At 38.5% G+C, this 57,671-nt stretch carries 45 protein-coding genes and 2 pseudogenes (2 of these 47 cut by a window edge); 7 read left to right on the forward strand and 40 right to left on the reverse strand.

The features are described from left to right. From ADU73_RS00265 to ADU73_RS00310, 10 genes and pseudogenes are all read right to left on the reverse strand, one after another. A protein-coding gene (locus tag ADU73_RS00265; protein ID WP_226996037.1) for a replication-associated recombination protein A crosses the window boundary here: on the reverse strand, positions 1-1,127 show its 5' portion. It extends 184 nt beyond the left edge of the window; 1,127 of the gene's 1,311 nt are visible here — the first part of the coding sequence; the start codon lies at positions 1,125-1,127; the stop codon falls past the left edge of the window. Between the two features lie 150 nt (positions 1,128-1,277). Beyond that, complete coding sequence (locus tag ADU73_RS00270) at positions 1,278-2,699, reverse strand: NAD-dependent succinate-semialdehyde dehydrogenase (RefSeq protein ID WP_046871475.1); 1,422 nt, start codon at positions 2,697-2,699, stop codon at positions 1,278-1,280. A gap of 72 nt (positions 2,700-2,771) precedes the next feature. Continuing rightward, positions 2,772-3,422, reverse strand: coding sequence for an NAD(P)H-binding protein (locus ADU73_RS00275; RefSeq protein ID WP_046871476.1), 651 nt, complete (start codon positions 3,420-3,422; stop codon positions 2,772-2,774). Between the two features lie 23 nt (positions 3,423-3,445). After that, positions 3,446-3,838 carry a MerR family transcriptional regulator gene (locus ADU73_RS00280; protein ID WP_046871477.1) on the reverse strand — a complete coding sequence of 131 codons (393 nt, stop codon included), beginning with the start codon at positions 3,836-3,838 and terminating at the stop codon, positions 3,446-3,448. Between the two features lie 148 nt (positions 3,839-3,986). After that, a complete protein-coding gene (locus ADU73_RS00285; protein WP_062913057.1) occupies positions 3,987-4,436 on the reverse strand; it encodes a flavodoxin in 450 nt (149 codons plus the stop codon). After that, a complete protein-coding gene (locus ADU73_RS00290; protein WP_046871495.1) occupies positions 4,437-5,282 on the reverse strand; it encodes an aldo/keto reductase in 846 nt (281 codons plus the stop codon). 126 nt (positions 5,283-5,408) lie between these two features. After that, positions 5,409-6,025 (reverse strand): annotated as a pseudogene (locus tag ADU73_RS00295) (hydrolase). Further along, entirely contained in the window at positions 6,015-6,812 is a 798-nt protein-coding gene (locus ADU73_RS00300; RefSeq protein WP_052694504.1) for an alpha/beta hydrolase, read from the reverse strand. Before ADU73_RS00300 ends, ADU73_RS00295 begins: the two are co-directional and overlap by 11 nt. 263 nt (positions 6,813-7,075) lie before the next feature. After that, a complete protein-coding gene (locus ADU73_RS00305) occupies positions 7,076-8,764 on the reverse strand; it encodes an SH3-like domain-containing protein (RefSeq protein ID WP_046871479.1) in 1,689 nt (562 codons plus the stop codon). Between the two features lie 481 nt (positions 8,765-9,245). Next, on the reverse strand, positions 9,246-16,643 hold the full coding sequence (locus tag ADU73_RS00310) for a mucin-binding protein (RefSeq protein ID WP_062913058.1): 7,398 nt from the start codon (positions 16,641-16,643) through the stop codon (positions 9,246-9,248). 16 nt (positions 16,644-16,659) lie between these two features. On the opposite strand from ADU73_RS00310, the gene ADU73_RS00315 reads away from it, so the two are divergent. Next, positions 16,660-17,007 carry a hypothetical protein gene (locus ADU73_RS00315; protein ID WP_062913059.1) on the forward strand — a complete coding sequence of 116 codons (348 nt, stop codon included), beginning with the start codon at positions 16,660-16,662 and terminating at the stop codon, positions 17,005-17,007. Between the two features lie 104 nt (positions 17,008-17,111). Continuing rightward, positions 17,112-18,479: pseudogene (locus ADU73_RS00320) on the forward strand (ISLre2 family transposase). A gap of 25 nt (positions 18,480-18,504) precedes the next feature. On the opposite strand, the gene ADU73_RS00325 reads toward ADU73_RS00320, so the two are convergent. Continuing rightward, on the reverse strand, positions 18,505-18,948 hold the full coding sequence (locus ADU73_RS00325; RefSeq protein ID WP_062913061.1) for a KxYKxGKxW signal peptide domain-containing protein: 444 nt from the start codon (positions 18,946-18,948) through the stop codon (positions 18,505-18,507). A 527-nt stretch (positions 18,949-19,475) separates the two neighbouring features. Between ADU73_RS00325 and ADU73_RS00330 the strand changes: the two genes are divergently transcribed. Further along, positions 19,476-20,804 carry a replication-associated recombination protein A gene (locus tag ADU73_RS00330; protein WP_062913062.1) on the forward strand — a complete coding sequence of 443 codons (1,329 nt, stop codon included), beginning with the start codon at positions 19,476-19,478 and terminating at the stop codon, positions 20,802-20,804. Positions 20,805-20,852: 48 nt separating this feature from the next. Here the strand turns inward: ADU73_RS00330 and ADU73_RS00335 are convergent, their stop codons facing one another. The 5 genes from ADU73_RS00335 to rnz all read right to left on the reverse strand — a co-directional run bounded on the left by ADU73_RS00335 (position 20,853) and on the right by rnz (position 25,943). After that, the gene (locus ADU73_RS00335; protein WP_046871482.1) at positions 20,853-21,371 is read right to left on the reverse strand and encodes an adenine phosphoribosyltransferase; all 519 of its coding nucleotides are present in this window, start codon (positions 21,369-21,371) and stop codon (positions 20,853-20,855) included. Next, complete coding sequence (gene recJ, locus ADU73_RS00340) at positions 21,371-23,689, reverse strand: single-stranded-DNA-specific exonuclease RecJ (protein ID WP_162492790.1); 2,319 nt, start codon at positions 23,687-23,689, stop codon at positions 21,371-21,373. The genes ADU73_RS00335 and recJ overlap by 1 nt, the downstream gene beginning before the upstream one ends. A 151-nt stretch (positions 23,690-23,840) precedes the next feature. Then, on the reverse strand, positions 23,841-24,173 hold the full coding sequence (locus ADU73_RS00345) for a LapA family protein (RefSeq protein ID WP_046871483.1): 333 nt from the start codon (positions 24,171-24,173) through the stop codon (positions 23,841-23,843). Positions 24,174-24,185: 12 nt separating this feature from the next. After that, positions 24,186-25,001, reverse strand: a complete 816-nt coding sequence (locus tag ADU73_RS00350; RefSeq protein WP_046871484.1) for an SDR family NAD(P)-dependent oxidoreductase — start codon at positions 24,999-25,001, stop codon at positions 24,186-24,188. A 15-nt stretch (positions 25,002-25,016) separates the two neighbouring features. Next, positions 25,017-25,943, reverse strand: coding sequence for a ribonuclease Z (rnz, locus tag ADU73_RS00355; protein ID WP_046871485.1), 927 nt, complete (start codon positions 25,941-25,943; stop codon positions 25,017-25,019). A 180-nt stretch (positions 25,944-26,123) separates the two neighbouring features. Between rnz and ADU73_RS00360 the strand changes: the two genes are divergently transcribed. Then, on the forward strand, positions 26,124-26,399 hold the full coding sequence (locus ADU73_RS00360; protein ID WP_046871486.1) for a hypothetical protein: 276 nt from the start codon (positions 26,124-26,126) through the stop codon (positions 26,397-26,399). A 15-nt stretch (positions 26,400-26,414) separates the two neighbouring features. Continuing rightward, complete coding sequence (locus ADU73_RS00365) at positions 26,415-27,197, forward strand: hypothetical protein (RefSeq protein WP_046871487.1); 783 nt, start codon at positions 26,415-26,417, stop codon at positions 27,195-27,197. 63 nt (positions 27,198-27,260) lie between these two features. On the opposite strand, the gene ADU73_RS00370 is transcribed toward ADU73_RS00365, so the two are convergent. The 5 genes from ADU73_RS00370 to ADU73_RS00390 all read right to left on the reverse strand — a co-directional run bounded on the left by ADU73_RS00370 (position 27,261) and on the right by ADU73_RS00390 (position 34,871). Beyond that, positions 27,261-29,255 carry an acyltransferase family protein gene (locus tag ADU73_RS00370; RefSeq protein WP_080945570.1) on the reverse strand — a complete coding sequence of 665 codons (1,995 nt, stop codon included), beginning with the start codon at positions 29,253-29,255 and terminating at the stop codon, positions 27,261-27,263. Between the two features lie 20 nt (positions 29,256-29,275). Further along, the gene (obgE, locus tag ADU73_RS00375) at positions 29,276-30,571 is read right to left on the reverse strand and encodes a GTPase ObgE (RefSeq protein ID WP_046872210.1); all 1,296 of its coding nucleotides are present in this window, start codon (positions 30,569-30,571) and stop codon (positions 29,276-29,278) included. A 132-nt stretch (positions 30,572-30,703) separates the two neighbouring features. Then, positions 30,704-32,494 carry an excinuclease ABC subunit UvrC gene (gene uvrC / locus ADU73_RS00380; RefSeq protein WP_046872209.1) on the reverse strand — a complete coding sequence of 597 codons (1,791 nt, stop codon included), beginning with the start codon at positions 32,492-32,494 and terminating at the stop codon, positions 30,704-30,706. A gap of 165 nt (positions 32,495-32,659) precedes the next feature. Beyond that, on the reverse strand, positions 32,660-33,403 hold the full coding sequence (locus tag ADU73_RS00385; protein WP_046872208.1) for an amino acid ABC transporter ATP-binding protein: 744 nt from the start codon (positions 33,401-33,403) through the stop codon (positions 32,660-32,662). After that, positions 33,393-34,871, reverse strand: coding sequence for an ABC transporter substrate-binding protein/permease (locus ADU73_RS00390; RefSeq protein WP_046872207.1), 1,479 nt, complete (start codon positions 34,869-34,871; stop codon positions 33,393-33,395). The genes ADU73_RS00385 and ADU73_RS00390 overlap by 11 nt, the downstream gene beginning before the upstream one ends. A gap of 297 nt (positions 34,872-35,168) precedes the next feature. On the opposite strand from ADU73_RS00390, the gene ADU73_RS10550 reads away from it, so the two are divergent. Next, positions 35,169-35,318, forward strand: a complete 150-nt coding sequence (locus ADU73_RS10550) for an SPJ_0845 family protein (RefSeq protein WP_167630938.1) — start codon at positions 35,169-35,171, stop codon at positions 35,316-35,318. A 33-nt stretch (positions 35,319-35,351) separates the two neighbouring features. On the opposite strand, the gene ADU73_RS00395 is transcribed toward ADU73_RS10550, so the two are convergent. From ADU73_RS00395 to rpsO, 8 genes are all read right to left on the reverse strand, one after another. Next, positions 35,352-35,642 (reverse strand): nucleoside triphosphate pyrophosphohydrolase family protein, encoded by a 291-nt coding sequence (locus ADU73_RS00395; protein WP_046872206.1) that lies wholly within the window; start codon positions 35,640-35,642, stop codon positions 35,352-35,354. A 3-nt stretch (positions 35,643-35,645) separates the two neighbouring features. Beyond that, a complete protein-coding gene (gene yihA / locus ADU73_RS00400; RefSeq protein ID WP_046872205.1) occupies positions 35,646-36,236 on the reverse strand; it encodes a ribosome biogenesis GTP-binding protein YihA/YsxC in 591 nt (196 codons plus the stop codon). A gap of 102 nt (positions 36,237-36,338) precedes the next feature. After that, complete coding sequence (gene clpX, locus ADU73_RS00405; protein ID WP_062913064.1) at positions 36,339-37,586, reverse strand: ATP-dependent Clp protease ATP-binding subunit ClpX; 1,248 nt, start codon at positions 37,584-37,586, stop codon at positions 36,339-36,341. A gap of 130 nt (positions 37,587-37,716) precedes the next feature. Next, positions 37,717-39,054 (reverse strand): trigger factor, encoded by a 1,338-nt coding sequence (tig, locus tag ADU73_RS00410; RefSeq protein WP_046872203.1) that lies wholly within the window; start codon positions 39,052-39,054, stop codon positions 37,717-37,719. A gap of 206 nt (positions 39,055-39,260) precedes the next feature. Next, positions 39,261-40,448 (reverse strand): elongation factor Tu, encoded by a 1,188-nt coding sequence (tuf, locus tag ADU73_RS00415; protein WP_062913065.1) that lies wholly within the window; start codon positions 40,446-40,448, stop codon positions 39,261-39,263. Positions 40,449-40,637: 189 nt separating this feature from the next. Beyond that, positions 40,638-41,570 carry a hypothetical protein gene (locus tag ADU73_RS00420; protein WP_056986485.1) on the reverse strand — a complete coding sequence of 311 codons (933 nt, stop codon included), beginning with the start codon at positions 41,568-41,570 and terminating at the stop codon, positions 40,638-40,640. A 78-nt stretch (positions 41,571-41,648) separates the two neighbouring features. Further along, complete coding sequence (locus tag ADU73_RS00425; protein ID WP_062913066.1) at positions 41,649-43,358, reverse strand: ribonuclease J; 1,710 nt, start codon at positions 43,356-43,358, stop codon at positions 41,649-41,651. Positions 43,359-43,775: 417 nt separating this feature from the next. Beyond that, a complete protein-coding gene (gene rpsO, locus ADU73_RS00430; protein ID WP_046872199.1) occupies positions 43,776-44,045 on the reverse strand; it encodes a 30S ribosomal protein S15 in 270 nt (89 codons plus the stop codon). Positions 44,046-44,323: 278 nt separating this feature from the next. Between rpsO and rpsT the strand changes: the two genes are divergently transcribed. Beyond that, positions 44,324-44,578, forward strand: a complete 255-nt coding sequence (gene rpsT / locus ADU73_RS00435; protein WP_046872198.1) for a 30S ribosomal protein S20 — start codon at positions 44,324-44,326, stop codon at positions 44,576-44,578. A 61-nt stretch (positions 44,579-44,639) separates the two neighbouring features. Here the strand turns inward: rpsT and holA are convergent, their stop codons facing one another. From holA to ADU73_RS00490, 11 genes are all read right to left on the reverse strand, one after another. Further along, a complete protein-coding gene (holA, locus tag ADU73_RS00440) occupies positions 44,640-45,677 on the reverse strand; it encodes a DNA polymerase III subunit delta (RefSeq protein WP_100077775.1) in 1,038 nt (345 codons plus the stop codon). Beyond that, entirely contained in the window at positions 45,655-47,940 is a 2,286-nt protein-coding gene (locus ADU73_RS00445; RefSeq protein WP_081113844.1) for a DNA internalization-related competence protein ComEC/Rec2, read from the reverse strand. The genes holA and ADU73_RS00445 overlap by 23 nt, the downstream gene beginning before the upstream one ends. Next, positions 47,930-48,412, reverse strand: coding sequence for a ComE operon protein 2 (locus ADU73_RS00450; protein ID WP_046872197.1), 483 nt, complete (start codon positions 48,410-48,412; stop codon positions 47,930-47,932). Before ADU73_RS00450 ends, ADU73_RS00445 begins: the two co-directional genes overlap by 11 nt. A 51-nt stretch (positions 48,413-48,463) precedes the next feature. After that, on the reverse strand, positions 48,464-49,228 hold the full coding sequence (locus ADU73_RS00455; protein ID WP_046872196.1) for a helix-hairpin-helix domain-containing protein: 765 nt from the start codon (positions 49,226-49,228) through the stop codon (positions 48,464-48,466). A 105-nt stretch (positions 49,229-49,333) separates the two neighbouring features. Then, a complete protein-coding gene (locus ADU73_RS00460) occupies positions 49,334-50,380 on the reverse strand; it encodes a SepM family pheromone-processing serine protease (RefSeq protein ID WP_046872195.1) in 1,047 nt (348 codons plus the stop codon). 12 nt (positions 50,381-50,392) lie between these two features. Continuing rightward, complete coding sequence (gene coaD, locus ADU73_RS00465) at positions 50,393-50,869, reverse strand: pantetheine-phosphate adenylyltransferase (protein WP_046872194.1); 477 nt, start codon at positions 50,867-50,869, stop codon at positions 50,393-50,395. After that, the gene (gene rsmD / locus ADU73_RS00470; RefSeq protein WP_062913068.1) at positions 50,870-51,433 is read right to left on the reverse strand and encodes a 16S rRNA (guanine(966)-N(2))-methyltransferase RsmD; all 564 of its coding nucleotides are present in this window, start codon (positions 51,431-51,433) and stop codon (positions 50,870-50,872) included. 9 nt (positions 51,434-51,442) lie between these two features. Next, positions 51,443-51,718: a DUF2129 domain-containing protein gene (locus ADU73_RS00475; RefSeq protein WP_046872193.1), complete on the reverse strand. Its 276-nt coding sequence runs from the start codon at positions 51,716-51,718 to the stop codon at positions 51,443-51,445. A gap of 16 nt (positions 51,719-51,734) precedes the next feature. Beyond that, entirely contained in the window at positions 51,735-55,166 is a 3,432-nt protein-coding gene (locus ADU73_RS00480) for a pyruvate carboxylase (RefSeq protein WP_062903751.1), read from the reverse strand. Between the two features lie 15 nt (positions 55,167-55,181). Continuing rightward, positions 55,182-56,345 (reverse strand): FtsW/RodA/SpoVE family cell cycle protein, encoded by a 1,164-nt coding sequence (locus ADU73_RS00485; protein ID WP_046872191.1) that lies wholly within the window; start codon positions 56,343-56,345, stop codon positions 55,182-55,184. A 213-nt stretch (positions 56,346-56,558) separates the two neighbouring features. Then, on the reverse strand, positions 56,559-57,671 hold the 3' portion of the coding sequence (locus ADU73_RS00490) for an MBG domain-containing protein (RefSeq protein ID WP_062913069.1). 4,332 nt of this gene lie beyond the right edge of the window; only the last 1,113 of its 5,445 coding nucleotides appear in the window; the start codon falls outside the window, past its right edge — the gene reads right to left on this strand; it ends in the stop codon at positions 56,559-56,561.

A 57,671-nucleotide genomic window follows, 5' to 3' on the forward strand; every position in this document is an offset into this window, starting at 1 on the left:
TTAAGCATATCGCCACCACCCGTTGTTTCAACAGAGTGTTTATAATGCGCATCTCGTAAATAACTTGGCATCCTATGCAACTGATTGGATTCCTTACCGTCTTCATTAGCAAGATTATAGCTCATCACTGCTGAATCTGATTTAGGCGCTAAACACAAGGTAATCGTTGCATATGCAAGGTGGGTACTCGCTCGCGGTAACCCGACTTGAAGTGCCGTCTGACAGGCAATCATCGCCGTGTCAACGGCATGTGAATCGGCTAATCCAATGAACATATATGCAAGATCACGGATTCGACGGACAGCCGATTCGAGATCACCGGAATTAAGAATAACGCTCAAGTAATATAAAGCGGCATCTGTATCAGAACCACCAACTGAATCTTGAAAAGCACTCAAGTAGTCATAATGATTTGTAGAATCTTTATCAAATACAAAATGCTGATTTTTGGCAAATTCCGCAATCTGTTCATGGCTGAGTTCTTTCCCGTGCATCGCCACTAGCGTTTCCAAAATATTTAAAGCAACCCGAACGTCACCATTAGCAGAATTACCGATCATTAAGGCCAGATCTTCTGCCAAATCAAACTGATAAATTTTTTGACTAGTTCGTTGCAAAACTGGCACCACATCGTTCGCTGTCACTGGTTTGAACTCAAATAGCTGACACCGCGAACGAATGGCTGGATTAATCGTGATCACTGGATTCTCTGTAGTTGTTCCAACAAGTAAAATCTGCCCCGATTCTAGGTATGGAAGCAGAAAATCTTGAATTGGTTTTGTTAATCGGTGAATTTCATCTAATTGTAAAACAAATGACTCGTTTGGATATTTACTCACAAACTTTTGTAAAACTGCTTTGTTTTCAGTACTGGCATTAAATTTTTCAAAAGGTAATTTAAGTGTTTTTGCCATGACATACGCAAGCGTGGACTTGCCAGTGCCAGGTGGACCCCATAAAATAAGCGAAATGGCGATTCCTTTATCAATTATTTGCCGGAGTGGTTGACCAGCATCTAATAATTCGTGTTGCCCAACAATCTCATCAAGCTTTTGCGGGCGCATCGCATCTGCCAAGGGTTGGTGAATATGGTTTTCACCGAATAGTGACATTGACTCTGAGGACATAATGGATCACTTCCTTAATATTTTGCTACCTTTATATATTAACACCTTCATTTAATTTTTATGAAACTAAAAAAGCACCCCAAAGAGTGTTTTAATATAATTATTCAAATGAAATTTACTCGCTAATTTCAACTATAATTCTAATTCTTTTTACTTTGGATCCGTTGCAACCAAGCCACCGGCCAAATTATTCATATTCGGTTTGTCGGTGGTCACAATCAGTTGTTCGTTTACAAAAGCATTCAATCCCAAGCTACTCATTTCACGCCCATAGCCGGAATTCTTTACCCCACCAAATGGTAAATCAGGTAACGAGACCATGAAATTATTAACAAACACCATTCCAGTTTCGATTTGACTAGCTACTTTGGTGCCCCGTTTAGGATCGCCACTGAAAACAATGCCGCCCAATCCTAAATCGGAATCATTGGCTAAATCAATCGCTTCTTGGTCACTGTTAACTTTATAAACTTGTGCAACCGGACCAAACATTTCTTGTGCATAAGCTGGATTATCTTTCTGTACATTTGTCAAAATGGTTGGTTGGAAAAATTGACCTGGTAAATCAATTTTTTCATTGCCATAATATAATGTCGCTCCCTTGGCAATCGCGTCATCAACTTGAGCCTGTAACTTATCCTTGGCCCGCTTAGAATTCATGGGCGCTAAGGTAGTTTGGCTATCCATTGGATCTCCAGGTTTGACGTTCGCAAAGTTTTCTTTGAGTTTTGCTAAAAACTTATCATACAAATTTGCTGCAACAATAAACCGTTTTGATGACGTGCAAACCTGTCCAGCGTTGTATAACCGAGCTCGCCAGGCAATATCAGTTACACTATCGATATCGGCATCGTCCAGAACAATGAACGCGTCAGTACCACCCAGTTCCATCGTATTTTTCTTTAGATTTTCACCAGCCGTCTTAGCAACACTTCGTCCGCCTCGCTCAGATCCGGTTAAGGCAACTCCCTGAACCCGTGAGTCCGCAATGATTTCAGCAACCTGATCATAACTTAAAAAGAGATTCTGTAAACTTGCATCAGGTGCTGAAGATTGTTTGATCATGTTTTCAAAAGCAACTGCTGAACCAGGTGTATTGGAAGCATGCTTCAAAATCATGGGATTGCCAACCATAAAGTTAGGCGCAAAAACACGCATAATTTGGTACATCGGAAAGTTCCATGGTTCTACCATCATCAAAACTCCTAGCGGATGTTTTTGAATTTGAGCATCCCCGGTCGCAACCGTTTCAATTTTAGTAGGCGCCAATAAATCGGCACCATGGTCAGCAAAATAGTCAGCAATCATTGCACAAAGGTCAACTTCGCCTTGGGCCTCACGATAAAGTTTTCCCATATCAGTAACCATTGCCTTAGCTAAGTAATCCCGATTTTGCCGAAACAATTTAGCAATTTCATGCAATTGCTCTGCCCGATGTGTTGGTTGCTCTTTTTCCCAGCGTTTGAATAAATCATTTCCATTTTCAAGAGCCTTTTGAATTTCTGAAGCCGTTGCATTTGGATACTCTTTAACAACTTCATTTGTATAAGGATTAACTGTTGCATATGCCATAAAAACACCTCCATAAGTAACTTTTGAGCTACTTAAATAACCTAAATAAAACTTTCTTAACTAACTATTTCTTTAATAAACTGGCCGGTCTTCACCTTGAGTTGCTGGATCAGCAATTCCCAAGCTATCTTTAGACCCAACCGTAGGATCAGCCACAATCTTCAAAACAACGTCGGCAATACTCTGACGTGAACCAGAGACACCATTGTATTGATCGTTTTTATGCGTAATGACATACTTAACTTCATCACGATCATTCAACCATGGTAAACGGAGCGTGGTGTAATCCAAGCCAGATTTTTCCAGTAATTTATCTGAATTAATGGCTGCTTGTAACCCACTCATAACACTTTGCTTGTTCCAACGACCAAATTCACCAGGAACTTCATCGTACAGACCTAAGATATTCGTAGAAATAAGGCGCTGAACACCATTTTTCTTCATGGCTTGAATCACATTCTTAGTCCAACTGTTATCCAAGGTATGATCCACAACCGCAACAAACACCATGTCCTGGCCCGCGACTGCTTTGTTTAAAACATCTTCATCATCCAAACTTCCCTCAATGACCGTTACTCTGGGGTTCTTGGCCAAATTACTTAACCGTTGACTATTCCGTAATAATAATGTGAGTTCCACATTTTTGAATGCTGATTCGTTCAAAATCCGCTTCTCAACAATGCGGGCGATCTGTCCGTTTGCTGCTGCAATTAATAATTTCATTTTTGATTCCTCCATTTATTTAGCTAGTCTTTTGAATCATAAGCCAACTTTTCTCTTTCATAATTTAACGTATGATCTTCAAAATGATTAATCTTAAAATCTAGGTATTTAATCGTTTTATTTAATTCTGAGCGTTTATCGGCTAACTCCTGTCGCTGATCTACCAATAGAGATTTGCGTGAATCTACCGTTTGATTGCCTTCTCGATATAATTTTACAAACTCGATTAAAGATTCAATCGACATTCCGGCTTTTCGTAACGCTTTAATATAGAACACCCAGTTCATGTCGTGTTCACTGTATTCGCGATAGCCACTCTCGTTACGTTTGATTTCTGGTAATAAACCAATTCGTTCCCAATAACGTAATGTATCCTTCGTTAGTTCAAATTTTTCACTCACACCATTTATATTCATTTGCGCACCTTCGTTTACATTCGATTACACGTTTTATCCCAAACCTTCATGTCCATTTTAAGGCAAGAACTTGTCTAAAGCAAATAATTAACTTCGACCAAAAATAAAAACGATGCTGAATCTCTTGTCTGAATTCAACACCGATTTTTTAGTCTTCAACTAGAGTTCCCCCAGCGTTCTTAACAAGGTTAGTCATTGTCGCAAGGGTATCCTTTAAAAGTGTTGATCCACTGGTTGCAAAGGCCGTCACTGTTTTGCCTCTAAAATCAACTTGTTCAAATAGACTGTGAATGATCATCGGTGGTTGTGACCACCAAGTCGGATAACCGACGTAAATTTTTGTATACTGACTCAAATCTGGTAGCGGCTCCCTCAATTTTGGATGGCTTTGACTATCCTTTTCATTTTGGGCAACCGGAACAAGACTATCGTAATCATCAGGATAAGCTTTTTCAGGCTGTAATCGATAAATATCCGCATGCAATTGTTGTTGCAAATTTAACGCAGCTGCCTTTGTGTTCCCTGATACTGAAAAATAAATGATTAATGCTTTTGAATCTGCCGTCTTAAAAACCTCCCTAAATTTTAAAACATGAATTTATCGGCCGCCACCCAAGCGTTCAACTTGAGCAGGATCACGATGATCAAAGAAGGCTGATTCTTTCATATCTAATGCTGTAATTTGGTCCATTTCTGCTGGGCTCAATTCAAAATCAAAAATGTTAATATTTTGTTCCATGCGCTCTTTGTGAACCGATTTTGCTAAACTAACAATCCCGCGTTGATATAACCAACGTAAAACGACCTGGCCTACACCTTTGCTATGATCGGTACCAATCTTACTCAAAACAGAATTCGTAAATAGGTTATGTTTACCTTCTGCAAATGGGGCCCATGCTTCTGGTTGAATACCCACTTTTTTGTTCCATGCCAGTTCGTCCACTTGTTGATTCCATGGGTTGATTTCAATCTGATTAACTGCCGGAGTTACGTCATTATGCAAATTTAAATCAACAAAGCGGTCCGCATTGAAATTAGAAATCCCAATTGCTCGGACTTTTCCGGCTTTTTTTAGCTCTTCCATAGCCCGCCATGACCCATAAACATCGCCGTATGGTTGATGAATCAGATATAAATCCAAATAATCTAATTGCAGTTTGTCTAAAGATGCCTGAAATGCTTTCATAGTTGCATCATAACCAGTTGAGCTGACCCAAACTTTAGTTGTGATAAATAGGTCCTTGCGATCCACGCTAGACTCTTTAATCGCTTCACCAACCTCAGCTTCGTTTCCATAAGCTTGAGCAGTATCAATCAAACGATAGCCTGCATCAATTGCATCTAACACAGCCTGTTTTGTACCGCCATTTTCAATTTGGAAAACACCAAAACCGACTGCTGGCATCTCAATACCATTATTTAATTTAAAAGTTGGAACTGTCATCATTAAAAACTTCCTTTCGTATTTACAAGCTCATCATAAACCCTTGTGTGAACTCCAAGGCAAGGATTAATTTTAATTCTTTTACTGCAAAAATGGATCCTAAAAAATTAGGATCCATTTTTCGTTCTATAGGTGTAAGAAAATTCCGGCGTCGACCAATTCCTTGGTAAATCCGGGAATCGTCTCTGTTCTTTGCCAATCACGTTGTAATTCACAAGCCAATTGCGGAATACTGGTTGGTTGAGCACCAGCCTGTTCCACCCGCCGTAAGGCCGCTTCATGGGCAACTACTGAAGTCCCGCCAACTGAATCCACCACCGGAAAGACCGCATAACCTTCTCGTAATGCGTCTAGAGCAGGAAATGTTAGACAGGCTTCTGTCCACAAGGCAGCAATAATTAAATTATGGCGCCCCGTTTTTTTAACGGCCGCATTAAATTCCTGATCCTCCCAAGCATTAATCGTGGTGCGATCATAGCTAGGAAGATCAGGCAATAAATTTTTGATCGGGGCAATGGTGTCCTTATTACGCCCATTTTTAACATTAACAGTTGATAAAATCACCGGAACTTTAAAGGTATTCATCAAACCTACGACATTGACTACGTTTTTGATAAGTTGTGCTCGATTCATCGAATTAATTGAGTTAATCTGCGTTGGTTGATAATCAATTAATAAAAGGCTGAGTTTTCAGGTGTTAACAGTTGATCTGAAACTGGATCTCTTCTTGCTTCACTTGTCATCTTCATCGCTCCCTAATTTTAAATACCGTTTTAAAAACAATAAAATATTTGGTTTGACCTCTTCTAAATAACCTTTTGCGTGATGAGTCCCCGGTAATAATAAAATTTCTACAGGGATTTGATACTGACTAAGGCGTTGACTTAACTCAAAAACGCCAGAAACTGGCACAAATTCATCTAAAGAATTAGCTAGCAACATGGGCCCTGTTTTTCCTTGAACGCGATAATATGGCGTTGCTTCCTTTGCACGACTGGGATCATGCAAATAATTGAGAATAAACCATTTATAAAAACTGTCATCTCGGCCACTCTGGTTAATTTCCGCACTGATGCCTGTCTGAAATTTTTGTTTCTGATCTTGTTTTGGAATGACACTTTGGTGATTCTTTAACCACACTTCAATATCGAAAATCCCCGATAATGAGACAACCGGAATCTGATACTTGATCCCCATTTCAACCGCCAGATTACCACCAACAGAAGAACCGACCACTGCCACTGGTAACGTTGAGGCGTGCTTTTTTACCGACTGATATAAATGATCCATATCAACTAACGGTTGCGGATAATACGCATCCGGTGTCAAATGATAATTTGGTGTCACAACCAAATATCCTCGTTGAGCAAGCCACATAGAGATATCTTCATCCTTATGCTTATCGCCGTGAAACCAACCACCACCATGAATAACAATTAAGACACCAGATAGCTGTTCAATGTTAGGACGATATTCATCTAAAGTTAGATCTGGTGCATAAGCTACATCCTTGTTAATTTCAATCTGCAAATAACCACCTCATTTCGAAAACTTCCTGATAATATCTACACTTTACCCAGTGGATGTGAATAATGCAAGCGCTTTTATTTGGGATATTAAATATTTCTAAATTTTTTTAAGCACGACATCTCTAATCTTTCTCAATTCAAAAAAATACTGTTATAAATGGCTAAGTTTCACATTCAGCTATGTAAATAAATAATTCAAAACAAAAAACGAGCCTTCAAATTTAGTTACTCGTTTTCTAGATTAATATTTAGTTGTTTTGCATTTTAGAGTTTACTAAAATAATCATCACAAATTTTGGTTCGCTCGTCAATTGCTCCTAAGATTTGTTCTAAGTTGGTAAGTTTCTCTGATGGACTATGCCAAATAGCTTGATCATTATCAATGGTTGTAGCACCAATGCGATGATAAAAAATTCGAAATCGTCGTTTTAAATTTTTGGTTGATAAAACTGATTGCCGCAATTCCAACCAGCGATTCTTAATCTCAGAAGGAAAACTTTTTCGTACTCTATTCAATAAGCGATTGGTACTTTTTTCGAATAACCAAGTACTATTTCGTAATAATTCTTTCCCATTAAATCGTAAATTCCATGTCTCTTCAAAATCAAAGGCAGTAAACATCCAATGATTTCCATCGTAAGTAATCATAATGCTATTATTCATAACATTGTCGCTACCATTGACTAGATTAACGAAAAGATAATAATCAATCACACTTTCCAAACTATAATAATCATCAAATTTAGCTTTAAACAACTCATCTGTTGATTCATGAACAAATTTCATCAAACGATCAACGTGTTCGTGAACTTCATCAGATACTTGTTCGGGATATAAAAGCGTAAAATCACTACCATCTAAATTAGCCGTTGAATGCGTAAATTCCAAATTTTTATTGTCACTAAATCCATTATTTCCCATAATGGCAATTTGTTTTGGATCATTAGATTTTAAACCTAGATCTTCTGCTTCACGCCACGCTGTAAAGCTGTACAACCCCTGGGGATCATTGTTAATTGCTAATAGCATGTTCTCTGGTATTAGTATTCCAAAATGAGGTGCCTCTTTCAACCGAGGTGCAACTTTCTTCTCACTGGCTACAATCGATTCCCAAATTTGTGCATCTACTGTGCCTCTGGAATTGGTTGCATCTGTATAACCAGAATTTAACGCATACTCGCTTGTTGCACGTACTTTTGTACTTAATTGAACAACTTTCGGTTTAGTACAAGCCTCATCTTGAAATAATTCCAATTTATAATTGTGTTTAGGTTGATGGACACTTGAACGTCCAATATTTTTTAACTTAGCAAAGCAATTTACCGAAACATTGGAGTTGTAATAATTTAAATTTGCTACGATTGGTTTTTCAGAACGCATTTGACTGACGTCACCACGAATTGTCATTAATGGTAATTCGTTCCCAATATTTTTCAGAACATTCTTCTTAACCCAATTTAATCGATCGTGACGAATAAAACTAGCATATGTCTCATGATCACTAATTGTGGCTTCGGCTAAAACTTGAACCACAGTACCATTAAGCTTATGTGCATCAGTGTTAGAAACCATCGTTGATTGATTAGTATTAAATGGAAAATCGTGGTAAATTCCTTCTTTTTCTTTATCATCTTGAATAACAGCTAAGTACGATCTTGGTGATTCATACTTCGTTACATGATCTAAAAGATTCAGTGGAATTACTGCTTCCTTGAATAGCCAAACTAATTGACCCTTATGCATAAATCGTACCCATTTTAATCCATTACTAGTAACAATTTCTTGAACCACATGGATTCTATCGCCATTTAACAGTTGTGCGTCAGTTTTTAAATCGGCCAATGCCGCTGGCTCTGCTGGCCAAAATTTGCCAGGTAATAATGCGTCAGCACGATTATTTTGGTCGATAACTGCTTCGTAATCTACTTTTTTCGACTCTATAATTGTTATCATATTAAACTTGTCACTCCAGTTATTGTTAGTTACTTCTTTAAGTATACATTAAAACTTTAAAGTTGTTTCTTTGATGAATTAATCAATTTGATTAACTGCTGAAAACACGTCATTATGCAATTTCGAATCAATAAAAAAGCCCACATTGATGAAGTAAAAATTGCAACTGTCTTTTTCTATTCCGTTCAACCATAAACATTTCCATGTGATTGGTGAATAAGATATAAAAATAAGTTATAAATCCGGACAATCTAATTGGAGTTGTTCTAAGAATGTTTGAAAATCTCACTTGAGTGCATTATAACCAGTTGAATCAACACATTGACATTGATATATCTTCATCATTACCCCCGCAATGCAAATCACCTCAATTTAAAAACTCTAGAGGGCATTTATCTTACCTAATAATAATTATTAAAAAAAGATGAACCAAGATTTTTAAAATCTTGGTTCATCTTTTTATTGCCTAATTCAAATTAATTTAGTCATCATCACGTTTCTTACGTTTGAGACCAAACCAACTAAGAATCATACCCATCAGTGATAGTCCAACTGCTGCTTCTGTTTTGTCAGAGTTCTCATTGGTTTGTGGTAACTTACCTTGGCTAGTGCTACTACTGTTATTACTATCGTTATTTGAGCCGTTGACACTTGAGCCAGCAGTCTTAGCTTCTAGCGTTCCAGTATTAACATTTTTATTGCTGCTAGAATTAGTCTTTCCTTTGTTACCGGTCTTACCAATAACATTATTATTTTCTTTCTTAACATTATTGCTATTTTTGGTATTGCCATTGTCATTAGTCTTTCCAGTTTGACCATTGCCTGTGGTGTTATTACCCGTACCATTAGGATTACTTGGCGTCGTTATACCAGATCCAGAATTAATCGGTGTATACGCAATTGTTACTGTAAGGTCATCCAAAGTTTCACCCTTCTTCAGAATGATCGCGTTTGGAATCAACTCAGCAACTTCCTTGTCACTTGGTGTGTAACCATTGATTTCAGGAACATCGACCTCATTATAAACACCTTGTGGCGTCCATGAAGTTTCACCTGTTGATTCATTGGTTATGAGCTTGTAAACAACCTTTTGAAGAATATCACCAGGTGTTTTTTTACCAGCACCCTCGAAATGAATAACTCGTGTTACAGTCACTTCACCTTGCGGATTGACGTCGCTACCATTATTGTCAACAATCTTATTGTTTGGAACATAGGTAACAACAATATTAGGTTCAGACTTAAAGTTTTCCACTTCGTCGTTGGTTAAATCAATCTCTGGTACCACATTTGGATTAACAGTAAATCCTTTTAAGTTTGGACTGATAACAGCCATGAAACCATCATTCGTCTCATCATCATCCTGACTATTGTCAGTTAACGTCCATTTGCCATAACCAACTAATGCACCAGTGTTTGAATCAATGGTTGCGGTGCGAGTATAGTAACCATTTTCAGTTACACTCGGTGGGGTTTGCTTCCCAGCACCTGTGTAGGTGATCTTGCGAGTAACTGTCTTGTTCAAATCAGTCTCACTTACACCACTTGGATACTTAGGTCCACTTGGATTACTTGGATCAACTGGATCCGTTGGATTCTTTGGATTGGATGGCGTAACTGTGGTCGTCTTACCGGCAGTATAGTTAACCGTCGTGTCATCTGAATTTGCTTGGAAACCAGTAACGTCTGCGTCGTTTAAGGTAATGGCACCAACACTCGCTTTATCAGCGGTATAACCTGGAACCACTGGACTCGTAACGGCCGTAAAGCCATCATTCGTATCATTAGTATCACCAGTATTATCCGTTAACGTCCATGGAGTATATCCAACTAATTTACCAGTTGTACTGTCAACCGTTGCGTTTCGAGTATAAGTCCCAGTTTGAGTTACGTAACCTGCGGTTAAGTCAGCCAATTGCTCTGGACTCAACGCTGCTTTTTGTTGCGCCGTTAAGTCATTAACATTCACACCTGTGTAGGTGATCTTGCGAGTAACTGTCTTGTTCAAATCAGTCTCACTTACACCACTTGGATACTTAGGTCCACTTGGATTACTTGGATCAACTGGATCCGTTGGATTCTTTGGATTGGATGGCGTAACTGTGGTCGTCTTACCGGCAGTATAGTTAACCGTCGTGTCATCTGAATTTGCTTGGAAACCAGTAACGTCTGCGTCGTTTAAGGTAATGGCACCAACACTCGCTTTATCAGCGGTATAACCTGGAACCACTGGACTCGTAACGGCCGTAAAGCCATCATTCGTATCATTAGTATCACCAGTATTATCCGTTAACGTCCATGGAGTATATCCAACTAATTTACCAGTTGTACTGTCAACCGTTGCGTTTCGAGTATAAGTCCCAGTTTGAGTTACGTAACCTGCGGTTAAGTCAGCCAATTGCTCTGGACTCAACGCTGCTTTTTGTTGCGCCGTTAAGTCATTAACATTCACACCTGTGTAGGTGATCTTGCGAGTAACTGTCTTGTTCAAATCAGTCTCACTTACACCACTTGGATACTTAGGTCCACTTGGATTACTTGGATCAACTGGATCCGTTGGATTCTTTGGATTGGATGGCGTAACTGTGGTCGTCTTACCGGCAGTATAAGTTACCGTCTTATCAGCTGAACCCGCTTCAAATCCATCAACTGCGGTAGTATCTAATGGATCTGCCGCAACAGTCTCTGTATCTGCAGTGTAGCCTGGAACCACTGGACTCGTAACGGCTGTAAAGCCATCATCGGTATCATCACTATCTTCATTAGTTGCTAACGTCCAATCACCATAACTGATTACGGCTTTCGTCGCATTATCAGTCGTGACTGTTCGAGTATAGTTACCCGTCTGGGTCACTTTACCTGCGGTCAAGTCCGCTAATTGTTCGTCACTTAAGCCAGCCTTTTGTTGCGCCGTTAAACTATCAACATCCACTCCCGTGTATGTGATTGTTCGACTAACTGCCTTATGCGTAGTGGCATAGTTGGCTTCACTTGGTGTTGATGGTGTCGTGGTTGTCGTCTTACCGGCGGTATAAGTTACCGTCTTATCAGCTGAACCCGCTTCAAATCCATCAACTGCGGTAGTATCTAATGGATCTGCCGCAACAGTCTCTGTATCTGCAGTGTAGCCTGGAACCACTGGACTCGTAACGGCTGTAAAGCCATCATCGATATCATCACTATCTTCATTAGTTGCTAACGTCCAATCACCATAACTAACAGCCTTACCAGTTATTTCGTCAGTCGTGACCGTTCGCGTATAGTTACCCGTTTGAGTGACGTAACCTGCGGTTAAATCGGCTAATTGTTCGTCACTTAAGCCAGCCTTTTGTTGTGTTGTTAAGCTATCAACATCCACGCCCATATAAGCAATCTTACGACTAATCGTCTTATGCGTACTCCTGTAATTTGGATCTGTTGGATCTGTTGGGGTAATCGGCTTACTATCCGAATGAATCAAATGAATCGTCAAATTATCCGTATCATCAGCGGTAAATGTATATGCAACACTACCACTCTGATTTTTAGCTAATTGATATCCAGCAGGAACTTTTCCTGAAGTCGATGTAACATAAGTTCCTGTACCATTCATCACACCACTAATGTTATCAGTAGCAACTATGGCCCCAGAATTATCATCATCAACATAAGTAACATCGAGGTTTTCAGAATTTGGTGTGTAATAAACATTATATGACGATGTGTTATTTGCATCAGTTGCAACTCGATCAGCCGCAACAGTTGGTAAAGTACTCTTAGTTGCATCAATTGCATAACCATCAGGCGTCGTTTCAACATACTTACTGAAACTATCACCTACATAGAAGCCATCAATACTGCTATCTAAATTCTTTACATAGTCCGAATCAATTGTATCTGTTTTAGTTAATGTTGCTTTGCCAGTACTGTCCTCGGTGTAATAATTAACCGTGATGCTTGCCGGTACATAGTCGTATGCAACATCAAATTCACGTGTATTTGGTGTATATGAACTACCAGTTTCATTAGTTCCAGGCGTGTTTGTACTTTTATCATACGTATAGATATCCGTCAATGCCGTTGTAGCATTAGTTACTGCCATCGTCGCATCATCATCTAATGTCATTTCACGACCATTAGATGAAGTAATAGCAGTGTACTTCGCCACTGCACTGCTGATAAATCCAGCTTTATCAAACGCATCACCGTAAATACCAGTTTCAGAATTAAGTTGTGTCTTAGTTCCATCCGGCAAATTACCATATAAATCATACTTAACTGCTTCATCGGCAATTAGATTTTGGGTATTTCCAGGTGTTTTCATAGTCTGCCAAGTAGTCCCATTTGCATCCGTCGTTGTGGCAGGCGTACCATCTGCATTCGTTGCTTGGGTTTGATAATAATCCATCGCACTTGTTAGCGTACCCTTTAATTTTCCACTAGTAATCGTACTGGTATCCCAACGACCCGCTAAACCATCAGAAGTAAACGTCGTCCCAGTCAAATCGTAGGTATCTCCGACATAACCAATGAACGCTTGATTACCATCATCACCAGTGATCCAATTTTGTGACACTGACAATGCATTCGCATCAGCATCATTCGTAATGTTATCACTGTCGTAAGTAACAGTTCCCATGTCACCATATTTATTTGTCCCATTATGACCACGAACTGCAAGTTGTACGGCAATAGGAGTATCAAGCTTAACCGTAATCGTGTAATTTCCATTCGTGCCCTTAACGACCGTAGCAGTTTGATTAGCAGCGATTCGATAATTCATAGCAAGACCACCAAGTGCCCAAGTATAAACATACTTTTGAGGCAACTTGAAGCTTGTATCGGCACTTAATGCACTGATAACGTCAGCTGTGTCAACTGTATCATCAGAATTCATGGCTACTGTGACCGTCGGATTGGTGTAATTTCCATACACAACATCATATTGATTGATACCCTCTTTAAAACCGCTAAGATAAGTCTGGGTAATTGCCTTACCATCGCTATCAACAAAATTAACACCCACCGTTGCCTCAGCAATGGTGTACACAAACGCCGCCGTATTATTTTTACTAATCGTAACCGTCTTATCCGCATTAATCGTGTTTTCGCCAACCGTAATGGTCTTAGTTGCAACACCTTCATCAGTTCCGGTCAAGTTATAACCGCCAACAGTCTCCGGAGTAATCACTACAACATCACCATAATTGGCATCAATCGTCATAGCGCCATCTGTATAAGCTGCCGCAACTGGTGTTCCACCATTAACCGTGTATGTGAAAGTAGTATTAGCTGGTACACCCGTTTCCGTAACCTTAACTTGCTCAGCATTCACAGTATAAACAGCATTAACTGTACCATCTGTGGTAGTTGGAATCGTAGGCGTGTCATTTGTTTTGTCTTCATCCGTATCATTGTATGTTGGTTTACTATATCCAGCAATATCAGTCAGCTTAGTCGCATCAATTGCTGCTCCCGGTATCCCTGAAAGGTCAGAGATGGGCTTTCCAAGATTAACGTAAACGGGTTTCCCGTTAGCATCCGTACCACTTTGATAAACTGGCTGAATGTTATAAGTAACATCGGTAGGCACATACGCAAACGTCATACTATTAGTACCAGTAACCGTATCATCAAAGCTTATTGTCTGAGCTGTCGCCGGAGCAACTGTATAGTTAGCCACTGCAGCAGGCGTAACAGTAATGTACTGACCCTCTGTTAAATCGAATTCAGTACCAGCTTCTGCGGTACTATACTCATCTGTTCCTGATGAAAATACACTCTTATCTGAATTATAAACAGTGTAATTGAAAGTTGTGTTAGCTGGTTCGCCCGTTGCATGAACAAAGGTTGCACCGGCACGCACAGTCTTAGTACCATAAGGCACATTAATAGTGCCACCGTTTTCAGTAATATCAATATTTAAAGTACTTGGTTTATCATAAGTGGTACCGTCCGTGTCTTTTGCTGTGAGTGGCAACGTGCTTGTATCTGCAGCAGCACCTGGAGCACCCGTTAACGCAGCTGTTGGGTCTCCTAAAGGAGTATCGGTTGTACCATAAACAGTACCCGATGAGGTACCATCCGAAGTAATTGTTGTCCTTACAACTGGTTGTAATTGATAGCTAACTGCATTCTCACCCACTGTTTCTGAGTAAAATTGAACCAAATAAGCCTCAGTTTGTGCACTAACTGAATCAGCATTATTATGAGGATTTGAATCATTTGGATCGGCTGTTGTTGCAAGACTAATGGTATTTGCAGACGCTGTATCAGTGGCGTAATCAAAACCTAAAATACCAGGATTTTTTGTATCAGTATTGCCATTAACAGTACTGTCTCCAGTAACTCGAGCCCAAACAGCATCTTCATATGCCTTGTCACCAGCAGTGCCATCAGGATAGGAGCTACGAACAATTGCAGTGTTAGAACCCATATCATTCAATTTAGCTTTATAGAAAGGCAAAATATAATGATAAGTATCCCAATAACCCTGTTGATAAGTAGTGGTAGCAATACCAGTTGGAATTGCTGTACCCGTATGAGTCTTGGTCGTATTAATGCCACTTGCTGCAGTCGTCTCTGTTATATCCGTAGGTAAAGTACCATCATACATCGCCTTCATAGCATCATACTTACCAACCATCATGTAACCATAATCAGCAGTAATTAAAACTCTAGAATAACTTAAATAGATTGAATTAAATATTGAGAAAATGGGATAAGCTACTCCATCCCCAGATAAAGTTAAACTATTCCAACCCGTTCCTGTTCCTGATTCCAGTGCACCAACGTACTCACCAAGTGATCCAGTACCTAGCATGTTACTTACCAAACCATTTATCGTTGCGTTCGCCGCTGCAGTGAGAAAGTCCACACCACTTGTGGGTAGGTGCAGCGTATTAGCTGTTGAATACATCTCTTCAATATGTGGCACCATAGTTGTCAAAGAATACTCACCATCAACTGACATCAACTTATAAGCTAATGCGATTGATTGCGTATTGATGTCAGAAAGGAGTTTATCCTGTCCCTCGTTTACATCAATTCCTTGAACATCAGAAATACTGTTAACCGCGGGCAGTACGGTTTGAAAAACATATTTTTGAGCCCCCGGAACAATTTCGGATATATACAAACTAAGCGTACCGTTTATAAACTTTTGAACGTTAGTCCATGTAGAAGAATCTGTGAGACCCTCTGGCTCATTCCAACGCTTGACAGGAGCTACAGGCTTTGCAATATCATTCTCTCCTGTACCTGCAAACATGTAATCATTAACAAGAAATTCACCAGCAGATTCCAAAATTTTATATGCCTGACTAATGTCAGAATCCGTGTTGGCATCGGTAGCCATTTGAAGAGCTTTCGTCAAATCATCTGGATTTGCTGTTAAAGTACCCAAATAAGTATTCAAGCTGTTCAAATAACTGTCAGGAGCTGCAATGGAATAATAATACATGGCCGCCATATCATCAAATGCTGCCGCGTATCCTGCATCAGTCGTTCCAAAATCAAATTTCAAAGTTGCAGTTGTTTTTAAATAGTTATAATAATCAATTAGTTGAGCTCGAGTAGCATTAGTGATTGAATTACCATTTCCATCGACAAATGCGCCAGTACCTGCAGCAGTCATTAGGGCAATATCCGCCATTGTAATCGGAGAGCCCCAGGCTACATCCAATCGTGTCTTTGAGCCAGAATAATCGCTGCTACTTGTACTAATCCCATCATCATAAGTCAAAGGACCAGTCAAAGCTGCTGCCTTTGCTTCAATCGTCACGTTCGTCAATCCAGCTTCACTTGCCAAAGCCTGTGCACGAGAAGCATCTTCATCCGGTGCCAGCACAATTGTGGTCGACCCATCAGCATTAACAGTAACCGTTGACCCCTCACCCAATTGGTCTTGAAGAGCTTTGGCTGTTGCCGCTGTGGCCGCATTTGGAATTATAGAAGAATTAGAGTCCGTCGATGAGTTGGAATTCTCTGACGAATCAGAACTGGTCGCTGACTCAGCACTAGTTGCTACTGCAGAGCTCACTGAAACAGCAGATTCTGTCGATGACGCAGAATTTGTCGTTGTAACAGAACTTGCAGCTGATGTACCACTCTCAGCTGCTGAAGATGAACTTTCCGTTTTTTCTGAACTTGCACTATTTGTCTTATTACCTGATGATTCTGTACTTGTAGAATCTGATAACGAACTAGTTGAACTGCTAGCTGCTGCAGAACTCTCACTAGATGTTAGTGTAAGGTTTTCCTAGATGGTCAATAAAATTCTAGGAATATTCATTTTGAGTTGAATATATAGAAAAAGACCTGTAGCCTTTTAATCGACGAAGATTAAAGGAAGGGATACAGGTCTTTCATGTATATTTTAGCAGATTTTATTGAATCATTGGGAAATTTAGACAGTTTATTTGATTTAGAGGAGCAGGTAATTCTTCATCTTAGGAAGTCATTCTAGCTGGTTGTAGCTGAATATCTGAGGCAATTAGATGAAACACTCGTTCCATCAATTCCGGCAGAAAATACATTCATTAATCGACAGGCCAGAACAATTGAGTTTATGTTTGGCGCCGTGAATTTTGAAAGAAGATGTTATCTTCGACCCAATGGAAGTTATTACTTCCCGTTGGATGAACAACTTCAGTTGGAAGAAAGAAAAAGAATTTCACCTTATTTTAAAAGTGTCGTTGCCAAAATTGGGCAAACGACAACGATGAGAAATACGGCCGCAATGATCAATCTGGCAAGTCAGACGGATATTAGTGCCTGGTCAGTAGACCGAATTATCAGAGACATGGCAGATACCGTGAAGACAGAAGAAAAATCGTCCGAAGAGAAACTAGTTAAGAAACGAAAAGTTGAAAACTTAGTGGTTGAAGGCGATGCCTTTGAGATACACAAAATTAATCGACGAAGACAAGACGTCCACCATTACATTGTTTTTGAATCAGGATTAGATGGAACAAGATCAAACAAAGTTGAGTTTGTTGGTATCAATCAAAAAAAGGTTCAAAAACGAGTAACTGACTACATTGAGAAGTATTATAAAATCAGTGAAATGACCGTGTTTACAGCAAGTGATGGTGGCCCAGGGTATAACCCGAAAAGTATGCGAGAAATAGTTCCGAGTGCTCAAAGAGTTGAATTTACTATCGATCGGTATCACTTTGTCAAAAAGATTAAACAAACCTTTGGTTTATTTAATCCATTGGTTGATAAGGCCGTTAAGAGCGTTAGCCTGTATGATCAGAATCAGTTAAACGTTATTTTAGATACATTTGAGTCGCAAATTAAAACTGATAAGGAACTTGAGAGCCTAAGGGTCCTAAGACAATATTTGGCAAGAAATTGGCAGTTTATAAAGTCTCCACACGATCGTGGCTTCATGAGGGTCGGCAAATTGGGATCCGTTGAAAGCTCACACAGAGCGTACACGTATCGAATGAAAAAGCAAGGCAAAGTATGGTCCGAAAAGGGCCTTGAGGCTATGTTGAAATTAATTGAAGCTCGGGTAAACGGTAAGCTAGATAAATACTTACGTGGTGGTTTAAGAAAGTTACAAGAGCTAACGATTGAGATCGCTACGGAATCATTGAAGACGTTGAGTTCAGCTCAGCTGAGCAACAAGCACCATTCTAAGCATATTGGAGTTCTTTCAGGTAAAATACCAGTTGATGCCCCGACAAGTAGCCCTATCGGAGCAATGGCAAAAATATTTTCAAACTAATTATTGTGTATAAATATTTGGTTGATTATAAGGCACCTAGGAAAACTTGACACATACCACTAGATGTTCCGCTTGACGAACTGTCAGATGCACTTGATGAGCCCACCTTATCTACAGACGCGCTCTTAGTATCATATGTCACAGTGGTAGCAGCACTGCTGACCTCACTAGTTGAGGTTGTATTTGAGCTTGGGGCACTACTCTTTAACACAACCGAATTTGAGTTACCGTTAGAATCTGATGTACTAGACGAATCAACAGTAGCAGCCTTAGCTACATTTTCACTACTAACGAAACTACTGGTATTCGTTTTGATATTGGTACCAAATGTTGCCGCCCCAAAGGTCAACAATGATATACCAGCGAAGACCCAGATACGACCTGCTTTATACATTTTATAATGTTCTTTAGTGTCACCTTCATCATGTACAAGCTTCATAAATTTCTTTTGATTTCCTTTATCTTCCATATGATATCTCCTCCGAATTATTACAAATAACTTTCAGTTATGTAACTGTTTACCTATATAACTAATCCACAGCTTTAATTATAATTAAATCACACCATAGTTATACTTCAAATATAAGTCATTGGAAACGATTTTACAATCATTTCCGGTTAAAAATCTTGCCTATTTATATATATTAACTCTTTTTATCTCTTTTTTTGTAATTTTTTTGAATAATTCCTATCTCCTTCTGTACAACCAAGACTAATTTTTAACCAAAAATCATGATTAGTACTCTTTAACTAATAAAAACTTGGGATATCATCATCAACATTTATGTTTATTGTTTATTAATCTACCAAATTCCGCGTGTTTTCCGTAAAAGTTTCTGAGATTCGTTTCCTTTTTTAACACATCTGCTATAACTGATTCAAAACTGATAGATAATTAAGTATTCCTCAATTTCCAGCTTAAAATTCACTTTAGTTAACTTTCTTCCAAAACTAGTGTTTAATTTAACTAAACAATCGAATTCAAAGGAGCACATTTTGAAACAGGAATCTTTATTCGCTAATCAAAACAATCAAAACAGCCCACTGGCTAACCGTGTGCGCCCTCAAACGCTTGACGAATTTACCGGGCAGACGCACCTATTAGGGCCAGGCAAAGTTTTACGTGAAATTATTGATCAAGACCAGTTACCTTCCATTATATTCTGGGGACCGCCTGGTGTTGGCAAAACAACGCTTGCCCAAATCATTGCCCATAAAACAAAATCCCACTTAATTACGTTCAGTGCCGTAACTAGTGGGATTAAGGATATTCGCAAGATTATGGAGGAAGCGGAAGACAATCGGGAAATCGGTCAAAAAACGATTGTCTTTGTCGATGAAATTCATCGGTTTAACAAAGCCCAACAAGACGCTTTTTTACCCTTTGTAGAACGTGGCAGTATCATCCTGATTGGCGCTACTACCGAAAATCCTTCATTTGAAATTAATTCGGCGCTTCTTTCCCGCTGTAAAGTTTTCGTTTTAAAAGAATTGCAGCCAAAAGAAATTGTGACCCTTTTACGTAAGGCTTTGAACAACCCAAACGCCTTTCCAAAACTGAAAGTCGAGATTTCCGATGAGACATTATCTCTAATTTCTCAGTTTGCCAATGGTGATGCCCGCATTGCACTAAATACCCTCGAAATGGCAGTGCTAAATGCGGATCATAAGGATAACACTGTGACTATTACCGATTCTAACCTAAATCAATTTATCAATACCAAGTCGCTTCGCTATGATAAACATGGCGAAGAACACTACAACATTATTTCAGCTTTGCACAAGTCCATGCGCAATAGTGACGTCAATGCAGCTATTTATTGGTTATCACGGATGTTAGACGGCGGAGAAGATCCACTTTACATTGCCCGCAGGTTAGTCCGTTTTGCCAGTGAAGATATTGGCGTAGCTGACACAAGAGCGTTGGAACTCACCATTAATGTTTTCCAGGCTTGCCAGTTCTTAGGAATGCCTGAATGTGATGTCCATTTAACCGAAGCGGTCATTTACTTATCCTTGGCACCAAAATCCAACTCGGTTTATAAAGCCCGTTTAAATGCCAAAAAAGATGTGAAGAAAACGGGAAATGAACCAGTGCCACTTCAAATTAGAAATGCTCCCACCAAACTAATGGGCGATCTAGGCTATGGCAAGGATTATCAATATGCACATTCAGAAAAAGACAAGCTAACTAATATGAAAACTATGCCACCCGATTTAGAAGACCATGAATATTATGTACCTACTGAAGAAGGTAATGAAAAACGTTTTAAACAACGGCTTGAATACATCAAAAATTGGCATGCTAAACATGATAACGAATAGAAAAAAGCACGAACAAAATTAAATTTGTTCGTGCTTTATTGTTAGAATTTAGTATTTCATTAATGAAAGCATGTCATAATCTTTAATCTTGTCGCGACCATGCATATCCTTTAACTCAATGATAAAAGCCGTTCCGACCACAATGCCGCCTAGCTCTTCAACTAAATCAATGGTGGCTGAAATTGTACCCCCGGTCGCAAGCAAATCATCAGTCACTAAAACTCTTTGTCCTGGCTTAACGGCATCCTTATGCAGATAAAGTGAAGAAGTGCCGTATTCCAAGTCATAAGTGGCCTTGATCGTTGGACGAGGCAATTTACCCTTTTTACGAGCTGGCGCAAAACCAACGCCCAATTCATAAGCAACTGGACAGCCAACGATAAATCCGCGGGCTTCTGGTCCCACAATCATTTCAACACCCTTATCGCGCGCATAATTAACAATTTCATTTGTAGCTTGTTTATAAGCAGCTCCATCACCCATTAAAGGGGAAATATCACGAAAAATAACGCCCTTTTCAGGATAATCAGGAATACTTGCAACATAATCATGTAAATCTAGTGCCATTAATCAGCAACTCCTTCGTTTTTATCTGCCAACTGTTCTTGAATCCAAGTTTTCAGAGTAGCAGATTTGCTGTACAACAATTTTTCTTGTGTTTTAATTTGTTCTTCTCTTAATTTATAGGCCGGCGCTTCGGTTAACTTTTGGGGCGTTGGATTCTGAATGTATGAAACACGACCGTTTTCTATTTTAACAAATTTCAACTCAGAAAACACCTGAATTAAGAAAACTAATACACTTTGAGTTATACGCAAATGCTTAATCACATCTGGTAATTGCGTTTTTAAATCAATTACCGGATGATTAACAAAGAATTTAAACACTTTTCCACTCTGTTCACGGTTCGGCATCCCATCCAAGTAAGCATTATTCTTCTGATAAAAATAAACTGTTAGACTATCCGGCTCTTGATCGCTCAACCAATTTGTAAATTTAGAAATTGAATCGGGACAATCAACTAACGTAAGATTTCCAGTTAAGGAAGTATCATTTTGCATATTGCCATCCAAAACCACTGTTTTAACATCAGCGGCCAAGTATGGTTTGACCCGCTTATAAGTAATCTTATGAAAAAACACATAGGTCGCTGGTTCTGAAAATAACTGAAGACTAAGATGCGTTGTTCGTTTATCAATCACTGGAATGGCATCAATCAGTAAGTCTTTAACCATCACTTGCGGCTTCGTTTGATTTCGCCAAGTATTGGATTCTAGCGTTCCAACCACTTTAACGTGATCTGGAACGGCCTGTATAAATGGCAACAAGGCTCCTTGCTGAAATGCAATTGTATCAATTTGCTGTTTTTTCCCGGCCAATTGAAATTTCAAATGGCTTTTATCGGCACCAATTTGTTTGGCATTTACTACTTGTTCAGGATCAATCTCAAATTCAGGAATGGGATTATCCGTTCCAAAAGGTCCTAGACGTTGTAAATCCTGAATCACTTGCAAACTAATCTGATCAACTTTCAAAGTTTCGTCAATCGCCAATGGTGCTATTTGATTTGGATTCAACTGAGCTCCATCAGCTGATTTTTCGAGCAGTTGTCGTAAAGCTTCAACGTTTGTTTTCGCAATCGTTAACCCAACTGCCATGTGGTGGCCACCAAAGTTTACATACAAATCACGTTGACTGTTTAAAGCCTCAAATAAATTTAACGCTTCAACGCTTCGTCCAGATCCTTTGAAATTGGGTTCTGTTTCCGCAGCGCTTAAGACGATCGTTGGTTTTCCAGTTGCCTCGACCAAACGACTAGCCACAATTCCTAAAACGCCTTGATGCCAATCAGTTCCTGTGATTACTAATGTTTTTCGAGCCACATTCTCAGGTGTTTGCGCCTGAACAACTGCCTCATCATAGATATCCGAAACCAATTGTTTACGTTGTTCATTTACGGAATCAATGTGTTTAGCAATCTGGTCCGCCTTTTCATCATCAAACGTCGTTAATAACTCAACTGCTTCGCCAGCATTGCCAATTCGGCCAACGGCATTTAACCGTGGGGCAATTGTAAAACCAATATCCTGCTCATTAATTTCTTGGCCTTCTAAACCACAGACTTTTAGTAAAGCGTTGAGACCCACACGCTGGCCTTCACTCATTACCTTTAAACCACTAGTCACCAAAAAGCGGTTTTCATCCGTTAAGGAAACCAAATCTCCAATGGTTCCAATCGCAACCAAATCTAAAAACTCTTCTGGCACCTCATCTAGTAATACTGAAGCAACCTTAAAAGCAACTCCAACTCCGGAAAGATCAGAAAATGGATAGTGGCTACCAGGATAACGCGGATGGACAATGGCGGTCGCATTTGGAAGCTCTTTTGGCATTTCATGATGGTCCGTAACAATGACATCCATGCCATGTGTCACCGCATAATTGATGGGTTCGTTACCTGCTACACCGTTATCAACGGTAATCATTAACTGCACACCATTCTCAATGAATTGTTGATATTCAGCCATGTTCGGCCCATAACCATCTTTAAAACGATCCGGAACAAAGTAATCAACATCTGCTCCCAATTCATTTAGGGTTTCAAACATAATAGTTGTGCTTGTAACCCCATCAGCATCGTAATCACCATAAACCACGATTTTTTCATTTGCCACAATCGCAGCTTGAATGCGATCAACAGCTTTTTGCATATCATGAAGCAAGAATGGATCATGAATCATTTCCGGATCTAGTTTTAGAAATTGGGTAGCCTTCTCCACCGTATCATAGCCCCGCCCAATTAAAACAGTCGCGGCAACTTCACTTAAGTCACAAGCTTGGGCAATTTCTGTTACTTTTTTGGAATCGATTTGTTTTTTTGGCATTTGCCAATTATATTTTGATTTCAGCACTACTTCACTTTCTAATTCATAAAAAACAAAATGAACGAAAGCCGTTACTCAAATGAGATTTTCGATCTTTCGCTCAATTCTTAATCATTTTAGTTTCTTGCCAAGTTAGTTGTTATCCAACCAATTATAGCTCTTCAATTTTTTGATCATTTTTGCTACTAACATTATTTATACGCCGCTTTAAAGACTTGTTTTCTTCGCGGAGGTCATCAATTTCTTTGCTTGCCACGTCAATCTCATGACGATGCTCTCGTTTTTGTTTCATACTCGTTCCCATTGAAACCAGAAACGTAATTAACGCCCCAGCAACCACAGATACTAGGATCACTAAAACTAGTGGCCAGTGAACCGTCGTGAACAGAAGACTTATTGGTACTTCACTCACATTGACTACTGCAAAAGCCGCTACCAATAATACCAAAACTAAAATCATAATCACTCGCCATTGATTTTTCATGTCTCAAATGCCTTACTTTCGGTTAAATAATGAACTACTTGCCAAACGATCCCCAAGTTTGGGGAATAACTCGTATCCTCGGTGAATTGCTTCCATATAAGCAGGAGCATTAATTTCACGACGTGGATAGCCCATCGCATTTGTAATCTGATGGGCAACTTTTTCAGGTGACAGTGCCAAGAATTTGACACTCTCAAAATACTTACTGCTTGTTTCTGAACGTTTAAAGAAATTAGTATCCATTGGACCGGGATTCACCGTGGTAACCTGAATTCCAAGTGGCCGTAATTCTAATCTTAAAGCATTAGAAAAGCCAATAACCGCAAACTTAGTTGCCGAATAAATTGTTGATTTAGGAGTAGCAATCTTTCCAGCCACCGATGCAATATTAAAAATCTGTCCCCTACCGGAATCAATCATTTGTTGAGCTATTTTTTGAGTTACATACATAAGCCCCAAAACATTTACTCGGAACATATTTTCTGCCTTATCCATATCAAACTTTTGAAATGATTCAAAAATTCCAAAACCAGCACTATTCACTAAAATATCTACCGAACCAATATCCTGCAAAACATGAGTTAACTGTCGATCAATTGCGTCTGGATCAGATACATCTAATTCGACCACATAAGCATCAGTTTGTGAAATCTCTTTGCACTTATCTGCTACTTTACGCAAAGCCTTTAAATTACGCGCACATAAAACAACGTTTGCGCCCCGTGCAGCCACCTCATATGCCACTAACTTACCTAAACCACTTGAAGCACCTGTAATTAAAACCAATTTACCATTTAAATCACGTAGTTCTCGCAATCTTGTTAGCATTTGATCACTCCTCATCTATTTGAGCGGAATATGAATTACATCAAAATCATGAACAACTTTTGTGGCTTTAAACACTGATTGAGCCTGCTTTTGCAGGTCGTTTGCCATTTTACCAGTATAACGTGCCGAAATATGCGTCAAAATTAGCCGCTTCACATTGGCTTCTTTAGCAATCCCGGCTGCTTGAACATTAGTTGAATGGTAATAATTCCGAGCGAGCTTACTTTCATTTTTTGCGAAGGTACTTTCATGAACTAATACATCCGCATTCTGAGCCAAAATCGGACTGTTTTTAGTCTTCCGGGTATCCCCTAAAATCGCAACAATTCGTCCAGGCTGTGGTTTCCCTAAGTAATCCTTACCATCTATTTTACGTCCATCATCTAATGTAACCGTCTCACCTTTTTTTAAGCGTCCATATAACGGTCCAGATGGCACATGTAATTCTTTTAATTTATCAACTTGCAGTTGCCCTTGATGATCTTTTTCGACAATCCGATAACCAACACTCTCAATCCGATGATCCAATCGCATAAACGAAACTTTGAATTTGTCATCTTCAAAAATAACACCCTCATCACCTAGTTCAACAAAGCGAATTGGATAAGACAGATGTGAATCAGAAATTCGCATTGCCGTTTGAACAAATTGGCGAATTCCTTTAGGCCCGTAAATAACCAACTCTGATTCACCGCCCTGAAATGAACGACTGCTCAACAACCCAGGAAGCCCAAACAGATGATCACCATGCAAATGGGTGATGAAAATTTTGTCAATTTTACGAGGCTTAATGGTGGTTCGTAAGATTTGTTGCTGTGTGCCTTCACCGACATCGAACAACCAAATTGAGTTCCGCTCATCTAAAAGCTTCAATGCAATACTTGTCACATTTCTAAATTTACCGGGAACTCCTGCTCCGGTTCCTAAAAATTCTAAATCCATAACGATCGTTCCCCATTTACTCTTGTTTTTTAAAACACTACCCTAAATACCATACCACATTTTTCACCTAATTTGCTATGCAATGTCTCATAGTTTACACTTCAAATGGGTTCTGTAATCAATTATAATTGATAATGTAATCTACAAACCAAATTCACGGGATATAATGGAGAAGGTCACATGCGTTTAATTGATTTTAATCTTTCTGTTGCAGCACTAGATCCACAACTGAAGCTTTACTTTAAGCCTGCAGATCAGGCTGCCCTACCGGTTTCATCATTGCAACTACTTAATCAATGGTTAATTGTTGTCCCCGGATCATCACCGCTAACACTTGATCAATTTGAAGCCCGTGTTCAGGCAATCAGTGGGTCTCGTCAACTCGCTTACTCAGAAACTAGTCAAATCAAACTTTTTGGCTATCATCTGCGCGATCAAAAAATAATTTTAGGATAAGAGTGGTAAAAAAATATGAAAAAATTTATGGCATTCGTTTTACTTGGAACATTATTTTTGGGTGGGTGTACCTCCCAAAATGCAGATTCTCATTACCAAAATAAGGGTAAAGAAACTTTTACAAATCAAAACAAAAACGCCCATAAAAAAGCTAGTTCATCCAGCTCAAAAGAAAGTTCTGCAAGCTCGGATTCAGCTTCAACTAATAGCGCCGATAACACCAAAAAATCAAGTAGCTACAGTGTTCCAACAAAAATTAAAAAAAGTACTAATTACGTTCCCCATGGTGATCTAACTAACAAGAAACAATTTTCTTATGATAATTTTGGAACTAAATTAACTTTAGATAAATATAAGAAAACGGACCAAGTTATTATTAACAGGCCATTGCGATATCAAATTAGTCAAACACGGTTATTAAAAAATGAAGCCAAAACGGCTAAGGCAAAAAAAGTGGTAGCTGATGCTTTTAATAACACCGATATTAGTAGCACCTATTACACGTTGCAATTAAAGTACACTGTCCAAAACGAAAGTAACCAGATGGTCATCATTGGTGGCTTAAACTACATAAAGCTTTCAAATGATTATGCCGGAACGCCAATTAGCAATATGGTTGATAGTGTCGCTGGTAAGAAACTTGCGGCTGGTAAGAAATTAAATACCAACGTTGTCGTTTTGGTCCCAGCATCTCTCGTCCACACACTTAATAGTTGTACAATTCAATTTTCAAGTGCTTATAGTTTATCTGGCAAGACCCTTTCAAAAGATTCTTTAGATTCAAAAATCACTTTTTAAATAAACAAAAAGTCCAATTTACTTGCTTCTCTTCCGAGATAGTTTGTAAATTGGACTTTTTATTTAATCTGTACTGCCATACTTCACAATTGCTTTAGTAATCAAAGCAGTATACGCCTTGCTACCTTCAATATTAGGATGGACATGATCTTGATAGAACCAATCAGAATTTTTCTGACTAACCCCATACCAATCAACGACATGCACATTCTTATATTTTTGGGCCGCATCTGCTATTTCTTTATTAACTTGAGATTGCCAATTTTGGGTAGGCACATGTACATTTACCCAGAATATCTGTCTTTTAGTCCCAATGATTGAAACAATGGATTTTAACTGTTCACTAGTAAATGGACCGTTAGTCCCTAAATTAAGCAAAACATTACTACTCAAATTACCTTGTGAGTCCATTTCTCGTAACAAACTCGCTGCTTGCCAAACTTGACGTCCTACCTTAGCTGAAATGTAAGCAGTTGGAAAGACTTCCTGCAAATCATCTGAGGTATCTGCCATAATCGAATCACCAACTCCAGTAACTGACATCTTTTGGGCAATTTTTACTTCTGAAGGTTGCAGATCATACTTCGTTTTAATTGTTTTTTCTTTAGAAGTTAATTTAATTGCTTTTTCTTTTTTTATTTTTGCAACTTCTTCAGCATGCTGTTTCTTCTTTGCTGCGGCTTCTTTTTGCGCCTTTAAAGCTTTATCATTTTGTTTTTCAGATTTCTTCTTATTTTGTGTAATATTAATTTGCAGAGCACTATGGTGATTGCCATTATTATTTGAACCATTAACAATACCAACTAATGCGATTACTAGGACAACAACAATTGGAATAATCCAGTAACGTCCCTTTTTATGCTGTCTGAATAAAGTATTGAGAGCTTGAATTGGGTGCGCGTAATTAAAGTGAGTTAACGGGGTTTCAATAAAGCGATACGAAAGATCACTGATTACCACAATAATAGCTGCTTCTACCAACGCATTCCATAATGGATGAGCGGCAATATTTACAACTGCCCTTTCATAAAAGATCATCACAGGAAACTGATACAAATAAATCCCATAACTCCGTTTTCCAATCCACGCGAAAACCGGATTGCTAAACCACTTGTTAAAGCTTGCTCCAGGATGTGCGATCACAGCAATCAAGATTACCGAAAAGATGGAGAAAATCAGCATTCCTCCACGATAAGCAAAACTACCAGTTCCACTCAGATCAAACGCCATCCAAACAATAAAGATTAGCGAGATTAGTCCCAATATATTTAGGAACCATCGCGCATTTTTCTTTAAATGAGGATTAAGATGCGTCGAAGGCCAGAAGAATGCTAGTGCGGCACCCAACAAATACGGAGTCATCCGCGTGTCCGAACCGTAATAAACCCGGTTCGTATTACTTGGATCATAAAGAATTAGCATCAACAAAGCAGACACAATCGCTAAACCACTTAAGACACCCAAAATATGACTACGATTTTTAAAGGTAAACAACAGCGCAATCATCACAACTGGCCAGATAAAGTAATACTGGCCAAGCACAGATAAATACCATAGATGGGTAAAAGGTGATTCGCCATTATAGCGATCAAAATAGGACTGACCGTTACCTATTTGCCACCAATTATAAACAAATAAAAGGTTTGTCCATAAAACACTTTTGATGTGGGTAAGAAGATTTTGAGCAAATAACGTCATGTAAGCTGTACTTGCTAGCAACACAACCACCAAAGTTGGATAAAGCCTTTTCAAACGGCGCCCATAAAAGGACCATATTTTGATCGATCCATTTTGATCCCATTCTTGAACAAACAAGTCAGTAATTAAATATCCCGAAATTGCAAAGAAAATGGGAACTCCCAAATAACCACCTTTTAAGTCATAAGGAAGAAGATGATACAAAATAACGCCCAACAACGCTAGCGTTCTAAGTCCATCGAACCCAGATATGTATCGGCTATGTTTCAGCCGTTTTGTATGTGTTTTTCCCGAAGTATTTTCGTTTTTACTTCCTTGCTTACTGGATTTCCCCACAGAAGTTGTTTTTTCTAAATCCATATGCATCCCTCTATAACCGTTTAGTCAACGAATTCAAATGTAAAATCTAAGATTCGAACTGAATCTCCGTTCTTAATGCCTGCCTTACGCAAAGCATCATCCACACCCATCCCGCGCATTTGACGAGCAAATCGAATCATACTGTCATCATGTTCTGTATTAGTCATCTTAAATAATCTTTCGAGCTTTTCGCCCGTCAATACCCAAACACCATCTTCATCTTGAGTAATTGAAAATGGTTGTTTTGGTTCATAGGCATAGGTGACTGAATCATCCGAAACAACTGGTGCCGGAATTGGATCAGGTGTATTTTCAAGCACATCTGCTGTATGTTGCATTAAAGGTTCTAATCCTTTATGGGTAACAGCTGAGATTGGAAAGATATCCGGCGTTTCAGTATTTTTGGTTGATTCTTGAATTTTCTTTTCAAACTCTTTTAAATTATCTTCTGAATTTGGCATATCCATCTTGGTTGGCACAATGATCTGACGTCGTTTAATTAAGTCTGGATCATATTTGCCTAACTCTTGATTAATCTTTTGATAACTATCAAACGGGTCAACTTCTTCGACAACACTCATATCAACAAGATGTAATAAAACTTTTGTCCGTTCCACATGACGGAGAAATTCAAATCCTAGTCCAACCCCTTGTGAAGCGCCTTCGATTAATCCAGGAATATCTGCAATTACAAAATCCCGCCCATCATCCAAACGTACCATCCCCAAGTTAGGAACCAACGTTGTGAAATGATATTCAGCAATTTTAGGCTTAGCACTTGTAACAACTGATAATAAAGTAGATTTTCCTACGGATGGGAAACCAAGTAATCCAACATCAGCTAATAGGCGAAGTTCTAACTGAATACTTCGCTCTCGTCCCGGTTCACCATTTTCGGCAATCTCTGGAGCAGGATTTTTGGGACTAGCAAAGTGAATATTGCCCCGACCGCCACGGCCACCTTTGGCAACCACCAGGGTCTCATCGTTATCCACTAAATCACCAATAACCTCGCCAGTTTCTGTGTCTTTCACAATTGTTCCACCAGGGACATTAATCACAAAATCTTGAGCACTCCGCCCAGTCATTTGTTTATTCATGCCATTACTACCAGATGGCGCTTTAAACTTACGTTGATAACGAAAATCCATTAGCGTTCTCATCCCAGAGTCCACTTTCAAAACGACATCGCCACCACGGCCGCCATCACCACCGGCTGGACCACCATTAGGAACAAACTTTTCGCGTCGAAAAGCCACGATGCCGTTGCCGCCATTACCGGCCTTTATATTAATTTTAACTTGATCAACAAACATATTTTTCTCCAATGCTATTTCAACTTGACTTGTTGTGACTAATACTCTCATTTTAGCAGAGAATCGCCTTAATTTATACCATTTATTAAATTTGCTTTTTTCAGAATTCAAACTTGTATCAGTACTTAATGGTTATTTGGTTTTCAGCATGCCATTTAAAGAAATTTTAATTGTTTTTGCCACATTTTCAGAGATTCCCAATTTTTGCAGATCTGCAATTGGCGCCTCTGAAATATGCTTCATGGATCCAAATTTGCGCAATAACTTATTTCTGGTCTTGGGCCCAACCCCAGCAATATCATCTAATCGTGAGCTCAAGGAGTGCTTTGTATGCACTTGTCGATGGAAAGTAATTGCAAATCGGTGAACTTCATCTTGAATACGTTGAACCAAGTAAAATCCCTGACTTTTTGGATCCAAAGCTACGTGGCGATCATCTGGCCCAAATAATAGATCAGCCGTCTTATGCTTATCGTTTTTCACCATCCCAGCCACTGGGATTTGCAAGTTTAATTCGTTTACCAAAACATCTTTTACAGCATTTAATTGAATTTCGCCACCATCCATTAAAATCAGATCTGGCATTGGCTTATGCTCTTTTAATAACCTCGTATATCTGCGGCGAATGACTTCCCGTGTACTAGCTGCTTCATCAGCATGATCCACTGTAACCAGCTTATACTTACGATACATTTTCTTATCTGGCTTACCATCCGTAAAGACCACCATTGCCGAGACCAAGTCTGTTCCCTGAATATGAGAATGATCAAATGCTTCAATTCGGTGGCCAGCAGGAATTCCTAAGGCGTCTGTAATTTCTTTCATGGCGCCCACAGTTTTAGAATCGTCCAATTCCAGCAACCGAAACTTCTCTTCCAATGTAATTTGTGCGTTTTCTTTCGCAAGGTTCATCAAATCACGCTTTTGTCCTCGTTGTGGCGTGCGAACCGGAATCTGCAGGATATCACTCAGCACTTGATTATCCAGACCCTTTGGTACCAGAATTTCATTCGGTAATAAATTATTTTTTTGATTATAAAATTGTAAAATAAATGAAGTTAATTCTTCTGTTGCTGTACTTACAACGGGAAAAAGTCGTTTTTCTCGTTTCATTAATCGTGCTTGCCGGATGAAAAATACCTGGATTGACAACCACCCTTTATCAATATAAAAGTTAAATAAGTCTCGCGGTGTATTATCGTTAGAAATAATTTTCTGTTTTTCAACCGTGACTTCGATATAGTGAATTTGATCACGGATATCAGCCGCTCGTTCAAACTCCAAGTTTTTAGCCGCATCATCCATTTTTGTAACTAGCTGTTTCTTAACCGTTTTTACGTTACCATTTAGAAATGATTTAATTCGCGTAATCTGCTTATCATAGGCCTCTTTTGGCACCGTTTTAAAGCAGGCCCCGAGACACTGGCCCATATGATAGTACAAACATGGCCGATGTTGAAATCCTGTACACCGCCGTAATGGATAAACCTTTTGCAAAAAATGCAAAGTTTCTTCAGCTGCATAGACATTCGGATACGGACCAAAATAATAGGCCCCGTCCTTTTTTAAATCCCCAGAAATGATCATTTGAGGATCGCGCTCATTGGTAATTTTTATATATGGGTAACCCGTTCCTCGTTTTAACTTGATATTAAAATAAGGTTGATACTTTTGAATTAAAGTAATTTCAAGCAGAAAAGCTTCCTTATCACTAGAAGTCACAATGTAATCAAAATCAGCAATTTCTGAAACCAGTCGCGCAGTCTTTCCATCATGGGAACTCTTAAAATACGAACGCACCCGATTTTTTAAATTTTTAGCCTTCCCGACATAAATAATTTGGCTATTGATGTTTTTCATTTGATAACAACCGGGCAAATCCGGTAATAAAGCTAACTTATGTTCAATGTGTTCCGACGCCAACTGGCTTCACCTCCTAGTGTAAACAGCTTGTAACATTATACCGCCTTTCAATATTAGTCGCAACCAAAAAGCAAACGTACATTCGCTCATCTATCTGTATATTAAGATATCAAAAAAACATCCGTCAAATTTTAGATTTCACGCATGCTTTCCAAATTTATTAAGTTATTGCATCAGAATCTTAGAAAGAAAAACTTGAGCCCGCTGTGTTTTGGGATGGTCAAAGAAATCTCCAGGAGTACCCTTTTCTTGAATATACCCGCCGTCCATAAACCAAACCTGATCAGCGACGGAACGCGCAAATCCCATTTCGTGAGTCACAACGACCATCGTCATTCCGGCTTTAGCCAAGTCTTTCATAACCTTCAAAACATCCCCAACCATTTCTGGATCTAGCGCTGAAGTAGGTTCATCAAACAACATAACTTCAGGTTCCATCGCTAAGGCCCGTGCAATGGCCACACGTTGCTGCTGACCACCTGATAAGCTGCTAGGGTATTCAGACCCCTTATCGGCCAATCCGACCTGTAGCAAGAGTTCTTTCGCCTTTTTGGTCGCTTGCTCATCAGTTAATTTTTTAACTTTCATAGGTGCCAATTTAAGGTTATCTAAAACCGTCATATTTGGGAATAGATTAAAACTTTGAAAAACCATTCCCATTTTTTCGCGTAACTCGTCAAGTTGTTTTTCATTTAAAGTAGTTAAATCAGTACCCTCAAACAAAATGTGACCATCAGTGGGCTGTTCCAACAAGGTTAAACAACGAAGGAAAGTACTTTTTCCGGCCCCTGATGGACCAATTACACAAATAACTTGGCCTTTTTCAACGGTTTCAGAAATATCCTTCAAGACTTCAGTATCATGATACTTTTTCTTTAAATTTTTAATATCTAAAATGTTAGTTGGCATGTTTCATTCTCCCCTCAAAGTAAGATAGAACTTTTGAAAGACTAAAGGTAACGACAAAATAGAGTAACATCGCAACAACGATCGGCGCTACACCACGATAGGTATCGGACTGAACAATTTTCAATTGATAAATCAGATCTGTCACACCAATGATTGAAACGATTGAACTTTCCTTAATTAAGGAAATAAATTCATTACCCAGTGCGGGCCAAATATTTTTAATTGCTTGCGGCAAAACCACATAACGCATCGTATAGTTCTTTGAAAGTCCCAGACTTCGCGCTGCTTCCGTCTGGCCCTTATCAATTGAATTAATCCCTCCTCGAATAACCTCGGCCACATAAGCACCACTATTTAACGAAACCGCAATAATTCCGGAAGTTAGAGCCGGTATATTCACAACTAGGCCAATTCCAAAGTAGACAAACATGATCTGGACCATTAAAGGCGTTCCCCGAATAAATTCGATATAAGCTGTAGAAACTGCCTTAAATAATTTGTTACGACTCAATCGCATAAATGCAAGAATTGTTCCTAAAATGAAACCAAAGAATACTGAGAAAGCCGAAATTAGCAAAGTATAACCAATTCCTTTGGCAAAATATTTCCAATAATGCCACATTGAAGTATCAACTGTATTTGTTTTCATGTGACTACCAGCATCTTTTAAATACTCTTTATTAATTAGATCCTTCTTTTTAATTTTAGCAAGACTCTTGTTTACTGCTGCTGCAAGGGTGTTTGAACCTTTTTGAAATGCAATCGCAGAGCTACTTTCATCTTTACTTAAATTAAAATTACCATTAATCAAACTAAGCTGTGAGTTGTTTTTTACATAAGCTTCAGCACTTGGTTTTTCCATAACAATTCCATCAATCTTATTGGTTTGTAACGCAAGAATTAAATCCGCACCCTTATCAAAACCTTTAACCTTCACATTTGGAATCTGTTTTTTTGCCATATTATATTGCATTGTTCCGGTTTGAGCACCAACCGTTTTATTAACAAATGAATCTTTGTTTTTGTAAATTTTGTTATCTTTCTTATTAATAACAATATCTTGTCCACCTTGATAGTAGATATTAGAAAAAGTTACACTTTTACGACGAGCTGGTGTGGGATTCATCCCAGCCATAACCATATCAACTTTTCCCGTCTGTAAAGCAACAAGTAAAGAATCAAAATCCATATTTTTGATCTCAAGTTTGACGCCTAAATCTTTGGCAATTTGTTTAGCGATACTAATATCCATCCCAACATCAACACTTTTACCATTCTTAGTGGTTTGGAATTCGTATGGCGCGTAATCAGGACTAGTCCCCATTACTAAAACACCCTTTTTCTGAATCTTGGCAAGTGATTGATCATTTGAACTGGTATTAGCACCGGCTGCATGAACATTGCCAAACGGAATCATTGTAACTAGCAATCCAATAATTGCGATAATCTCAATAAATTTTTTCTTCATAACTGCAACTCCCTACATTCAATAGAATATATGAAGTATAAACGCTTTTGATTTTTTATGCAAGCTTATTTACAAATTAATTGTTTTTATTCATCTTTACCACATATATTCATCTATTAGTGTATATTAAAACGTTTTCAAAATGTTTACATTTACATTTTTAAAAATTGCGATCATCATTTCTTAGTTTCTATGATGTTTCAAAATAACTGACAGATAATATAAAATCTGGTATGATAGCCTCATGAAGAATGTAATTATTAGAAATCGGCACTAAAATTGAAGGAGTAATGATTAATGGGTTTAAAAGTAAAACAAGAAATTAATTTAGAAAAAATGTTAGATAAGTTTGTCGCCCCAGTAGAGGATAAAAAAACAGCTGACAAAAAGAACAAATTTTTAAAACGCAGCAATAACAATGAAAAACAAAAATCATCAAAAAAATGAGTGAAACGACGTCTTAGCCGTTTCACTCATTTTTTATTCGTTACTTGCAGGATAGCGTTGATTTAAAGTCTCAATATTTTCCTGTGCGATTTGCTCAAAGGGAATATCTGCCCACTCGGCAATTTGTGATAAATACCACAACACATCGCCCATCTCTTTGGTTAATTCCTCGTGGTTAAGATCCTTACCGTGAAAAGTGTAGTTCTTAACAAGATCTACAACCTGACCACTTTCACTTGCCAATCCCAATGCGCAATTTGTTAAAACTTGCTCATTTCCAAACAAGGTCCGATTAGCTTTTTTTTGATAATCATTAAATTCCATGTTCTAGTCCTCCCCAATCCGTTTCTCAATCCAATTCCAAACCTCATCCTTACCCATCTTAGTTTGAGCTGAGAATAATTGAAACTCATCAGGATCACTAATTTGAAGCGTTTTTCTGATTAAGCTCTCGCTCTTATTCCATTTACCACGCACAACTTTATCACTCTTAGTTGCAACCACTAATATGGGAATTCTGTAATAATGCAACCAATTATACATCATCACATCGTCTTCGCTAGGCGCATGACGAGCATCTACCAGTGAAATAACCCCTTTTAATTGAGGACGGCTGGTTAGATATGTTTCAATCATCGTTCCCCATTTTTCTCGTTCGGAACGAGAAACTTTCGCGTACCCATAACCAGGGACATCGACAAAATATAATTGATCTTCAACATTATAAAAGTTCAAAGTTTGCGTCTTGCCGGGCTGTGATGAAGTCCGCGCATAGCTTTTTCGATTAATTAAAACATTTGTCAGGGAAGACTTTCCTACGTTTGAGCGTCCCACTAAAGCTATTTCAGGATAACCAGTTGTAGGATATTGCGCTGGAGCTACCGCGCTCATGACAAGCTCCACATTATGAACTTCCATTTCTTGAACCACCTTTTTAATCTGATTTAATTTTAACACACAAAAGTTAAAAAAAAGATGGTTTCTATTTTCTAGAAACCATCTTTTAAATTCGAACCTAGTTTAAGAAGCTTTTTTATCTTTTAAAATTAATTCTGGTTCCACATGATCAACCACTGTTCGTTTAGTTACTGTAACTTGTTCGACATCATCACGAGATGGAATGTCAAACATAATATCACGCATAACTTCTTCAATAATGGAACGTAACCCACGTGCACCTGTGTTACGAGTAATGGCCTCTTCAGCAATTGCTCGTAAAGCTTGCGGTGTAAAGTGTAATTTGACATCATCTAATGATAATAATGTCTGATACTGCTTAACTAATGCATTTTTGGGCTCAGTCAAAATTCGAACTAAGTCATCAGTTGTAAGTTTCTCAAGGGCCGTCAAAATTGGTAATCGACCAATGAACTCGGGGATTAGACCAAAGCGTAATAAATCTTCGGGAATAACTTGTTGCATCAAACTCTTAGATTTATCAACTGTTTTTGTAGAATCAGTTCCGAACCCAATTACCTTATCACCTAAGCGACTTTTGACAATGTCTTCAATCCCATCAAACGCACCACCAACAATAAACAAAATGTTAGTTGTATCGATTTGAATAAACTCTTGTTGTGGATGCTTCCGTCCGCCTTGCGGTGGTACATTTGCAATTGTGCCTTCTAGAATTTTCAAAAGAGCCTGCTGGACTCCTTCTCCAGAAACATCACGCGTAATTGAAACATTCTCACTCTTTTTAGCAATCTTATCGATTTCATCGATGTAGATAATGCCCTTTTCAGCTTTTTCAACATCATAGTCAGCATTTTGCAAAAGTTTTAAAAGAATATTTTCAACATCTTCACCAACATAGCCGGCCTCAGTCAAAGTCGTTGCATCTGCAATGGCAAAGGGCACGTTTAGAATCCGTGCTAAGGTTTGGGCCAAAAATGTTTTTCCAGATCCAGTTGGTCCAATGATGCTAATATTACTTTTTTGTAATTCAGCATCTCCTTCGTCAGCATTTTCCATCTGGTTAATTCGTTTGTAGTGGTTATACACAGCTACCGACAAAGTTCGTTTAGCCTCTGTCTGACCAATGACATAGTCATCAAGTTTAGAGACAATTTCTGCTGGAGTTGGCACATCGGAAAACTCTTCAGCTCTCTCTCTAGAAACTTCTTCATCAATAATTTCCTTACATAAATCGATACATTCATTACAGATGTAGACACCAGGACCGGCGACAATTTTCTTTACCTGATCTTGAGTCTTTCCACAAAATGAACATGTGATCGTTCCTGTGGTATCGGTATTATCTAACAACCAACTCACCTCTCTATTATTTATACGTTTATCATACCAAAATCCACCATATTAAGCTAACAACTCGGTTTAAAAAAGAATCCATCAAATAAAACGAATGGATTCTTTCTTTAGTCAAACTTAATTTGCTTTATTTAGTTTCAGCATCGCTAGCTTTGTCTGCTTTTTTTGCAGCCTTAGCTTTGCTTTCTTCTACAGCAGAATCAGTAATAACAGAAACAGCCTTCTTAACTGCGATATCATGCTTCAACATGTCTTCAGAAAGTGCCTTTTTAATTGCACTCTCTTCCATACCATATTGAGAAGCTAAATCTTTAACTTCTGCAGCAACTTCATCTTCAGTTGGAACAATCTTTTCAGCATCAACAATGGCTTCCAAAACTAAGTTCGTTTTAACTCGGTTTTCAGCACCATCTGCTAATTGTTTCTTAAGATCGTCTTCAGATGTACCTGTAATCTTATAGTAAGTCTTAGGGTCAATTCCTTGTTGTTGCATATTTGCAAGATATTGATCAAGTTGACGTTGCACATCTTCATCCATCATTGATTGAGGGACTTCTTTAATCTCTGCATTATCAACGGCTTTTTGAATAGCTTCGTCTTCTTTAGCTTGACTAGCTGCTTCATCATTTTTAGCTTTTAATTCATCATGGGTCTTTGCTTTTAATTCTTCCAAAGAATCAACTTCTTCGTCAACATCTTTAGCAAATTCATCATCTAAATCAGGAAGCTCTTTAGTCTTGATTTCGTGGATAGTAACAGCAAAATCAGCTGCCTTACCCTGAAGATCTTTGGCATTATAATCATCTGGGAAGGTTACTTTAACGTCCACTTTTTCGTCAGATTTATGACCAACTAATTGTTCTTCAAAGCCAGGAATAAATGAATTTGAACCAAGCTCCAAGTCATAGTTATCTGCTTTGCCACCATCAAATGGTTTGCCATCAACGGAACCTTCAAAATCGATGGTAACAGTATCACCCTTTTCAGCAGGCTTGTCTTCTTTTAAAACAAGTTCAGCTTGTTGTTCACGTTTCTTTTCAATATCAGCGTCAACTTCTTTTGAAGTTACCCGATGACCTTGTTTTGCAACGGTTAAACCTTTGTAGTCACCAAGCTTAACATCAGGTTTAACGGTCACAACAGCCTTTAAGACCCATGGTTTGCCTTTTTCCATGCTATCAACATCGATTTTTGGTTGATCTACTGGTTCAATCTTTGCTTCTGCAATTGCAGCTTCATAAGCATCTGGTAAAACGATATTTAAAGCGTCCTCATATAATGCTTCTTCACCATACATTTGATTAAAAATCTGGCGTGGGACACGTCCTTTACGGAATCCAGGTACACTTAATTTTTTTCGTGTTTTTTGGAAAGCTTTATCTAAGCCTTCATGAATTTTATCAGTACTAATTTCGAAAGTTAATTTGCCATCATTAGCACCCTTTTTTTCCCATTTTGCAGTCATTATTTTCCCTCCGACAATTAAAAAGTAGTTTTACAATTACTATTGCATACGTGTACTAGTTTACCGTATACGCTGTTAATTGTAAATGATTGTTACCAATATCGCTGCTAAAAACGCAATAAAACGCCAGTTTAACCAAATTTTGGATACAAAAAAAGACTCGGAACGAATTCCAAATCTTTTTTCTGTGTTGTTTTTAAAATTAATTAGTCATCAATTTGTGAAACGACACCAGCACCAACAGTATGTCCACCTTCACGAACAGTGAACTTAGTACCTTTTTCAATAGCAACTGGTTCGATAAGTTCTACAGTAAATGTAACGTTATCGCCAGGCATTACCATTTCAACGTTTTCAGGTAATTCAATTACACCTGTAACATCAGTTGTATGGAAGTAGAATTGAGGACGATAGTTTGAGAAGAATGGCGTATGACGGCCACCTTCTTCTTTTGTTAAGATATAGACCTCAGACTTGAACTTCTTGTACGTCTGGATTGAACCAGGTGCAGCAACAACTTGTCCACGGACAACTTGATCACGGTTAACACCACGAAGTAAGACACCAACGTTATCGCCGGCCTCACCTAAATCAAGTGTCTTACGGAACATTTCAAGACCAGTAACAGTTGACTTCAATGGTTGATCATTCAAACCAACGATTTCAACTTCATCGCCAACCTTGATTTCGCCACGGTCAATACGACCAGAAGCAACAGTTCCACGACCAGTAATTGTGAAGACATCTTCAACAGGCATTAAGAAAGGCTTGTCGTTATCACGTTTTGGTGTTGGGATATATTCATCAACAACATCCATTAAGTGAAGGATAACCTTTTCTTGTTCTGGATCGCCTTGGAGAGCCTTCAAAGCTGAACCACGGATGACAGGAACATCATCACCAGGATAATCATATTCTGATAATAGTTCACGGACTTCCATTTCAACTAAGTCAATTAATTCGTCATCATCAACTAAATCAGTCTTGTTTAAGAAGACAACGATATAGTCAACACCAACTTGGTGAGCAAGTAAAATATGTTCACGAGTTTGTGGCATAGGGCCATCAGTTGCAGCAACAACTAAGATAGCACCATCCATTTGTGCAGCACCAGTGATCATGTTCTTGATGTAATCAGCATGTCCTGGGGCATCAATATGTGCGTAATGACGTTTTTCAGTCTCGTATTCAACGTGGGCAGTGTTGATTGTGATACCACGTTCACGTTCCTCTGGAGCTGCATCAATATCAGCATAATCTTCAGCCTTAGCTAAACCTTTTGCAGCTAAAACCTTTGTAATTGCTGCTGTTAAAGTAGTTTTTCCATGATCAATATGGCCAATTGTACCAATATTTACATGGGGTTTTGTTCTTTCGTAATGTTCTTTTGCCATTAATACGAACCTCCTGTATTTTTCGTAAGAATTACTCAGCCCTTGGCGTGGCTGGATTCTTTAAAAACTATTATACTACATCCTCATGAAAAGGCCAAGTCTCACCTACGAGAATCCTTAAACATTATATAAAGAACATCGATGTTTGTAAACCGATTTGGCCAAAAAAGTTTAATTATTTATATCTTTTTACTTATTTATCTCGGAATCTTCTATAAGTTGTTGTGTAAAATTATGAAATTTTGTTTGCCATTTTTCTATAGATTGCGTTGCCTTTGTAACTTGGTGTGCACGGCCGTAATACTCATCCAGCCAGTAATTCACCCAATCCAAAGGTTTCAAAAAAATCTGTTTTGCAAACGGGTAAACATAACTTAAATACAAGTCCTTTTCTTTTAAGAGTCCTGATAGCATAATCGGATCTTGATCAGCTAACTTATTTTGCAACGCATTCGTTAAATCTTGATTAACAGAATTATCAAGAATTCCTTTTAGATTACTTAAGTTAACGTCATGGTTCTGATTATCTAGCCAATAATAACTGACCGTCTTCTGTTGACCCATCAACACAACATTTTCCAAAACTGTCGCACGGATTAGCGGATGCACAAATGGATCCACAAAAATAAATTGAGCTGCTTGAAAATATTCTGCTGCAGGCAATTGTTTAGCCACTTCCAGTTCTTTATTGGCCTCTGCAATTGATAAATCCCCTAGGTGATAAAACTTTTTTAGTCTTTGATTCAAAGTTTGGCTTTGTTCACGAGTTTCGTTTTCTTTTTTCATTAAATCAGCTTCAAATTGATCCAAATCGTTAAAATGATGCTTCCGCAAAACTTCCAAAAAACGATGAGCATCTAAAAAATCTTGACACGCCAGCATTAAAGAAAAATATAATTTTCTTTTCTGGGCATTTTGCAAATAAAAATCTGCCGCATCATTGGCATATTTTAAGCCTTCCACGTAATGTTTTGTCCGAAATAAACTGAGAACAAAAAAATAATTTAACTGTGCATCAATTTGAATTTTCTCTACATTAGGCTCAATTAAATTAAGAACCGTTTGCCAGTGCTCTTCTGCAACTGCCTGTTTAATTTTTTTCATCTGATCAGATTCAGCCATTTTTTCATCTCCCTAAACGTCCGATAACCAAGAAACTGGTAATGCCATATGTCCGGCATTACCAGTTTAGTTGATCTCTTAAGCTTTTTTTTCAGGTGCTTTCTTCACTACTTTATGATGGTGCTGATTAACTTCCATGATCACTGGAAGAATAACAGGATGACGTTTAGTTTGTTCAAACAAGTAACGACTAATCTTCTCACGAATATCCTGCTTCAAATGACCCCAATCAAATTCCTTGTTATCAAGGTTATCCTGGACGACTTCCGTAACAATGCTGCTGCTTTCTTTCAATAAATCATGGTCATTATTCACATAAACAAAGCCACGTGATGTTACTTTGGGCTCGCCAATAATTATTTTCTTCTTTCGATCAATAGTTACAACTGCAATAAAGATCCCATCATCGGAAAGAGTTTTACGGTCCCGTAAGACAATATTACCGATATCACCAACACCGATTCCATCAATCATGGTGTCGCCAACTTCAATTCCTTCACCCAAGTGCATTTCATTATTTTTATACTCTAAAACATCGCCCTTTTGGGTTAAGAAAATGTGATCTTTATCCATCCCTGCTTCTTGTGCTAATTGAACATGGGTCTTCAAAAGGCGGTACTCTCCTTGAACTGGAATTAAGTACTTAGGCTTTAAAAGATTGATCATCAATTGTAAATCATTTTTGCTAGCGTGACCAGATGCATTCAGATCATCTGAAATCGCCTTTACTTCTCCACCAGCACGGTAAATCATATTCTTCGTTTTAGCTACAGTAGTTTCCATAGCATGCGATGGCGTGGTTGCAATGAATACTAAATCGCCATGTCCAATTTGAACCCCTTTACCGGGATCGTTGGACATCTTTTGAAGAGCCTTAATTGGTTCTCCCATTTTTCCAGTCTCCAAAACAACGGTCCGCTCTTTATCCAAACTATCTAATTTGTTGAACGGTACAATAATATCTTCAGTAGGTAAATGTAATTTTTTTAATCTGAGTGCCGTATTTACAATTTTTTCTAAATCATGACCGGTTAACACAACTTTTCGATCTGATTGAGCCGCAGCATCCAGAACTTGTTGAATTCGTAAAATATTAGAAGCCACAGAAGCGACAATGATCCGCCCTTTATGATATTTGAAAGCTTCTAAAATATAATTAGCAATATCACGTTCATTAGTTGAAGGTTTGGGATTTTCATCATTAGCCGATTCACTCAATAATGCTAAAACGCCATCTGCACCAATTTGACCCAAACGTCCAAAATCAGTTGCGTATTCTGGAGCAGCTGTCTGGTCAAACTTAAAGTCACCAGTATAAACGATCTGGCCTTCTTCAGTCTTCAATACAATTCCTAATGATTCAGGAATAGAATGGGTCGTCTTGAAGAACCCAACTGTTACATCGCCAAAATCGATTTCCATTTTTTCATTTACAATGTGAAAATCACTAAACTGCTTCAATTTAGGATCTTTTTCAACGTTTAATTTGGCCAGTGCAATTGTCATTTCTGAACCAAATACAGGAACTGGGAACTTATCTAAAAAGTAAGGCAAGGCGCCAATTGCGTCTGCATGCCCATGGGTAAGAAAAACACCCACAATTTTATCACTATGTTTTTCTAAATAAGAAAAATCAGGAATGACAACATCAATTCCTAAAAGCTCATTTTCTGGGTACTTTAATCCACAATCTAGAATGTAAATGGAATCATTTACTTCAACGGCATACATATTCTTGCCATTCTCACGAACCCCACTAAATGGGATTATTCTAATACTATTACTCATTATTCCACCTCAAAATTTTTTTAAATACTTTCATTAATTGTTTATCTATCAAAATACTCTGATGCATTAATGGACTATGAAATTTGTAAAATCTCATAGTCTGGTTAGAACGCTAGAGTGCCATTTTAGATGAATTTTCAGTTACAAAGTATAAATTTAATCTCTTATTTATAACTTGTTTGAACTTATAAATTCAATCTACTTAACGAAACACACGATTATTGTGTTTTTTAAAATTCATTCTGTCTCGACGTATAAACTGGTTTAAGTTTACCACATTTTATAGTGAGAGTTGCGTTCTAAGTATTTAAACATAAGGTAAATAAATGATTTTAGTCTATTTTCTTCATTTTCATATCAACAATTCCAAATTTTGGGTACAAAAAAAGTGAAAGCCGAAGCTCCCACTCTTTGTGATTAACGACGTAAGCCTAATGATTGGATTAAGTCACGATATCGTTGAATATCTTTACCGCGTAAGTATGCTAACAAGTTACGACGATGACCAATTTTCTTCATCAAACCACGTTGTGAATGAAAATCTTTTTTATGGACACTTAAATGTTCGTTAATTTCATTAATATCAGCTGTTAAAACTGCGACCTGGACCTCTGTAGAACCAGTATCACCGTCTTTACGTGCATATTTCTTAATGATTTCAGTTTTCTTTTCCTTTGAAATTGCCATTTTTTTCACCCCTTTATATATATTGCCCGAAACTGAGTAATCGTTGGTGATTCGAAAAACTAAGTATGGGTTTGTGCTTAAGCACAGTTTATATCGTACCTAATTTAAGACTAAATTACAAGTCCAAACTTAATTCAGGACCAAAAATCACCAATAAAAATTCACAGATTTAGCTATCAAGTAATATTACTTGACGATTTGTTATTGCATTAAATTGATGTCTTCTGTATAATAACACTTGTTGTAGTATTAATTTCAGATTAGTGGAGGTGAATCAAATGCCAGTTATTAAATCCGCAATGAAGCGTGTAAAGACTAACGAAAAAGCAGCTTTACGTAACCAGGGCCAAGTAAGTAATTTACGATCAGCTGTTAAGAAGTTTGAAGCAGCTGCTGTAAATGGCTCTGATAATAAACAAGATTTATACCTGTCAGCAATTAGCAAAATTGACCAAGCCAAAACAAAAGGTTTAATCAAAACTAACAAAGCTGCACGTACAAAATCACGTTTAACAAAACAACTTGCTAAATAATTTATGAAATTTATAAAAGCCCAGAGATAAAATATCTCTGGGCTTTTATAATACCTATTTTTTATGCGATTTTTTGATCAATAAACTGAAGTAAAAACAGTTCAAAAAGTAATTCTGGATCTTTTTGAGTAGACTTTAACTGCAAATCAAGATCCACTAGTCCCGTGTACCCCATCGTTAAGTCCTTCATTGAAAAGCGACGGCTAGTTTGCATAGCCAACTTAACTCGATATGGATGAACTTTCAACGTTCCAGCAATATCCCCTTGTGAAGATCCCTGGTTTTGTAAAATTTTAACCTGTAACAATAGTCGAAATTGGCTAACTAAAACTGCATTAATTCGTAAAGGCTGCTCTTGCTGCGTAATTAAGCTCTGATAAATATCAATCGCTTGTTTTGAATTCTTTTGTAAAACTGCATTACTCAAATCGAAAACATTTTGATCTAAGCTCTTCGAAACTAGCGCATTAACTGATTCGACCGTAATTTTACGTTCCTTTACATTATATAACATCAATTTAGGCAACTCATTCATCATTGTACTCAAATCGGAATCCGTTCGAAATAACAATTGATTCATGGCTTCCGAAGAAATTGTGTATTGCTTTTCTGCCAGACGTGTCGTAATTAACTGACTAACTTGACCTTGATTTAAATTACCAATTTGAGTGGTCAAAGCTTGCTTATTTAGCGTTTTTACAATTTTCTTTCGCCCATCCAGCTTTTCATAATTCGCAAGGAAAACTAAAACAGAAGTTTCCACTGGATGATCTAAATAAGTTTGTAAGCCATCGATATCATGATTTGGTCCACCTTTATGACGTTCTCCTGTTAAAAAATAAGGATTTCTAACAAAAATAACCCGTCGTTCTCCAAAAAAAGGGGCAGATGTGGCATCATTCAAAACAGCCCCTAGCGGAGTCACTTCCATATCATAATTACCAATATTCATCTCACGCTCTTCTTCAGGGACAAGCATCTGAAAGGCTTCTTGAATTTGCTGTTCCAAATAACTCTCCTTACCAAGGATGAGATAGATCGGATCAATCTTGTGTGCCGCTAATCTTTTTAAAAGTTCATTGTATTGGATCTTTTTCATAATTCCTCCGTACAAAACGCCAATTTGTAAACCCATGGGTCGTGAATCGATAAGTGATCATTCCCGCTTCAATCGTTGACAAAGATTGAATGTTCAATTTTTTCAAAGTTGTCAAAGTCTCCGGATTAGGATGACCATAATGATTATTTTTGCCCGCTGAGATAACTCCAATTTTAACATGAATTTGCTTCAAATAGTCTTCTGCAGAGGCAGTTTTACTTCCGTGATGCCCTAATTTAGCAATTGTTGCCTGTAAATTAGGATAAGTAGCGATAATGTCTTTTTCACCAGCTTGATCTAAATCACCACTAAAAATAAAAGTATCCGAACCAAGTTTTCCATATAAGGTTAGAGAATCATGGTTTTCACCTTTCCCAGGTAAAAATGGATGCACAATTTCTAAGGGTAAATCATTAATTTTTTGTCCGGCTAAAACTGGATACAACTTAGCGTTTTTCAAAAATGCCTGAACTTTTGATTGAAATCCGCGCGAATTTTCCATTCCGTTTGGGATTACCACTTGCCTAACTTTCATTTTTGAAAGTAACACACCAGCATCCCCGATATGATCAGCGTCCTGGTGAGACAAACAAAGCGTATCAACTTTGGCTATCCCCAAACTATGTAAATAATTCAAAACTGGTGGAATATGTTTTTTTGGTGATCGTTGTGCCCAATTTGGCTTTAAGAACCCAACCTTTCCGCCAGTATCAATGACCGTAACTGATCGATTAAACGGCGTTCGAATCAAAATACTATCACCTTGACCAACGTCCACAAACGTAACCTCGCCATGTAAGGGAAAATGAATCCAGATAAATCCTCCCAGATAGCAACTCGCTAAAGCAAAAACAAAACACTTTTTAAACCGCGGAAAAGCAATCCATCCTAATGAAACAAGTAATAAAATGGCCGTAAACTCCAGAGAAAGTTTTCCAAAAATTATTTGACCAGGTATCTGACTTAGCAAGGTAACAAAAGAATGAAATAGTTTTAACAATGGATTAAGAAAATCAGTCAACTGGGGCATGATCCAGTACGTTGCCGAACTTAAAATTACAAGTGGCATGACAAAATTTGAAAAGATTGGAATAATTAGAAAATTGGCAAATGAAGTTAATACATGCCATTGATACGTATGAAATAAAATAATGGGCAAACTGACAATGTTTAAACCCCAGGCTCGTTTAAAAGCTGAATAATTGCCAATAAAAATAAGTAAAAACGATAAAAGATAACTCAGCTGTCCACCCATACTTAAGATTACATACGGATCAAAGATAAGATTAATTAACAGCGTCACACTCCATACATTCAGCTGAATGCGTTGTCTGCCAAGCTTGGTGCCAAGCATCCCCAATTCTGCCATCATAATTGAACGAAACAAACTACCTGATCCACCACCAATAATTAGAAATGCCGGTAACAGGATCAGCAGCAAGAGATTCGTCGTTTCTTTTGTCACCCGAAGACGTAAGAAAAAACTTTTTAATAGCCAACAAAAATAAAATACATGGAGACCTGATAAACTAAACAAGTGCAGAAGTCCGAGGGTTGTGACTCCCTCCATTTCTTCTGAAAACTCGTCATCCTTAAAACCAATTAAGAGACTTAACGCATAGGTTTGCATTAATTTAGGTAGCCGTTGGCAGTACTTACGCATATTATTACGCCAAATATGCAACCAACTTACTAGCCAATTTAATGGATTAGAGCTCTTCACCCGTTGTCGGCTCAAAATGGTCGTTTTACCTAATAAATTAGTGATTCCTTTTGAAAAACAGTAGCTTCGGTAATTAAATTGATTCAAATTTCCTGGCTGATCAATTGTTTGTAGTTGCCCATGAACGGTCAATTGGACAGGACGATCAATTCTTTCAAGTTGATTTTTTTCTTCTTTTGATTTTAAATATCCAGAAACCTGTAAACGATGCTTATTCATGTCAACGCCAGTAAATTGGAAATAATCACCCTGACACTTGATTTCATCCGGCTGAACGACAACGATTCCTTGCCAGTCGGCTTGTTCAGACAAAGCTTGTCTAGTTAAATTTCGACTATGATTAATAAATAATAGCCCCATGACAATTCCCGCAAAACTAGCATAAATCATGATTTTTTTGCTGTGTAAACAAAAAATTCGGAAAAACCAATAACTTAGAAATATTAAAAAGAACCATAGATGAATCGTAATTATGGCATCGAGAAAGATTGCTAAAACAGCAATAAAAATCCATGGAAATGGTTCTTGATCAGTCTTGATTTAGAACCTTTTCCATTGAAATTGCGGCAATTTCTTCATCAGTAAATTTAACGTGTTGAACTTCAATGTGCATACGTTTTAAAAGGCTCATGGCATAGGGATCATTATGGTAATTACGTAAATAATGGATTTTCTTAATTCCTGCTTGCAAAATCATTTTTGTACACTGTAGACAAGGAAAATCAGTGACATAAATTTCGGCACCTTCAGTGGCTGCTCCAAATTTTGCACACTGCAAAATGGCATTCATTTCGGCATGGATGGTTCGAACACAATGACCATCAACCAAATAGCAGCCTTCATCAATGCAATGCGTATCACCAGCAACCGAACCATTGTAACCTCCAGCAATGATACGTTTATCCCGCACAATCGTTGCCCCTACAGAAAGCCGATTACAGGTACTTCTTAACGACAACAAAGCAGCCTGGGTCATAAAATATTGATCCCATGGAATTCTTTTATCACTCATAATGATTTTCTCCCTTTTTAAGCTAAAGTATCAAACAATCCCCATTATACCCTACACACTCAATTGCGACTTTAACGTCTCAAATATTTTATCACCAATGCCTTGCACTTCTTTTAATTCTTCAACACCTTTAAATTTACCGTGTGCTTCTCGATACTGAATAATTTGTTCTGCTTTCTTTTCACCAATTCCCGTTAACGATTGTAACTGTTCCTTAGTGGCACTGTTCAAGTTAACTGTGCCACCGCCAGATTCATTGCCGCTCCCAGAAGTTGATGCACTAGCGGCACTACTTCCACCATTTGTAGCACCACTAGTCGAATCACTGGGACTTTCTGTCTCAACTTCTGCATCAATCGTGCCAGTTGGTGCACCTTTAATTTCACCACGAATGGGCACATAGATTACCTGCTGATCGGTCAATCGTTGGGCTAAATTAATGTGTTTTCGATCCGCTGTTCTCTCCATTCCCCCAGCCAGATTAATGGCATCATCCACACGCATCGATGTTTTTACTTTAAAAATTCCCGGATGCTTAACTGCCCCCTTTACATCCACATATATCACTTGACTACCAGAGGGACTACTAGTTGTGCTGCTCACCGCCGTTGTTGTTCCAGTTTCTGAACTGCTACTAGCATTCGAAAAGATGCTCTGATCACTAACAGATCCTTGACTGCCACTAACTGCCATTGCATTCGAACTAGCTGGTGCTGATCTTTTCCCCAACAAAATAAATGCACCGATTGCAATCACGAAAACGCCCGCACCAATAATGATATATTTTTTATAATTTTCCCAAATTTCTTCAATCATGGTAACCATCCCTCCTCTTTAGAAAGATACGACAAAAAAAGAGATATTTTTTAATTCATTATCGTTTTATTGATAATTTTTAAAAATATCTCTTAGTAACCTTATTTAGTTATGTGTTTGCAAATACTTAACAGCATCTGAGAAATTCTGAACCGGCACCACTTTTAAATTTGGTGCCACTCTTTTGGCAGTTTTCTTCGCTAATTGATAATTGGTCAGATGATCTGGCTCATATTTTTCAATCAGTTTTGTTGGTTTGATATAAGGAGCAAAGAAAATCGTTGCTCCGGCCTTTTTTGCAGCCACAATCTTTTTATCAATGCCACCAATTTCGCCAACCATTCCATCTGTAGCAATTGTCCCGGTACCAGCAATGTTGCGGCCCTTACGCAAATTTTCTTGCGTTAGTTGACTATAGATTTGCAGGGTAAACATTAGACCAGCAGATGGACCTTCAACGCCATGTGAGTTAATAGAAACGGGAATTTTTGTTGTGACCTTGTTATTATCAGTCAGCCCAATCCCGATTCCCGGTTTACCAGTTGATAGCCTAATCAACTTTCCAGAAGTTGTCTTAGTTTTTCCATTATGCTGGTAAGTGATTGTTAACTTGCTTCCAACCTTTTGGCTACTAATTTTCTTCATGGCATCTTCAGCGCTAATCAAACGTTGACCATTTACTTTTGTGATCGTGTCACCGACTTTTAACGCTTTTTTAAACTGAGAATTTTTTTCAACCTCAAGCACATAAATCCCTTTAAAATGCACTTTAACCGCTTTATTTGCTTTTTTATAAGCCACATAAATTGCCTGGTTAACCGCACTCTTCATATAAAACGTCTGCACTTTATTGTATGTCGCATTATCTTGATTTCCCGTTACTTCACTAGCAGAGTCTACTTCATAATCAGGCATCAGTTTCGCATAAACATAGAGCGCTGGCGTTCCTTGTGCCATTGAAACAGTCGTCATCCGAAAGCTGCCTTTTTTAGTATCTTTTTGATGATTGACTCGCACATAAGGACTTAATTGATCGGCCGTTCCCGGTCCTTCAACATAGAAAGGCAAGGGTAAAAACAAAAGGATCAATAAAACGACGATTCCAACTAGGAAAGGCCAAGCTTTTTTAAAAAATTTGCGTATTTTCTGCAAATGACATCATCCCTACTTGAATTTAGCCTTTAATGGCTCACTCACATTTTTAGGCACAAACTGCGAAATATCGCCGCCCATTTTGGCAATCTCTTTAATGATACTTGAAGCCACATACGTATCTTGAGGCCGGGCCATCAAGAAAATCGTTTCTACTTGAGAATCTAGCTGATGATTCATTTCAGCAATTTGGCGTTCATAACGATAATCGGCTTCATCGCGTAATCCCCGAATAAGCGTCGTGGCGCCTAATTTTTTAAACAAATCAACCGTCAGTCCTTGCGTCGTGACCACCCGCACATTTTTTAACGGTGAAACTGCTTCTTCAATCAAATGAACTTTTTCTTCGGTACTGAACAAAGCAGTCTTCGTCGTATTAACACCCACAGCTACTACTAGTTCATCAAACAGATAACTGCCACGTTTGATGATGTCAAGATGACCATTTGTTAGAGGATCAAAACTCCCAGGAAAAACTGCAATTCTCATTTAATCACCTGTTTCATCGAATTGATAAATACTAATCTCCGTAATGCCATAGTCTTGACGCTTCCACAGGGTAAAGTTAGGAAGTGTCTCTGGCAATTTTGCAAATTGATCTGTTTCACAAACAATAATGGCCCCGGCATTTAACAAGTTTAAATTCACCATTTTCGCCATGTTTTGCGTGATTTTTTGTAACTTATAAGGCGGATCTAAAAATACTAGGTCAAACCGTTTTCCCTGATCTGCCAAGATATTTAGGGCAATTTTGGCATCTTGCCGGATAATTTTAAATTGATTTTCAGCCTTCGTCACCATCACACTTTGCTCAATTGTTTGAATGGCCTGCCGTTGCTTATCAACTAACACCGCTTGATTAATTCCCCGAGAAACGGCTTCAATACTCAAACCACCACTCCCCGCAAAAAGATCCAAAGAGGCCCCACCATCAAAATAAGGACCAATCATGTTAAAAATGGATTCCTTAACTTTATCCGTAGTCGGACGGGTTTTTACTCCTGGGACTGCCTTTAACCGCCGCCCCCCAAAATCTCCAGATACAACTCGCATTTATCTCACCTAATCTTCATTCGTTCTTTTATAATCGGTACTTTCATCATCATCATAATTCGTTCTTAATTCTGCCCGTGGTGAAATTTCCGCTTGTTTTACACTGGAAAGCTTGCCAATCGCTGTGCACGCTTGTTCAGCTTTATCCTTGTCTGTGTATAACACGGCATACTTCATGCTTTTTGATACATAATATACAATTCCAAATTTCTTTAACTGTTTTACTTGGCGCATATTGCCTAAGTTCACGATAATGCTTTCTCGTGGTTGAAGTTTGAATTCCATCAAATGGCCTCCTAAGCTACAATTTTTGTGGGGCAATCTCAATTAATAAGTCATTGGTATCGACAACGTCTCCAGCAGCCACATAGACATGCTTGATAACACAGTCAAACGGTGCTTGAATCGTCGTCTCCATTTTCATAGCCTCAGTAACCAATAAATTGGTACCCTTACTAATTTTATCACCAGCCGCCACACTTACATTCAAGACTGATCCACTCATTGTCGCACCAATCTCATTTGCGTTTGTGGGTTCGGCTTTGCGTTTACTCATTACCGGATCATGCACGCTCAAATCACGAACAATAATATCTTGTTTGCGTCCATTTACTTCAAAATACAAGGTTCGGCGTCCCTGTTCATCAACCTCACCAAGCTGATCCAATTTAATAATTAAATGAACCCCGTGGCGAATTTCCACATCAACTGTCTCACCACGACGAATGCCTTGGAAAAAGGTTGCCGTATCCAATTTAGTTACCGGTCCTGAGGTTTTTTCGAATTTATCGAAGTCCTCGAACACCTTAGGGTAAAGAATGGCACTAATTACTTCTTCTGGAGCAGTATCACGTTTTAATTTTTTATCTAGATCTTTCTTAAAGGCATCGAAATCAACTGGTTTAGCCAAACTGCCCGGCCGAACGGTAATTGCAGGATGATTCTTCAAAACCAATTTTTGCAATTGCTTGGGAAAGCCATTTACTGGTTGCCCAAGGTTGCCCGCAAAGAAATCAACTACAGATTGAGGAAAATCAAGATGATCCCCTTGCTTCAAAACTGCATCTGGAGTCAACTTATTTTCAACCATGAACAAAGCCATGTCGCCAACCACTTTGGAACTTGGTGTCACTTTGATGATGTCGCCAAATAGTTGGTTAACTTGCCGGTAAGCGTGTTTGACATCTTCAAAACGACCCTTTAGGCCAAGAGCTTGAGCCTGTTGCTGGAGATTAGAGTATTGGCCTCCTGGCATTTGGGTTTGATAAATATCCGTTTGGGATCCCGTCATGCCATTTTCAAAATCTTGGTAAAATGGTCGGATGCCTTTCCAGTAACGATTAATTTCTTCTACATTTTTGCTGTTGATTGTGGGTTGGCGTTTTGTCCCAGCCATCGCGTAATACAAACTACTCATGCTAGGTTGACTGGTTGTTCCTGACATACTGCTTGCAGCCACGTCCACAATATCGACTCCTGCTTTAGCAGCACTTAAATAAGTGGCGATCCCGTTGCCGGTTGTATCGTGAGTATGCAAATGAATTGGAATCATGAGCTTTTCTTTTAATGTACTGATTAATTGATAAGCCGCTTCAGGTTTTAAAACTCCTGCCATATCTTTGATGGCAAGAATTTGAGCACCAGCCTGCTCTAATTCCTTTGCTAAATCGGTATAGTACTTCAAAGTGTACGTTTTTTGATGGCTGTCTAAAATATCACCGGTATAACACATGGTGGCCTCAGCTACTTTGCCAGTGTCACGCACAGCTTGAATACTGGTTTCCAACTGAGGAACCCAATTTAAACTGTCAAAAATCCGAAAAACATCAATCCCATTTTTAGCTGCTAACTTAATAAATTCCTGAATAACGTTATCCGGATAATTCTGATACCCTACGGCGTTACTGCCCCGAAAGAGCATCTGCAACATAGTGTGAGGCATCCGTTTTCTTAATTCACGAAGCCGCACCCACGGATCTTCATGTAAAAATCTGTAGGCCACGTCAAACGTCGCCCCACCCCATGCTTCAGCAGAAAACAATTGGGGAATTCCACGGTCAATCTGATTAGCAATTGGTAACATATCATGGGTTCGCATGCGGGTTGCAAACAAACTTTGATGTGCATCACGGAGCGTCGTATCTGTGAGCAACAACTGATCTTGCTTGGCAATCCAAGTTTGTAAGCCACTCACGCCCTGAGCATCCAAAATGTCTTTGCTAGTTTCCACTTTCTGAGGTTCTAACTGAAGTTTTTCTATGGCTTCTGGATAATACTTCTTTTCATGTTGTGGGATCCCGTCCGTTCCATTCACCGTTATATTACTGATGTATGTAAGTAATTTATTGGTCGGATTTGCATCACTAGGCACATCAAAAAGTGATGGATTTTCGTCAATAAAGGTGGTTGTTGCCTCACCTGACTGAAAAACAGGATGAGCAATAACATTTTTCAAGAAACCAATGTTGGTGTGAACACCGCTAATCATAAACTCGTTCAACACCCGCAACATTTTTTGGGCTGTATTTTTAAAATTACTATCATGGACACAAACTTTTACCAATAAGGAATCAAAAAATGGCGTAATCACCGCGCCACTATAGGCGTTTCCAACATCTAGCCGTACCCCGTTTCCACCTGGAGAACGATAAGTTTCAATTGTTCCCGTATCAGGCATAAATTTTTTGGTCGGATCTTCAGTTGTGATTCGACATTGAATGGCCGCCCCTTGATAGGTTAAATCCTTTTGTTGTGGAAAATGAAGATCGGTAAACAGATTTTTACCCTGGGCAATCAAAATTTGGGACTGCACAATGTCTCGATCGGTAATCAATTCCGTAACGGTATGTTCTACTTGAACCCGCGGATTGACCTCCACAAAGTAAAACTGATCCTTTTCTACTAAAAATTCAACCGTCGCCGCATTCACGTAATGAACTGATTGCATCAAACGAACCGCAGCATCACAAATGCGTTTACGTAAAGCTAACGGGAGTGTCACACTAGGTGCAATTTCCACGACCTTTTGGTTCCGACGTTGCACGGAACAGTCTCGTTCAAACAAATGTAAAACGTTGCCGAATTGATCAGCTAAGATCTGTACTTCAATGTGTTTTGGTGATTGTAAATACTTCTCTAAATACATTTCATCGCTACCAAATGACTGCATGGCTTCACTTTTAGCCCGTTCATAGCTTTCTTTAAGCTCGGAAGCCTTGTGCACAATTCGCATGCCCCGACCGCCACCACCTAATGCGGCTTTCAGCATAATAGGATAGCCATGTTTGTCAGCAAAAGCCTTTACCTGCGCAAAACTTGTTACAGGATCTTTTGTTCCCGGAATCGTGGTGATTCCAGCTTTTTCAGCAACTGCTTTTGCCTCTAATTTATCGCCAAACATATGTAAATGAGCCACTTTTGGCCCAATGAAAGTTAATCCTTCTTCTTCACAGCGACGCGCAAATTCTTCATTCTCTGACAAGAATCCATAGCCAGGATGAATGGCGTCCACATTGTTTTCTTTAGCAATTCGAATAATATCTTCAATATCTAAATAAGCTTCAACAGGCTTTTTACCTGCACCGACAAGGTAGGCTTCATCTGCTTTAAATCGATGGACAGAAAGCTCATCTTCCTTAGCAAAAATTGCGACCGTCTTCAGTGACAATTCCTTACAAGCTCGAAAAATTCGGGTGGCAATTTCACCCCGGTTAGCTACTAAAACTTTTTTCATGAATACCCCTCCAAATTAATTGTCTTTAATTAATTGTAAAGTTGCTGCCCGTTCTTTTTGGACATTAGCACTAACATTTAAGATAATGCCCATCGCCACCGACAGTACTAACATACTTGAACCACCATAACTGATGAACGGAAATGTAACTCCGGTAATTGGCAGAATTCCAGTAACACCACCAATATTAAAGAATGTCTGAACGGTTAAATAGGTCGCAATTCCATAACAAACAAGTGTTTCATACATCTTTTGTGCATGAATACCTAACCAAATTGTCCGACCAACAATCACTAGTAATAGGATTAAGATCAAACTTACCGTAACCAACCCCAGCTCTTCGGACACAACTGCCATAATAAAATCAGTATTAGCTTCTGGTAGATATCCTTTTTTTTGAATACTGTTACCAAGGCCAACGCCAAAAACACCACCGTTACCGATCGCATAGTACGAATTGACCAGTTGATTTCCGGCCCCTTTAGCTAGTTCAAAAGGATGGGCAAATCCAACAATCCGTTGAAGCATATAGTTTTTGGTATTCACATTAATTCGTGACAACAACGGTAAAATCACAAACATGAACCCGGAAACCCCGATCAAAATTGCACCAATTCCCTTCCGATAATCAATCCCACTCGCAAAGAAAATAATTAAGGCAATCGCAAAGTTAATCGTTGCGCCACCCAAATCGTGTTGCATGAAAATGGCCCCAACAAAAATTAGAACCATAAGCAAAGGTGCTCGGTAATATTTTTTTGGATCTTCGGTTAGCCGGTCATTATGTTTAGACAGCATATCGGCCAAATATAACGTTAAAAATAGCTTTGAAACTTCGGCCGGTTGGATGTTAATCGGCCCAAACTCAATCCAACCTTTGGCACCATTGATCTCGGTCCCAAAAAAGATCAAATATATAAACGAAAAGATCATGACTCCCGCAAATATCTTAAGAAACGTCGAACTTCGTAACTTACTTAGTTTTAGGCTAAACACAATTCCAGCTATTAACAGGCCCACCATGACATAAGCCATCTGGCGAAATAAATAACTTGTCGCTCGAATACCATTAATAATATAGTAATCAGCACTTGAAGAGTACACCATGATAATTCCAAATACGCATAAGATGATGTACGGAACTAAAATAAAATAATCTAAATTTTTAAACTTCTTCATTAAAGAGAACCCACCTTGATTGTAAAAAAATGACAGTGCTAACTCTGCATATTATAGCATACGTAACCGCTGGCAAAAATTAAGAAAATGTACTGATTGCCATAAATTAATGCTCTGTTTTAAAAAAATCTCTACCGCAAGTAATTGCTAAATGGCAAAAAAATAGATGCTGTCATTTCTGACCGCACCTACAAAAATTTATTTTACAATTTTTTATTCATCATCATGTTTCCGACGTTTAATTCCAAATAATGCCATGGATCCGCCTAAGAGTACCATTCCAATTAATGAAGCCACATTTTCATGTTGTTCATCAGTTTGTGGCAACGTTCCAGCTTTATTCGCTGTAACGTTCTTCTTTGCCTCACCTTTAACATTCGAATTCTGCAAAGCTTCTAGTTTTACCTTTGAACCTGTAGAATTCTTAACATTGTTTTGAACTGTTTCGTTTCCAGAACCGTTTGAATTGCCAGTACCAGAATTAGAACCTGTTCCAGGTGTGATTCCACTATTACCCGGATTAGATGGTTTATGGTTATTACCACCATTACCTGGGTTAGAAGGATTACCAGGATTATTATTTCCACCGTTTCCAGGGTTCGATGGGTTACCTGGGTTGTTTCCACCATTTCCTGGATTAGAAGGATTACCCCCTTCACCGGTCTTCTTGTATTGAACAACTACTAAGCTATTCTCTGGCTTACTCATTGTCGCCGTTGGAATCAGCTCTGACACATCACCACTGTTGGTATAACCAGTCAAAGTTGGTGTGCTAACCGCGTCATAAACTCCTTGTGGTGTATATGAAACCTCACCAGTTGTCTTATTTGTAACTACTTTATAAACAACCTTCTCCACAACATCCTTTGGCGTTTGACTTCCAGCACCTTCATAATGAACCGTTCGGGTAATAGTAATTTCACTGTACGCAATATCATTAATCGGTGTGTAAGTAACTGTCACAGTTGAGTCAATTGGCTTGGTAGTTGAAGTTACAGGTGTGACACCACTAACATTACCACTGTTTGTAAAACCAGCAATTGTTGGTGTCTTAACAGCTGCATAAGATCCTTGTGGTGTGTAAACAGACTCGCCAGTTGCTTTGCTGGTAGCTACATCATAGGTAATTGTCTGGATTATATTGCCAGGCGTTCTCTTGCCAGCACCAGTATAATGTACTGTTCGGTTCACAGTAACTTCACTATGAGTCACAACATCGTTGATTGTGTAAGTTCCGCTTATAAAGCTGTCGTCATTAAATTTGTAATTTGGATTAGCCGCAGCAACTTTAGCTTTACCACTGTCGTTCAAACTAATTTGATAGTC

Source organism: Pediococcus damnosus (assembly GCF_001611155.1).
GTDB classification, from domain to species: Bacteria; Bacillota; Bacilli; order Lactobacillales; family Lactobacillaceae; genus Pediococcus; species Pediococcus damnosus.

Bases quoted from the DNA above. Each gene is read 5' to 3' on its own strand.
- ADU73_RS00270 (WP_046871475.1), bottom strand. From the start codon at position 2,699: ATGGCATATGCAACAGTTAATCCTTATACAAATGAAGTTGTTAAAGAG.
- ADU73_RS00275 (WP_046871476.1), bottom strand. From the start codon at position 3,422: ATGAAATTATTAATTGCAGCAGCAAACGGACAGATCGCCCGCATTGTT.
- ADU73_RS00280 (WP_046871477.1), bottom strand. From the start codon at position 3,838: ATGAATATAAATGGTGTGAGTGAAAAATTTGAACTAACGAAGGATACA.
- ADU73_RS00290 (WP_046871495.1), bottom strand. From the start codon at position 5,282: ATGACAGTTCCAACTTTTAAATTAAATAATGGTATTGAGATGCCAGCA.
- ADU73_RS00305 (WP_046871479.1), bottom strand. From the start codon at position 8,764: ATGATAACAATTATAGAGTCGAAAAAAGTAGATTACGAAGCAGTTATC.
- ADU73_RS00325 (WP_062913061.1), bottom strand. From the start codon at position 18,948: ATGGAAGATAAAGGAAATCAAAAGAAATTTATGAAGCTTGTACATGAT.
- ADU73_RS00335 (WP_046871482.1), bottom strand. From the start codon at position 21,371: ATGGCACTAGATTTACATGATTATGTTGCAAGTATTCCTGATTATCCT.
- recJ (WP_162492790.1), bottom strand. From the start codon at position 23,689: ATGCCAAAAAAACAAATCGATTCCAAAAAAGTAACAGAAATTGCCCAA.
- ADU73_RS00345 (WP_046871483.1), bottom strand. From the start codon at position 24,173: ATGAAAAATCAATGGCGAGTGATTATGATTTTAGTTTTGGTATTATTG.
- ADU73_RS00350 (WP_046871484.1), bottom strand. From the start codon at position 25,001: ATGCTAACAAGATTGCGAGAACTACGTGATTTAAATGGTAAATTGGTT.
- rnz (WP_046871485.1), bottom strand. From the start codon at position 25,943: ATGGATTTAGAATTTTTAGGAACCGGAGCAGGAGTTCCCGGTAAATTT.
- ADU73_RS00360 (WP_046871486.1), top strand. From the start codon at position 26,124: ATGCGTTTAATTGATTTTAATCTTTCTGTTGCAGCACTAGATCCACAA.
- ADU73_RS00365 (WP_046871487.1), top strand. From the start codon at position 26,415: ATGAAAAAATTTATGGCATTCGTTTTACTTGGAACATTATTTTTGGGT.
- ADU73_RS00370 (WP_080945570.1), bottom strand. From the start codon at position 29,255: ATGGATTTAGAAAAAACAACTTCTGTGGGGAAATCCAGTAAGCAAGGA.
- obgE (WP_046872210.1), bottom strand. From the start codon at position 30,571: ATGTTTGTTGATCAAGTTAAAATTAATATAAAGGCCGGTAATGGCGGC.
- ADU73_RS00385 (WP_046872208.1), bottom strand. From the start codon at position 33,403: ATGCCAACTAACATTTTAGATATTAAAAATTTAAAGAAAAAGTATCAT.
- ADU73_RS00390 (WP_046872207.1), bottom strand. From the start codon at position 34,871: ATGAAGAAAAAATTTATTGAGATTATCGCAATTATTGGATTGCTAGTT.
- ADU73_RS10550 (WP_167630938.1), top strand. From the start codon at position 35,169: ATGGGTTTAAAAGTAAAACAAGAAATTAATTTAGAAAAAATGTTAGAT.
- ADU73_RS00395 (WP_046872206.1), bottom strand. From the start codon at position 35,642: ATGGAATTTAATGATTATCAAAAAAAAGCTAATCGGACCTTGTTTGGA.
- yihA (WP_046872205.1), bottom strand. From the start codon at position 36,236: ATGGAAGTTCATAATGTGGAGCTTGTCATGAGCGCGGTAGCTCCAGCG.
- tig (WP_046872203.1), bottom strand. From the start codon at position 39,054: ATGACTGCAAAATGGGAAAAAAAGGGTGCTAATGATGGCAAATTAACT.
- tuf (WP_062913065.1), bottom strand. From the start codon at position 40,448: ATGGCAAAAGAACATTACGAAAGAACAAAACCCCATGTAAATATTGGT.
- ADU73_RS00420 (WP_056986485.1), bottom strand. From the start codon at position 41,570: ATGGCTGAATCTGATCAGATGAAAAAAATTAAACAGGCAGTTGCAGAA.
- ADU73_RS00425 (WP_062913066.1), bottom strand. From the start codon at position 43,358: ATGAGTAATAGTATTAGAATAATCCCATTTAGTGGGGTTCGTGAGAAT.
- rpsO (WP_046872199.1), bottom strand. From the start codon at position 44,045: ATGGCAATTTCAAAGGAAAAGAAAACTGAAATCATTAAGAAATATGCA.
- rpsT (WP_046872198.1), top strand. From the start codon at position 44,324: ATGCCAGTTATTAAATCCGCAATGAAGCGTGTAAAGACTAACGAAAAA.
- holA (WP_100077775.1), bottom strand. From the start codon at position 45,677: ATGAAAAAGATCCAATACAATGAACTTTTAAAAAGATTAGCGGCACAC.
- ADU73_RS00450 (WP_046872197.1), bottom strand. From the start codon at position 48,412: ATGAGTGATAAAAGAATTCCATGGGATCAATATTTTATGACCCAGGCT.
- ADU73_RS00455 (WP_046872196.1), bottom strand. From the start codon at position 49,228: ATGATTGAAGAAATTTGGGAAAATTATAAAAAATATATCATTATTGGT.
- coaD (WP_046872194.1), bottom strand. From the start codon at position 50,869: ATGAGAATTGCAGTTTTTCCTGGGAGTTTTGATCCTCTAACAAATGGT.
- rsmD (WP_062913068.1), bottom strand. From the start codon at position 51,433: ATGCGAGTTGTATCTGGAGATTTTGGGGGGCGGCGGTTAAAGGCAGTC.
- ADU73_RS00475 (WP_046872193.1), bottom strand. From the start codon at position 51,718: ATGGAATTCAAACTTCAACCACGAGAAAGCATTATCGTGAACTTAGGC.
- ADU73_RS00480 (WP_062903751.1), bottom strand. From the start codon at position 55,166: ATGAAAAAAGTTTTAGTAGCTAACCGGGGTGAAATTGCCACCCGAATT.
- ADU73_RS00485 (WP_046872191.1), bottom strand. From the start codon at position 56,345: ATGAAGAAGTTTAAAAATTTAGATTATTTTATTTTAGTTCCGTACATC.